The organism is Vibrio sp. A37 (assembly GCF_059777565.1).
In genome coordinates, this window is the sequence record NZ_JBLNLI010000006.1 from 288,358 (window position 1) to 334,757 (window position 46,400).

A 46,400-nucleotide genomic window follows, 5' to 3' on the forward strand; every position below is an offset into this window, starting at 1 on the left:
AAAGTCTCCAATTGACCATTCTTCGTCAACTTCAGACTGTATGATACGCTCATCTACCCCTTCGTAGCGGCCACAAATAAGAAGCAAGTTCTCATTGTTTGCCAGCTCTTCGACTCCTTGTTGGTCGAGTTTACGACCTTGAGGAGAAAGGTAAACAACCTTCGTCTTTCCCGGTGCTTTATCCTTGGCTGCATGGATAGCGTCGCGTAAAGGCTGAACCATCATTAACATGCCAGGGCCACCACCGTAAGGTCTATCATCGACAGTTCGATGTTTGTCGTGAGTGAAATCTCTAGGATTCCAAGTCTCTACCGACAAAAGACCTTTTTTAACCGCTTGACCTGTGACTCCATAGTCCGTAATCGAACGAAACATTTCAGGAAAAAGGCTAATTACGCCGATCCACATCGTTTTCTCGCTCCTACGGGGAGTTAAAATCCAGGATCCCAGTCAACTTCGATCCGTTGAGCTGTGCGATCAACTTTCTTGATCACTTGCTCTTCAAGGAACGGAATCAATCGTTCCTTTTGGCCAAAAGCATCTTTCAAGTTTGCCTTCACCACCAAAACGTCGTTGGAGCCAGTCTCTAATAGGTCAGTGACCTCACCAAGGTTATATCCCTTAGTGGTAACGACTTGCATACCAAATAACTCACGCCAGTAGAATTCATCTTCTGACAATTCCGGTAATGATGCTGGGTCTACTGCAATTTCAAAGTTAGTCAGTAAGTGCGCTTCTTCGCGTACTTCCAGACCTTCCAGTTTTACCACCATACCTTTGTTATGGCGCTTCCAACTTTCTACTTTGTACTCAACCCAATTGCCTTTTTGGTTAATAAACCAAGGGCTGTAATCAAAAATGCTCTCAGCATTGTCTGTAAAGGAAAAAACTTTGAGCCAGCCACGAATGCCATAGGTAGAACCAAATTTACCCATCACAATCTTGTCGTTTTGCTTACTCATCGCGTCTTTACCTTCCATCGACATTGCTAAATTACTATCTAGAATTAAGCCGCTTTTTGAGCGTCTTTAACTAGCTTAGCAACGCGGTCAGAAAGAGATGCGCCTAAACCAACCCAGTGGTTTACACGATCTAGGTCTAGACGTAGACCTTCTTCTTGACCAGTAGCAGTAGGGTTAAAGAAACCTACTTTCTCGATGAAACGGCCAGTTGCCGCGTTACGGCTGTCCGCTACTACGATTTGATAAAATGGACGCTTTTTAGCGCCATGACGTGCCAAACGAATGGTTACCATGTCGTCCTCTTTGCTTTCTCAAAAATAAAATTAACCCCAGAAGCCATCCAAAAAAACAGCTTGGGGTCTCGTGCCAAAATAAAGCCCCGGAATTTTACTCTTATTCCGGGGCATTGCAAGGTTTTTAGCTACTTTTTAGCCATTGTATTTCCACTCGATTTGCCAAAACGACGCTAACAGAATGAAAAATAACAAATGACTAGAATCTAGTGAAAATCAGCGATTAACGGCCAAATGGATTAAATCCACCGCCACCGCCCATTCCACCCATGCCGCCAGGGCCACCACCGCCCATCATGCCTTGCATATTTCTCATCATGTTGCGCATGCCACCTTTCTGCATCTTCTTCATCATTTTCTGCATCTGGGTGAACTGCTTAAGTAAGCGGTTTACATCTTGAACTTGCGTACCTGAACCCGCCGCAATCCTCTTCTTACGTGAACCTTTAATGAGCTCTGGGCGCTTACGCTCTTTCATTGTCATAGAGTTGATGATCGCTTCCATCTGTTTGAAAGCTTTGTCGTCAACATTATCTTTGACATTGCCAGGTAAGTTGCTCATTCCCGGGAGTTTATCCAACATCCCCATCATGCCGCCCATGTTCTGCATTTGGCCAAGCTGTTCGCGGAAATCTTCAAGGTCGAAACCTTTCTTTTCCTTAAACTTCTTCGCCATTTTTTCGGCTTTCTCTGTATCTACATTCTTTTGTAGATCTTCAATCAGAGAAAGCACATCACCCATGCCGAGAATACGTGAAGCAACACGATCTGGGTGGAACGCTTCTAACGCATCGGTTTTTTCACCAACACCTAAGAATTTGATTGGTTTACCCGTAATATGACGTACAGATAACGCAGCACCGCCGCGAGCATCACCATCAACTTTCGTTAAGACCACACCAGTAAGTGGGAGAGCGTCGCCGAAAGCTTTTGCAGTATTCGCCGCATCTTGACCCGTCATCGCATCGACAACAAACAGTGTTTCTACTGGATCGATAGCCGAGTGTAAGTCTTTAATTTCAGACATCATCTCTTCATCAATCGCAAGGCGACCTGCGGTATCGACAATCAGTACATCGAAAAACTGTTTCTTGGCATGATCGATAGCAGCATTGGCGATATCAATTGGCTTTTGATCAGCTGAAGATGGGAAAAAGTCCACTTCCAAATCTGCTGCCAATGTTTCTAGCTGCTTGATCGCAGCTGGGCGATACACGTCGGCAGAAACGACCAAGACTTTCTTTTTGTCTCTTTCTTTAAGTAGCTTAGAAAGCTTACCGACACTGGTAGTTTTACCTGCACCTTGTAAACCGGCCATTAAGATGACAGCAGGTGGCTGAGCAGCTAAGTCTAATTCTTCGTTCGACTCCCCCATCACCGCTTCAAGCTCAGCTTGAACGATCTTAATAAACTCTTGTCCCGGCGTTAAAGATTTAGAAACCTCAACACCAACGGCTCTTTCTTTTACTCGCTTGATAAAGTCACGTACGACAGGTAAAGCGACGTCTGCTTCTAGCAAAGCCATACGCACTTCACGTAGCGTATCTTTAATATTCTCTTCGGTCAGACGACCTTTACCGCTGATGTTCTTCAGCGTTTTGGATAATCGATCCGTTAAATTCTCAAACATAAGCTCTCTTCGCGAATTAGGCGATAATTTGTAGGAGTATACCTCAGCAATAGATATAGTCATACTTTAACAATAAAGTTGAACTAACATATCTTAGATTTGGATCAACATATGGCGTAGCTCAACAGCGTGTTACAAGGTATAATTCTTAACCAAGTTTATTAAAAATAACGAGAAAAATGGACGACTATATCGCTGTCATTGCAGCTTTGTTATATGTATTGGCTATCGCAACCATTGTTCCTGGCTTAGTGCATCAAACCGGTATCCGCACTCGCACTGTTTTCTTCAGCGCTGCTTTAGCGCTTGTATTCCATGCTTGGCTACTTAGTGATTTGATCTTTGATAATACCGGCCAAAATCTAAGCATGCTCAATGTCGCTTCTCTCATTAGCTTTATTACTGCACTGGTCATGAGTATTGCTATGCTAAGAACCAAGCTGTGGTTTATTTTGCCTGTCGTCTACAGTTTCTCGGCAATAAACTTAACCGCAGCAGCATTTGTTCCAAGCGTTTTCATGACGCACTTGCAACATGACCCACGCTTGCTCATTCATATAACATTCGCATTATTTTCATATTCAACTCTTACTATCGGAGCCTTGTACGCTTTGCAGTTAGCTTGGCTCGACTATAAGTTGAAAGCGAAAAAAACGATTGCTATTAACCCAAACCTACCTCCATTAATGATGGTAGAAAGGCAGCTTTTCAACATCATACTCATTGGTAATGTGTTACTGACTGGCACACTGATTACTGGTTTTTTCTTTGTCGAGGATATGTTCGCTCAAGGCAAAGCACATAAAGGCATATTGTCATTTGTCGCTTGGATTATTTATTCCATTCTGTTATGGGGACACTATCAGCGAGGGTGGAGAGGAAGAAAAGTGACTTGGTTTGCAGTTGCTGGCGCAACCTTATTAACACTAGCGTATTTCGGCAGTCGTTTTGTAAAGGAAATCATTCTGACCTAATCTTTTGAGATTATGTGCATTCAGCAGCACTTTCTTTTACAATGAAAATTCGCTATGTCTCAATCAGGCGTAGCGTAACAAACAGCTAAGTATTCAAGCAGGATATTACAAGGAAACCTCTAGCTTTGGAAGACATCTCAACGGGTATCTTATTTGCGCTTCTCGCGTGTTTCATCGTTATTTCAGCTTATTTTTCAGGTTCTGAGACAGGTATGATGTCGTTAAATCGATATCGACTTCGGCACCTCGCTAATAGCGGCCACAAAGGCGCAAAGCGCGTAGAAAAACTACTCAGCCGGCCAGATCGCCTTATTGGCCTCATTCTAATCGGCAACAACCTTGTTAATATCTTAGCGTCCGCTCTTGCAACCATTCTCGGGATGCGACTTTATGGCGATATTGGTGTAGCGATAGCGACAGGTGTACTCACCTTAGTCGTACTGGTTTTTGCTGAAGTGACACCAAAAACGCTCGCGGCACTCTACCCTGAACGTGTTTCATATATCAGTAGTGTGCTTCTTATTGTCTTGATGAAGCTGCTTTCACCCGTTGTTATCTTAATCAACTTTATTACCAATGGGTTTATTCGTCTCATTGGCCTTAAAGTCAAACATGGCGGTGACGATCACTTAAGCTCAGAAGAACTGAGAACAGTCGTAAACGAAGCCGGTAGCCTCATTCCTAGACGTCACCAAGACATGCTGATTTCTATTTTGGATTTAGAACATGTCACTGTGAACGATATTATGGTGCCGCGAAACGAAATCACAGGTATCGATATTAATGATGACTGGAAGTCTATTGTTAGGCAACTCACCCACTCCCCTCACGGACGAGCTGTTCTATATCGCGACCAAATCGATGAAGTGGTCGGCATGCTTCGGCTGCGTGAAGCCTATCGCTTGATGCTCGAGAAGAATGAGTTTAATAAAGAAACACTCCTACGCGCCGCTGACGAAGTGTACTTTATTCCAGAAAGCACACCACTCAATGTTCAATTGTTAAAATTCCAACGAAACAAAGAACGTATTGGCCTAATTGTTGACGAGTATGGCGATATCAACGGCCTTATTACGTTAGAAGATATTCTTGAAGAAATTGTTGGTGAGTTTACAACTTCAATAGCGCCAAGCCTCTCTGATGAAATTACCCCACAGGGCGATGGCAGCTTCCTCATCGAAGGCAGTGCAAACATCCGTGACATCAACAAAGGCTTGAAGTGGAAATTACCTACAGATGGTCCTAGAACGCTCAATGGCTTAATTTTGGAACACCTAGAAGACATTCCCGAAAGTCATGTCAGTGTGCAAATAGCGGAGCACCGCATGGAAATTGTCGACTTGGAAGAAAACCGTATAAAAATGGTTAAAGTTTTTCCTAAAAAGTCTTAGCTATCCCAGAATGGCTAGAGCTCATTGCTTTAAATAAGTTTATTCAAATTGGCCTAATATATATTAGGCCAATTTTACTTTATATACTTATACATTCATTAAATAAGATCCGCTTATTTATTTAATACCATCTACATAACTCGGTATAATTAACCAAGTCAAAACTATTAACTGAACATTATATTTCCAATGAAAGTTTTATGTGAAACTGGAATAAATCAAAAGACTTTAGTTATAAATAATAAAAATCAACAGGTTAGGACAATCCTAGTTTGATAATATTAACCATATGGTTAATATTCTAAATAATAATTAACACAAACTAGGTCACTATATATGCCTTCATCTGATTATCCAAACACGCTGAGGTGTGCCGCAATAACTTGGAATACTGACAGCCAAAGCATGTTTTTTATGCCAACAGAAACTATAAAGCAACTTGCAACTAAAATCGTTTTAGAAGGGAATTCTCCTCACATTGTAATGATAAGCTTACAAGAAGCAAAACACCAAAGAATTAATGGGGGCTTCCTATCGAAAAGGGTTGTCAAATCAATATCATATATTCCTGACAACAACCATACTATTAAAGAAGTAGAAATAGACCCTAGTAGAATTAGCAGTAGCAAAAAAGGTATAGGTTATAAAACTAAATCAAGTGAGTATGTTAGGGGATTGTCTGGAACAAACCTTAAACGCTTAACCATACGTCACAATTTCATAACCCTAGAAATATTTATCCGCCGGGATTTATTCTCTCACGTAAAAGTCGTTGGATCAGGAACTTACAGACACGGCAAGTCTAGTAAAGGAGGCTGCTACGCTGTTATTGAGATACAAAATAAAATAAAGCTTGGCGTTATTGGGTGCCACCTCGAGTCATTCGATAAGGAAGGTGCAGATCCAAGAAATAAAGAAATTAATGCGCTATGTACCAGGGTAAAACGTATAGGAGGGCAAGATGTTCCCATTGTATTCATGGGGGATTTAAACTTTCGCCTTAACAATGGAAGTAACCATAATTCAGCAGAGCTAATAAAGGATGAGGTAATAGGCGGGCGCAAAAGTTCTGAATCATTGATTGAACAGTATGACCCTGTGAGTAAAGGAATTGTCTCTGCGTTTAACACACATCATATTATTTTTGATGCCTTAAATCATTTTACATACCACCAAAAAGATAAACACGGCAAAACGAAACTAAAGAAGAGCAGGTTTAGCCCAGATGTCGGAGCACTAGACAATATTGGTTTTTATGATGACCTTGCATTTAATTCGAATAACGAAATATACAGATTTGAACCTAAGCCTGCTTCACCAATGGTAGACGTTAAAGGTAGCGACCACTTTCCTGTGTTTAGAAGTTTTAATTTAAACCTTAGAGAAGATCGAGGCTTTGAAAGGCCATCATATCCTAGAATTAGATATGTAAACAAAGGAACGAACGAAAGCACGAGATGGGTATCTCCTGCCCGTGATTAACCAGAAATCTGAGCAAAAGGCTACAAGGACGTCCTGCTAGTCAAGCTAAAGTTATGCTCCTGTTTAGAATATAAAGTAAATGGAAGAGTTGATATACCCTGTACTCTTCCAACAAGAAACAGATTTAAGAAGCCAACCCGTCTAGGTCCACCTCATCAAATACACCTCTATCGGCATCCTGTATTTCCAACAACGATAGTTTATTTGACTCAGCAATCCTTTATCTAAAACAAACCTAGTTGGCAAATGCGTCTAATTATCCACCTCGGTGAATTTTTTAATTTTTGTTATTAAGGAGATTATAAATACCAGAATAGCTATAGCTTTGGGGAATAAATAAAAGAAATCTAGGTATAAATATTAAAAATCAATAAGTTAAAATATTCCAAATTTGAGTAATATAATCCAATGATAAATAATAGGCATGCCGCTCAAATAAAAACATATAATAAGGAAATAACTTTATGCCTAGTAAAAGAACCACTTTGCGCTGCGCTGCATTAACTTGGAATACCGACAGTACGAAGATTTCGGACAAATCGATAAAGTTTCTAGCAAAAGAGATAGCAGAAATGGGTGCTAACCCTCATATCCTGATGATCAGCCTACAAGAGTCTGTAAAAAATAACTCCGGGAATTATGTATCTCAAGATATCGCAAAATCAATACTCTATCGTGTCGTAGGCCCTAATACACTTCAGGCACGAATAAACCCTTCAAGAACTCGCAAGATTCGCAGAGATGAATTAGGTTATCAACAGATCGTTGGTCATAACTTACGAGGTCTTTCTGGTAACCATAACAACTCAATTACACTTCATATCTTCGTACGTGATGATATCTATCGTAAAAATATGATAGAAAATTTCCATTCAGGAACATGTCGAGACACCTTTGGCGCTCCATGGAAAGGAGGATGCTACGCCGTTTTAAAAATATTAGGAAAGTACCGATTAGATGTCATTGGCTCACACCTTGATTCTTATGATAGTGGTAGCGGAGGAACAAACTCTAGGGATACAGAAATTACCGCGTTACTAGACTCAGTTGGTTTCGAGAAATCTGCTCCACTCATTTTCATGGGAGACTTAAACGCTCGACTCAGCTTAAGAAACGAGATACGCAGGCCTCAATTAGAAAGATTCCGTGACAACCTTACCAATGGTACAGATGGGAATATCGCTCGAGAGGAAGCTTGGTTTATCAGTGAACATGATCCCCTATCAAATGGCTGGGTCGAGGCCTTTGAAGAAAATGGTATAACATTTAAGCCACTTCAAAATTATACCTATAGACAAATGAAGCATGGAAAGATCCATTTAAAAACCAGCCGTAATAGCCCTGACGTCGGCGCATTAGACAATATAGGCTTCTTTGATGACACTCAAACAAAAATTAGATTTACTCAACGCGGTGCATTGGCAGTTTTCAACTCACATCAAGTCGAAGAAAGCGATCACAGGCCAGTTTTACGCTGTTTTGATTATAATGCTGGTGAGTCGATCATCATCAATTCTCAGCAACAGGATAGATTTCGCCGAAATGGTATGAAGATTGTTGCTCAAAGAGTAGTCGAACAGCAAATAGACTAAGCGGGCTTACCGAAAGGCACCTTGAGATATTCAAGGTGTATTCCATTAAAAATCCCCTCAAGTGAGGGGATTTTTTTAAAGATAAAACACTTCAGGGCATTCCTGTTCAGGAGGCTCACTCATAGTTCCAAACGGCGTTAATAACGGATAACTATCTAAATCCGACAAATCCACTTTCTTGTTAACGTAGAAATTAACGTACTCAAGAAATGAGCGGTTTCCTACATTGACACATTGAAATTGTATTTTATTTAACGTGTTAAACTCTCGGTTAAAAAACTTCCTCATCTGAGTGAGTGTAACCGTCGTTTTCCGGTTCCCTTGAATAAACGAAGATACATCAGGGTTGTTGATATATTTCGTTAAGGCCACCGCTTTGGAGAAGTAACCATTAGCATCATAAGTGCTGCTATTACACGTCCCCCACTTCAACCAAGCATGTCTTTGCTGATATACCTTAGTTTGAGGCATCACATCATTGAGAGACTGTTTAGTCGCAGTCGTCAGAGATGGAACGGGTTTCAATTTTTGCCACTGACCTTGACGGTCTAACGTCATCTCTTTAGCACTAATATCTTTACTGCAGTATTGGTATTTATACCTTTTCTCCTGATCTCGTGACGGAACGAATTCACTTAACGCCAGCAAAGGGGAGTTTTTGAGTACTGAAGTTCGACATGCAGGGCTTGACTTGTTTTTTAAGCAGTAGACTGGCTGAAGCACCAAAGACAATTTGTAATAGTCAAATTGTCCAGGTTCAGGCGTTACCCAATCTCTGTACTGAGGTGAAGTCGTATGATGAGCAAACGCACTGGTCGATAAAAACAACATTGCAGTCGCTGCTAGAACAGTTAACCGTTTCATTGAGGTCACCTTTAGCATTGGTTGAAAACTCTGCCCAACGCTTACAAATATCGAGTTAAAAACATAAACAGCGAGCCAACTGACAAAATATTAATGCCAGCAAGCACAAAAAATAGAATCCAAGTAAGCTTCTTCTGCTTCGCTAACTGCTTAGAAAGTTTATATTCTGACTGTTTAATTTGACTAATCATCTGCGACTGATTCTCCTTGCGCTCCCCACCAGAGCGGCCACCTGAGCCAATAGCTTGGTTCTGAACAATTCTATTTAACTCTTTAGACATTGAATCGCGCAGTACATCAATTTTTGCATCTGAGCGACGATATAACTCTTCAATTTTCGCATCTGCTCTTCTCGCGAGTTCTCCCGTCATTCGAAGAGACTCTTTGTAGCGTCTGTCAGCATGTTCATAAACATCGTCGACTGAGTGTATTAACTCTTTCTTTTCCATCATTACACCTTTACTTCGTATTCGGGAGACAGCAGTAATGTGCTAGATTCCGTCAAGCTCGATGACGTCAAACTATCTGGCACCAAATATTTCACTACTATCGGGGTAATTTGTTTAAACGACTTAACTGCATGGTCGTTTTCAATTTCTTCAACAACAGTATTAATCACTGTCTGATTGTAATTTTGTAGATAAATGACAATCTCTAATACCTTGCATGTATGGATTTTTTCTCCATGCAGGTAACATCCACCTAAGGTTGAGTTTTCATCTAACTGATATTCTATTGAGCTAGTCGAATGCTGAGACTCTACGATATTGGTTGAGATATCTAAATGTGAGTATTTGTTTTGCAGTAGCCACTGCAATATTGCAACAGTAGGGCCTTTGGTCGCCATCAGATCATGAATGTAGTTAAAACAACTTACATTATTTAACTGATAATAAATGCCATAAAAATAATGGTGAAGCAGTACCGAAATTCCAGAACGCAAAATCTCACTTAACTCTTCGCCATCGTTATATTGCAGATAAAAGTAGTAATCATTTAAATGGTAAAAAGTCGCAACTTTCGAGATGTTCACATACAAGGTCAACTGCGCATAGTTGTGCGTACAGTGAGAAATGATGATGTTCTCGGGCGTCAGAGAAAAAACCGGACGAAACTTAACCAACTTAGGTTCAATTTGATAAGATTGCACAATCGCTAGAGCTGCTTTCACACTCAGTTGTTTCTTGTGTTTCTTAATAAAGTCTGAACATTCCGCAATCATAAGCGAGCTTATCTATAATAAATCAAATACTTGTAGTTTTGATTAGCTTCATTTGCTTCAAACATCATGTTCTTCTCTTTCAAAATCGCATCAAGCTCAAACCCAGGTAAGATTTTGTATACTTTGGCATCTCTAATCGTAGAAAGCTGATGCACACCAGTATCAGGCAGTGCCTCTAGAGCTGCGCCAGACAGAGACATTTGATTGATATGTTGATTTCGAGAAATACTGGAAAGCTTGATTTGGCTGAGAGACAAATGAGGCTGCTCTGAATCTGTTTTTTGAATAACCAACAGGTGCTCTTTCGCCTGAATGATCTCAACTGGCAAATCGGTAGCAATAAAGCTATCACCAGTCTGCATAATCTCCACAAAGTTTTTCTTAACTGGAATGCTAAGAATCTGATAAAAGCTATTGAGTAGCTGCTCGAAGCTAACAATTGGAGCTTGATGCAAATATAAACTCACCTCGCTTCTTTCTTGCTCAGAAGACTTAGCCAGCTCAAGAAGTAGGTATAACTGTCTCATCACCTCGAATAAGTTATACGGGTGCACATGTTGTGGGCATGCGTCAATTTCAGCAAGAATGTGTTGCAAATTTCTGTGCGCTAACATCAAGTTAACCATCAAGCTTTCGCCAACAATTTCACTATCGAGCAAATGCTTTACCGAGGAATACACTTTCTTGGTGCTATTCACGACTTGATCCAAAATGTGAGATGCACAAGAGAGTAAAGGAGGAGACTCAGAACCGATTTGCCACACACCATCGATGTTATTCAGGTGCATGATTTTCACCGAGCTCAACGCTTCAGGTTGATACTCGTCAGATAAAAAGTACTCTGATCGGCACGCTTCAATCTTGCCTTCTAAAAATGCAGACTCTGTTCGATTCAAATAGACAGGTATTGAAGCTTTCCCTATCGATTCAAGATCTAGAGAAACATTATGTGTATAAGAGTCAAAGAAGCCAAAGTACTTATCTTTAAAATAAACTTGGCACTGATTAACTTTTAATTCACCTAGACTAAGTAAGTTCAGATCTAGATACAGTTGGCTAATTCCATAGCTAACATTAAATGGCAAATAGGTTGCTTCAGAAACGGCTTGTTGAGCCATTTTGTCTTGTTGCACAAAATGATTTGCGGTAAGTAAAGAGCCGGGTTGCCAGTTAACACGATTAGCCATAATTTAGACAAAACTTAATGTTTAGTAGGTGAACAAAGTGGGCCATGATGATTTACCATGGCCTATTGACTTAACGCTCTCTAAAAAGCGTATTGAAACACAAATTCGTCAATGTTGATTAACGCATACTGGCCTCTTTCCATGCTCGATGCATGGACAACATCAAAGGCCGGTATTTTCAAGCTAGAACGATCAATTCTAAAGTTATATCCCGAAATAGGAGCTAACTCATAATTGTCCGTCGATCCGCCCATAAAGTTGGCTTCACCAATAATAAGCTCAAACAAAGTATCACTGGCTGGAATCAATTCAAGGCCAAACGGTGGCTGCATTGCTGGAGCCCATACTCCATCACTTTTTAGCTCCTGTTTAGAGTTCCAGTTGCCAAATTTAATGGTTCTATCGACCTGCTCTCCTGAACGAACTGAATCAATGGCTTTTTCTAGCTCTTTACGTAACTCCATATTCATTGGACAGCGAATCGTAAAGCTTAAGTTTGCTGTCCTATCTGGGTCACAAAGGTGAAACTCTGTTAAAGTACAAGCTGCGGTTGGTGAAGTCACTGTCGTCGCATCCTCTCCGCCGTCAATAGCAAACAATACCTTAGGAATTTTTACTCCTAATATGGTACAAGAATCGCAAAAAATTCTTGGCTGCTCATGTTGACCAAAAGAAGATGTATCGCCTGTAGAAAAAGCTAGTGGCTCTCTGTCGAGCACTACAGAGCGATATATTAAAGGTCTAATTGCTGTCATTATATTACCTTTAAAGACCGAGTATTATTCACCGTCGCCGTCTTCACTCTCTGCTGCTGCAAATAGACTTGGATCTAAGCGAGTATCAACTTTTAGTGTTGTATCCATACCTTCAAATTGAATATGTGGCAACACACTGATGCTACACTTATACCAACCTGCTTTTCCTGGAATTTGTGTTACTTCAATCTCAGCTGTTCTGAACGGATATCTTGCCATTTCTAGAGAAGTTGGCTGAGAAATCGTCGTAACGTAACGGTTAATCCAGTTGTTCAGCAAATCACGAATACTTTCAGTCGTTGCAAATCCACCAATCTTGTCGCGAATAACACTTTTCACGTAGTGTGAAATACGAGATACGCACAAGGTGTAAGACAGGTTCGCAACCAGCTGAGAGTTCATTGAATCGAAGTTGTCGACAAACTCTTCTACTTTCTTAACTGAGTTCACGCTAAAGAAGCAGCAGTTTGACGTTCCTTTTTCTTCGATCGCAGGAATAAGGCCAATTTTAGATAGCGATAGTTCCATGAAATCTGGGAAAGAGATGTTCAATGCTGAGCGATATTCATCAAAGCCACGAACGTTATAAACTGGGCGAATTAGATTCTCTACATAACCACCGTTTTCAGGTCCACGAAGGTATTGGAACCAACCCGTTTTACCAAATGAACGCATAATGTTCTTAGTGAACAATAACGATGCAGGGCCCCATTGGTAAGAATCGTTCGACTCGTAGCTTGTTACTTCTTCAACGAAGCCACTCATATTACGTTCTTGAACTGGGTTATTCGCTGGGTGATATGGCTGTCTTAAAATGAAGTCGCCAATAGTCAAACCAATATAAGCTGCGTGGTCTGTCTTACGGAATGCGTTCCAGTCACGATACCTTGGGTGTTCTAGTAGAGTCTCGAAACTCTTGATTTGCTTAACTTCATCAATTGAGTTAACACCAAAGAATCTAGGGTTAATTGAAGCAATAAACGGAGCGTGAGTAGATTCTGCAATCATACCCATACCTGTCAACCAAGTAATATCGTCCATGGTATTTTCAAAGTCGTACAGGCCAGTAATCATACCGTACGGTTCACCACCATACTGATCATACTCAGCTACATAGACTTTCTTAAACATTTCACTACTAGAAATGTCGTACATGTTACGTTCGAAATCATACTGAAGCTCTTCTTTCTTAACATCTAAAAGTGTCACTTCAATGTTGTCATACTCGTCTTTAACCAGCTCTTCTAGCTTCAACCACTGATTTTCAAGGTAGCGGAACTCAGGGTGCTTAAGAATGCTGTTGACTTGCTCTTCCACAACTTGATTGATACGCTCAATTGCATGCTGAACGTAAGACTTGTTGTAGTTAATGATCTCATCATTGTTTGCCAGTACCATCGCCAATGCAGCGATGTTACGAGAATAATAATCTTCGTAGATTTCATCCACTGAAGTAAAGTCATCAGTGATATCAATGTCAATTTTTGCAAGACTGTTTTTTTGCTCTTGCTGAGTGCCGCCAAATAGCTGAACTATGCTATGTAGACAACTGTTCTCTTCAACTGTAATGGTTTCTGTCATCTTAATATCCTGAAAATCAAGCGTCGGTAGAGTCAGAGTTTTTCTGCTCAGCATCTTCGTCGCTATTAATTACTTCTGCTGTTGAGTCAATTACACCCTCAGTTTTTTTAATTAGGGAGTAGTTGTCTAATTGCGGAATACTTTCTTTCAATGCCTGCAATTGAGCTTTATCAGAAAATATTTTATCTATAGTTTTCTTCAAAGTACGATTATTATCGATATCTTTTTCAAAACCTGACAACATTTCTTTTAATTGAAGCAAAGCATTTATTTCTGGAATTTTCTTCGCTAAATTTTCAGGTTTAAAATCTTTCATTGAATTTAAGTCAAAATTTAAATTCAGCATTGGTGACTTAGATGGATTAATACTATTTGGCACAGATATATCTAAAGATATGCCCATATCTCTCAAAGAAGAATTAATACCATGTTTTAAAGTTCGGACTTCTCGCTCTTCAAATGGCACCTTCGCATCTTTTGACTTCCCTGCTGAGAAATCACCTAGAACCATCGCTCTATAAGGAAGCTCTTTCTTCTTTTTTTCACCTTCCACTCTAGTGTCATACTGAATCATTAACCTAGACTTGGGAAGTTTCTGATTGATAGCCATCAATTACCTCTTTAGTATGCTTATTTTATTTAAGCAACAAACATCCACAAAAAACATGACGAAATTATATTCAATGGACAATTAAATAAAACCGAATAACTGGAATATATCACATCAATTTGCGAATAAATGATCTACAAACAGAGGTGAATAGAACCACATTCTATAGAGTGTATGGTTAAGCCTCGGTTATCAATCTAGATATAATTTTTATTCCACTTTTTTTAAATACCAGTACTTGTTTCTGTGTATATTGAATGATATTTTATTTTTAAGGCAGCTGCAGCATTAGTTTTTGGGTTTTGTTATCAGAATGATAAGAAACCATCAGGCTATGCTTTTTTATATAGAAAACTATTTGAATAGTAAATTTATATCATATTTAGAAAACCACTCTTATGGCTAACGCAGATAATATTAACACACAAATAGAAAGTAAATTTGGCTCTATAAATAAAAGTACAAAACTTTCTGTTTCGTCTTTTGTTGAGTTTACTAATTCTTTATACAAGATTATTACCACTCAGCCAATTAGCGACATTAATATTAGCAATATTAAAATCATAGTATTATTAAGTCAAAAGATAGATGATTTAATTGATAATTCTAGTAATGGTCCTGAGTTACTTCAGTGCCAATCTTGGAAGCAATGTTTAGATATTCTTACTAATACAGTTTTATATGCATATAATACCGTTAGCTTTACTACGTATTACAATCAACTCGTCACTTTAAATATTCTAGCAGAGCTCTCTAATGCTACAGACAAAAAAGTGATTCAAACGTTAATTGGCTCATTAGAAAAAGAGTGCACACAATCTACGCTACTTTCATTAGAAGGCAAAAACTCACTTACGTTTAAGAGGTTGCTGACCAAATCTCTAAACATGTTGCGCGCTACAGGTCGAACAAATGCTGAATATTTAAAGTTGTCTAAGCTCGTTGAGGAAAAGATAAAGACAACAATAGGATATGACCCAGTTTTAATCGATCAAGAATTTTGGCTAGAGTTAAACACGTTAAGCGACTCCTTTGAAAGACAAACGATTGATATCGATACCGCTCCTGATCAGAACAAGATTGAACAATCTCGCTTTCAAGGCTTAATGCTAAACAGTTATCATATCAAAGAATTAAAGCTAAATTTGGAATGTCACCGCTTTAGTGGTAGCGCTGAATTTGAATTGGGATTTGATAGAGAGCCGAATCCCGATGCGTATAAGTGGTTATACTGCGGAGAGCCTGTTGCAGTTAGAGTGCTCATCAAAAGAACGTATTGTTTTGAAGACCCAGATTCTACAGACGCTGATGGCGCTGAAGATAACTTTGAAACAGAGATTGAGCTACTCGGTGTCGCTCATCTTACAGAGACATCTTCAATACACTATGATAATCCGATCACCAACACTGATGAAGAAAATGACCGCGAGATCATCAACTCGGTTGTGCCTACCTTCTCGATAGAATTTTCAGATCCTCTCACACTCTGGAAAAACCATAAGCCAAACTATCTTGCTAGTAATCAAACGTACGCTCAAATTATTGATGATAATTTATTCTTTCAATCTTTAGCGTCCATAGATTACCAACAATCTCAGATTTTAGCTAAAGCTCATATTCAACTAGCAATCTTCTCTGAAGGCCGCAGCTTCTACGATGTTATATTCGAGATATTCGACCAATACAACTTGTATCTCATCTATGACTACAAAACCAGTATTGAGCAAGGAACGTCATGCTACGTATTACTGGATAAGCTAAGCAGTGATTACAGCGGGCAATCGAAAGAAGAATTAAGCCTCAATGGCGATGATTTATCTCAGTTACAATCCATTGAAGCCCGTCAACCTAAAACTTGGTCACAGCAATCGAGTTACTTGAACTTAAGCTTGGAACAAAATAGCGTAACTGCAATTAGCACCACCGCAACTCAATTCCAAAATATGAAGCATCATAAGTTGGATTTTGAAAGTGACAGTAAGATAAAAGCTAACCAATACCAAAATTTAGATGATCGTTTTACGAGACTAGCGAGTCTATCAAGCTCCTATCATTTAACGTTAAAAGCTCTCATGCCGAATGTAGAGGTTTATCCAAATTATTTTTATTACTCACTGGATAGCCAGCAATGGGAAAGTACGATTGCGAATTTAAGCAGCAATATACAGTTTAGACAAATTACCATGCACTTCGTACAAACGGTCGCGGTCCAGAAACGTGTGAGGCAGCAGATCGACTTAACGTCTTGGGAAGCAGAAGATAAGAGTGAAGAAATTCACTATGAAAAAATTCAATCAATCGAATTAGAAAGAGGCATAAGTCATGCAATGAAGGCGACATACCTTTGGCATGATCAGGGCTCTACGGTAAATGCTCTATCCAGTTATGTTCCTTCTATGCCTATCGAAGTTCCTGCGCAAGTGGTAACGGCCGAAACAGTCGATGAGAAGGTCCGTTATGGTTATAAATTCTTCAAAGGCCAGTCAGATGCTGAAAGCAGCTACGCTGACAATAGCCAATCTCAAAGTGACGAATTTTCAATCAGCGGCTTGTCTGAAAACGCCCTCACCTATGCAGTAAAACTCCCTGCACCTTTGTTTCCAAATGGGAGTCCTCCGCTGTTTTATTTGCCTGCTTCGGCACGGATTCAATCAAAAGCGAGTTTTAACCCTTTAAGAAATGGTGACAAAGTTATCGTCACTTTCTACAACCCTGAAAGAATGATGATTAGCGATTCTGAGGGCACTTCCGTATTGAATACGAAAACAGCATCTGAGCAGATGGTGCAAACCTCTCGATACGGAGCCCAGCAAGAGTGTGAAATTACCTGCACTCAAGACTCAGAAGGACAAAACTTCCTCCTTCAACAAACCAACCCTGATGATGCTGGTAGTAACAGCATCTCGTTTAGTAGTGATAACGGCAATGGCCTAATCCTCACTTTTAGTGACGGAAAGGAATAAACCAATGATGAAATTGTTAACCGGAAAATACGGCGCTGCTGCATTTGGCATGATTGGTCTTGCCGCTGCATTCGTGATTTTCCTACTTATATTTAAACTTTATAAGCGACACAAAAGTAAGCTTGCAGCTGCAAATAAAGCACTCGGGAAAGTTCGTCCGAGCAAGAGTGATGTGACTAACAATGTCAAACAAATAAAAGCGCGCCTAGAAGAACAGCCTGCGCCGGCTTTTATTTATTTGCATGATGGCTCAACTGATGCCGCTCTTGAGCATATCTTCCAATACTTAGATAAAAATAGCTGTGACGTTTATTTTGATGATCCACTTCAACCTATGGTTGTCGGGGAGCAGCAAGTCTTATTGTTGGCCCAGTTTAGTAACCTAGCAAAACTTGATATTAGCCGTTTGAATTTGTTGTTAAACAAACTATTTAAAAAGGGTGTCATTCAATTACCTAAGGTCACTGTGCACTTAAAACAGAAACCTATCGATCCTGGTCTTTCTGCTTCCATGCTTAGATTCCTACCACGAATTAATCTGTTGGCTAAACAAAATTATCAAGTCCATTTCTTAAGTGACAATGCACCGATCCAAGGCTCGTTGTCGCATCTATTAAACCTTGATACATCAGCACCTTATATCGATTTCAGTCGTTGCCATAACTCTGAAGAACTAGCGCACTCAGCCAAAGAGCATTTTCAGAGCTTACACAACCAGTTCTCATCCTTCATGACAACGGAGTCTATCGACGGAAGCACACTGTCTAAAGCAATGGGTGCCTCCCAATATTTGGAAAAGTACTACAAACAGATAGAAAATGTCATTGCAGGACTTGTGGATCCTGAGCAGCTTCAAAATAGGCCCCAAAGGCTAACGCTTAGCTACGGCATTGACCCAAGTAACCTTCGAGATCAATTTTTCTATTCCGGCACTAATAAAGCCGGAAAAAGTATTTCTGCCAAACATGTTTTTGTTAGTGGTATCTGTTTGCTTTCTTTCGCTGTCAGTGCAGGTTTGATCTATAACGGTTTACAAAAAACAAAACTGGATGACGCTATCGTCCAAGCAGCGCCTTTTGTGCCGCCATCCATTCCTTTGGCAACTGCAGAACAAAACTATCAACGTTGGGCGAATTTGTATCATAGTCAACTATTGTTTGGTAACTATTACCCGCACACGTTGGAGAAAACATTGAGCCAGCAATATGCCAGCTATCTGCTTTCTCACTTAAATACTCAATATCAAAACACTGTAGATCCGCTCAATCGAGCACTGTATCTAATGATCTTTGCCGCTGGACATGATGCAAAAATTCAAACCGAGTTAAGCAAGTATCAAAGTCTGATCACACAAATTACTGGTTTTTCCAGTCAACAGCTTCAGCTGGTGTATCAATATGCTAAGCAGCCAGTTAATCAAATCAGCACCCTAGGTTTGAACGGAAGCCAAATAGATAACCAACTGGAAGTTTCCAATACATTAATGACGAACGTTATGCCGTCTGACCAAGTGTTGGGACAATTGTTTAGTAATATCCAACTGAACATTACCAATGATCAACTGTTGCAAATCTTGACTCAAAGCGTTGTCATGCAACAAAAACTAAGTGTATTGCACGACTCAATCCCTCAGGCATTAGCATCTGTTTACCAAAGCAGAGATGATATTTCTAGCTACTTAGGGCAAATCGCAGATCACTTCCCAAGTTCGAAGCGCATGAGCTTTAGCGACTTAAATAGTGCTTTGACTAATTTGCAAAATATCATTCCTCAACACGTCCCTGAGATCACTGGATTTGACACCTTGGTTGGCGCTGTTTCTAGCTACAATGAGAAAATCAATACTTATTTGAAAGAGCAAACGCAGCTAGATCCACAAGAAGGCCGACGTATCCACCAAGTGTTACTGGAAGCTGAACTTAATACTGTTCTTGCTAAGATCATGAACTCGAGCGACAACGATCTTACTCTATTAAGCCGCCAGAACTACTACAACTACACCTACAAAACAGTCTTTTCGAGAAACGTAACTCAAGTGTCTCTGGTGTATTCTAAGTCAGTACTACTTAAAACCGTACTGCCTCTTATTGAGCAATACAAAGCGTTAACACAAACGTTCACTCAGTTAAATATTCATCACGATGCTTTTAACTACATTGAGTCTCAAGCATTGCGTCGCTACAGTGACAATTACGTGCTAATGCTAAACAAACTGTTGAAAAATGCACTACCCCACCAAGTGTCTTTGGATAACTTGCACCTGTTCTTGATGGATCTCACTTATGACGACACCCCACTGTCGAATATGCTGCAATACATCACAAAGAATACGACGTTTGATAAAAACCAGATTACTCAGCTAGAGCTACAGCAGATCCCTCAACAATTTGCTCAGCTAAATGAGTTTATTCAGTCTAAAGATTACAAAGACTATCAAAATATCATTTCTTCTATTAGCAATAGCTTGTACAACAAGAGCCCTGCAACTTATCAAGCACTTTATATGCAGCTAAAACCGGGCACTCCTGATTCTCTGATGGACAAGCTGAACCAGATTTCTTCTAGTCAAAGCAACCCTGACGTTTATCAATTGTTGAACTTCCCTGTGACCATTGTGCGTCAAACCGTTGCCGACTATTTAATAGAGCAACTTACCTCTCAATGGCAACAGCAGATCACGACGAAAGTGATGTATATTGAAAATGGCTTCCCACTCAATATGCATGCAAGTTACAAACTCAATGGCCAACAACTCACTGATCAAATAGGCGTAAATGGTCAACTGTATTTGCAAATGAAGCAAATGCTCGCGGAGTTTATTCACCCGAATGGCCCTAAAACGAGTTGGCTACTGAATGATGATCTCACTGACGTGCAAAAGTCTGAGCTTGCTCCTTTTGCTAAGCAGTTCAATAAGATTTATCGCGTTCAGCAAGCGCTATGGAAACCGGATGGCACACCTAAAGCAATTCAGGTAAGTGTAAAAGCGCTACCATTCGAGCACGTCACTCTAGATGGTGAAAACAAAATGGCGTTATCGTTCGTCCAACTAGGACAGAAGAGTCGCGTCATTGGCTTAAACACAAATGACCAACCGATGCGAACCCTCACTTACAACTGGCAGAGTCAACCTACGGTATCTGTTGGCTGGTTAAGTAACCAAAATCAGTCCTATCAGGACTCAGTAAATGGTGAGTGGGCATTGTTTACACTCCTAAACAAAGGCAAGTGTCAGAAAGACAATGTTTGCCAATGGGGAGTAAAAAGCGACAACACTAAAGTCGCACCGTATACAGTGAGGTTTAAAGTGACCACACCATTTTTTTCAGTACTAAAAGGGTAATTGCTAAACAATAGCAATAAGTATGGGGAAGGTGCTTCCCCAAAGACGAACAATGGATAACGTAAAATGTTGAGAAAATTTAAATTTCTAACCCTGTTATTAATTTTGCCACTAAGTGCATGCTCTTGGTTTTCATCAGATGGTAAGGTTGTTGCGCCAACCAACACCTTGAATATCGATATTCAAATGGAGAAAACCTCCAACCAAGGCCATGCCATTACTGTGCTTATTGAACAGCCGGCTGACATGAAATCCTTCGTTGGTCAATCTTATGCATCACTTAGCCAAGAAGCATTGAATAAAAATATTTCTCGATATGTCTATTTAGCAAAATCAGAGAGTCATCACTTGGTTCTGCCAGTTTCTGATACTCCTTTAGCAATTTATTTCATTTTGGATCATCAACCTGTATCTGGTTGGAATTACTTAATTAACTCGCCGCAAGGTGCTGTTCAAGCTTTTACGGTTAACACTTCCAATGTAACCAGAACTAAGAATATTGAATTGAAGAGCTTGTCAAAAGACAAGAGCGATAAAAGCAGCGATAAGAAGTAACACATTATGCCAAAGCACAATATCGCTATGAATAGCGATGGTATCAACATTGAAGCCACGGGGAGTGGTGACGATCAAAACTGCCAAGTCAGTTATACCAGCCAAGGTCAAGCTACGCATAAATTCAGTGATAGTTCGGTGACTGAAGCAACCAATGCGATTGACCTGAAAACTGGTGACTACCAGCTCAGTGTGCAGAAAGACGGCCTTCTGATAAAGAGTAGTAAAGGGACTATTGCTCTTGGCGACGACAATATTTCTTTAAGTGTCGGCAGCAGCAAAATCGAGATCTCTAGCGATGGGATCACGATCAGTGCAAATAGCGTCACAATCAAAGGCACAGAAAGCATTGCTATGTCTTCGCCGCAAACCTTGAAGTTGGATGGTGGAAACACTGCGATCAGTGCTACGACAGGAATGAGTTTGAAAAGCGATACAAACTTATCAGCACAAGCGACAGCGATGGCATCATTTAAAGGTATGACAACCAGTATCGGCTGATAAGAAAGATTAGAGAACAATGAACACTACACTACAACATCCCCTGCCAGACAGTAAAAAAGGTGAGCTTGAAGTCGAGCCCATTGTTTTAACTGACGTATTTAAGCAATTGGGTGAGCAAATTAATTCTGAGATTCAGGACAGTTTACTGCGCGAGAAAACATTGCATATTTCGCGTTACCACCAGCACCTGCTTACTCACCTACCAAATCATCTGCTAGTAAAAATGCAGGCGAGATTGAGTAGTTGTAGTTTACCAATTGTACCCAATAGTCTGTTTTCGATTAAGGATGCCTATAAACCTCAAGAAGCACCTGCTCGGTACTCAACACAAAACTTAGTTCAGCTCACGACCTTTGAAGTCGATGAAGTGACACACAATATGTCGGCAATGCAGGTTCATTTGGTACCTAACGCTCCCCTGTTTATTGATCAATTCAGTTTTGATATATGGATTAATCCTTCTCTTTGGAGGCAACTTGATTACCAGCTTTCTCGACTAAAGTATTCACTACTTCATCAAGCTTCTCTAAAAGTCACCGCTTTGTATGAAGATGGAAGTAAACAAGCGGTTTCTGCGACGATCACGGATATCAACGATTGGTTGATCGCCAAAAATGACGCATTAGCATTGCGTGCCAGCTCCCCTGAGTTTGACTTGGGTATGAGATTAAACTTCAGCAAAGTACCTTACCAAGAGAACAGAAGCAAAGTTGCCAAGCTGACCTTACAATTTAGTTTTGATGGCGACGTATCTCTATCTCCTGCACTAAAAACGGCGCAGCAACCTCTTCTTGCCACGAATATCGTCCCGCTATTTAACTTGTATGAAGACCTTTCTGTCTCAATGCCTTTGGATTTGAGACAGGAGAAAATCAACTTACAACATTCAAACGATATTACTGCGCGCCCATTCTATATTCGCCAGATATTTCTCAACCAAGTTATTTACAAGCCCTACCATAAGTTGGGTGAAAGTGAATTTGTTTTCCACAAAGAATCGGCAGCATTACTGTACACACCGCACGACATTAAAGATGCAGTGGAAAAAAAACAAAAAATCAGCGCTCGAATCTACTGGAATCAAGATAAACCACTGCCTGAGTTAGCCGAAATCTCTACCTCAGCAGTGAGTACTCAACGAACTGATTTTGAAATTATCAAAGCCGGAGAAGCAAAACAGCGCTTTGATACTAATACGTTAGAAGCGGTAGGAATGGCATTAAAAAACTTTTCTCAATATCGACTAGATAGCCGTGAACACTTTCTTTTCTTAGCAAAGCATTTGCTGGGAGACTCAGAATCTTCTGTCTATACGAACTTCAAAGCAGCGATAAAAAGTGTCGACTTTGTACCACAAAGTAGTGAACTCAAAGTCACTTGTGGACAACTGCAACATATGGATTTAGTTCGTACTCTATCAGAATTACTTATTGAATTTATTATGATCAACACAGCTTTTGTCATCAAACTCGCTTTGATCATCGCTTAATTGGAGCCCCTTAACATGTATAGTGAACATTACATACTCTGTGAAATATCCTCATTGCTTAACGAAGCAATGGGATTCACACAATCGTTAAGCGCCAATACAGCTGACCAGAACTCAGCGGCGCTTTTGACATTTCGTAACAAAGTGAGAAATGAACTCACATTGATACAAAATCAATTGATACCTATGTATGGCGAAAAAGTCGCGTCATTCATTGTGTTCCCAATTGTGGCCTTGATAGATGAAAGATGTAAAATCGTTATCGCTCAAAGCCAGCAAAGTTTGGCTTGGTCCAACCTTCAAGTTGAATTTTTTCAAATCAATAATGGTGGCGAATACGTTTTCGAAATCATCGATGAAGTCGCTAAAAATAGAATCTATCCTCGTATGGCTTATGAGTCTCTGTTACTCGTGTTAAACCACGGTTTCTTAGGCAAGTATTACGACAACCCAAATCATGCAGAGCTATTTAACTGTACCCATCAGTTAAAACAACGCTTGGCGGAAGTAGTCCAAGAACAACCGGTTATTGAAAGACCTGCGTTTAACGCTGACTCTGCCTACCGTAATGGCGGATGGATTCAGTACGGCGCATATATCGTCGTAGCCGCAATCGCTCTTCCAGTTGCTCTATTTTTTGCATTTTAAGGTGTTCCATGTCGGTAATATTCTATCAAAGTTTTGACGATATCATTCAAGTTGATAAAGCCAATCCAATGCTGATGAGCAGCATTATTCGTAGCTACGAAAACGGGGAGTATGAGAAAACTTTATCACTACTTGAAGACTATCTTTACGACACTCAAACACTCGATATCTACTGCCTATTTTTAAGTTTTAGCTGCGATATTTATTTGAATGTCAAAAATATCTCAGAGCTAAGCGGACGTCTTGAAGAATATAGCGAGATCCTATCGAAACGAGCGGATGTCCTCTCTCCTAAGCTTAATTTTGACTCCTCGCTCAACAGTGCTCTCGATGTGCTGTGTAGCATGTTAAGCGTGAAATTCAATGAAGCAAAAAAACAGAAACCAATCTTTGATTTCGACTCATTGAAAACGCATTTCAGCTCGTTGTTTACTCAAGTCGCTTGTTTAAATGGTGAAGAGAGAAATCTCACCTTACATACGGCCTTCCGAGATGCTCAAAAAACTATGATGCTTTTTGACCAACCAAAGATGGAGCCAGAAACGCTAGAAACAGAGCCCGAGTTCGAATCTGAACCGGAAACTGAAAGACCGAGAAAGAAAAGAGCGGCAGGCAATACGAACTTTGTCGATAAGTATGCATCTTCAAAGTGGTACACGCTGATTCGCAAGGCTTCCATTTTACAAAAATTGTTAATAGAAGAACGACATTTTGAAGCTTCTATCATCTACAAAGATATCCAATCAGAGATCAAAAACTTTGATCCTCTGGTTTATTTCCCTGGGCTATTTTTCCCAATGATGAAGTCAGTCGCTCCTAAAGCTCAAACACTCCAAGCTCATATCGATAAGCATCAAAATACGCTCGAGTGGGACATGGCCAACCGACTCTATCATAGTGATCCGATGCGCTTTGCTACCGAGCTACCACTCATGGCGATGAATGAATATAAGGATGAGCAATTTTATCGCTCAGAAGAAGTTCAGCAGGAACAGCAAGGCTTTAACCAAGAGCCAGATATGGATGACGAATATGGCGATGAGGCTGGATTTGATTCTATGCCATTTAATGATGACTACCGATTTGACGATGACGATCACGAAATGATCCACTCCGATCATAGCTCTGATGGCGAAATTAGCGATTTGGTTAGTGATATTGATGCCATGACCGATGACTTTGACTACTAATAAGTAAACAGACACACGTATGACTCAATCCAGTTCAAGCCCAATGAATGACTATTTGTCTCAATTGGGCACGATAGATCAACACTCTGCACAACAGAGTACACTTCAGCATACATCTCTACAGCAGCAAGTATCTGTACTATCAAGCATGACTGACCCTAATTATAAGGTCACCGGCGACGAATTTGAGTACATGAATCAGTGTCAATCGAATATGCAGCAATATTTGTCAGCTCCTGCTAGCGCTGATAATGCTGCACTTGGTCAAAGTATCAATTCTCAGCTTTCTAACGCTTGCCAACAATTGATATCGGATCCAACTCAAGCAACTAGCTCCTTATCTTCAATCTCTTCCCAGCTGAGTCAGTACCAGAACAATCAACAAACTAGTTCATTGGGAGTATTACGCCAGCAATACAACCCATCCACTTTAGCGCCATCGGATGAATACTTATCTCAACTTACAAGTAATCAACAAGGAATTACTGACATATCCCAAACAGAGCAATCTAGCGATACTGATGAGACTAGTGATAATAATGGTGAATCAAATAGTGCGGCTACTGAGCAAAACACCAGCTGGCAATCACTCACCGACATGTCTCAAAGCCTTAACTCAGATAGCACCGCCGCAGAGTGGCAACAAGCGGCAAATGCTCAAACAGAATACCAGTATGGTTTAAGAAACGACTTCATCACTTTAAATCAAAATGGCTCTGGCAATCCAACACTGGCACAACTTTCTGACACAAACTATTTAGGTGATTATCTGTCGGGAGAAAGCCCAAGCGAAAGCCTTTATCAGAGTAATATCCAATCAACCGATTATCAATTAGCAAACAATTATCTCGGCTCTTCACAAACAGGTGAAGTTCCATTGACAGAGCAGCAAACCAGCCAGTTGCAATCCATTGTTCAAAACGCCAACCCTCAAGAGCCAACCGTGAAGGTTTCCGAAGCTTTTGCGACTTCTGATTCAGACCAAACGTTAGATACCAGTAATATGAGCGATGCTCAACTGTCGGGCTATCAAGCTTATACATCGAGTTTGTCAGGTTGGCAACAAGTACTAGATGAAGCACAAACGACTCCGGTAGGTGGTGCTGTTACCAGCCGATATCAACAGTGGCAATCGCAGTGTTCACAATGGCAGTCCTACTACTCTGCAACCTCTAGCGACCAAAACAACGCCTTTAATGAACAAAGTCAATCATCTCTAAACGCTGGCCAAGATTCAGATAGCCAGCCAGAATCAGAACAACAATCAGGCAGTGGACTACTGGCAAAGCTTAATAGCTACAACGGCTTATCTCAGGCCCCACTCCAACAAGAATTGGCGACCCAAGCGAAAAATGTTGCTTACAACGGCTACTTGCAATCACTACCTAGCAGCCAATTTTATCAAGCGCAGGCACAATACTTAGTGATTGCTTCAACGCTTGCCCCTTGGTTAGCTATGGCGAATTCCAATGCAGATAGCAGCAGCGATTATTCTTCGATGCTGACTAGTACGCAGAGCACCGAAAGCAGTTTAAATCAGCTTTATCAATATACTGGCGTCTCACCAGATTCGCTGAGCGATCAGGCTTATGCTGACTTCGAAGCTCAGTTTCAGGTTTACCAACAAGAATTGACTGAGTTGCAAAGTTATCAATCTCAAGCTCTTGAAAGTCAATCTCAACTGATTGGTCAATGCCAAACGGTGTATGACTATTTATCTGGCTCAGAGCCCATTGATTATCAGCAAATGATGCAACAAAGCAGTCAGATATCAGAATTTACTTCAGCAATGCCGGACTATACGTCCATACAGGATCAATACCAAAGTCAAGCATACGATTATTGGGGAAACATAAGCTCTCAGGTAACACAATCAAGTGGTTACCAGCAATATCAGAACTACCAAAACTCCGGTAGCGCGACAGAGTATTTACAACAATCATTAGGGCAAAGTTCAGGAGACGGAAGCTCATTAACATCTATGGTTCCAGGCCCATATAGCCAAATGCTAAGTCAGATCCCGACCGTAGAAGACGTCAACGCATTTGCTTCAAGCCAATTCAGTAACGCTATGTCGGAGCTGACCGCTTTATCCAGTCAGCTTCCTATTGATCAATATGCCAATACCTGTCTCTCTCCTCAGCTTTGCGAACAAGCCCTTGATTCACTGAATCAAGCAAATGAGTCACTCAACTCAGTTATGTCAAATAGTGCAGCTAGTGACCAATCTGATGAGCTGCAATCTAGCATTCAATCTCTCAGCTCAGATGCATTAAACCAAATGCCTGTGGATCAGGTAACAGACATGACCAGCAGTTTAACTCAACAGCTACAGGATCAGAATGCATCTTTAGCTAGTCAGGTTTCTTCTTACGCACCGACCCAAATGAGTTATGAAAATCTGCCACCACTAAACGACACATTGACACAGACATTCACTTCTTTGCAAGGTAGCCTTGATTCGGTGGTTAATCCTCAAGGCCAAAGTGTTACCGACGATTTTTCAACAGCTCAAGGAAGCATTACTCAATGGCTAACAGAACAAGCTTCGGGGCAAACTCAAGATAATTCAGAGCAGTTTTTCTCGTCAATGTCATCGCTATTTGACTCAGCAAACAGCAAACTCTCCGAGGGAGATGCTTTAGCTGGAGACAACATGGCCTCAGCTCAGTCTGGAATGGAAAGTTTTTTTGGCCCAGCTATCACTAACGCACAAACTTTGCTAGGCCAAGCTCAGAGCTATTCCCAATATGACCCTAACTTAGAAAACGCACCGGATCCTAGCCAAGCCACAGATCTCATGTCTGAACTGCAAAACAATTTAGCAAGCCATACCGATGCATACAGTTCACTGTCTGACTTGAAAGGCAATGTTGATAGCATGCTGGCGTCTCAAGAACAATTTTATCCAATGGATCAGCTGAATTCTGCGCAACAAAGCGCTATGGATACCATCATAAGTAGCTATCAGCAGGCTCAGCCAAGTATAGAGCAGCTTACGAGTCAGCTCTCATCTTGCCAGAATATTTCTGACATTACTGATTCTATCGATACTCTCCAGCAAAATGTTAGCGCATGTGCAGAACAAACCAGTAGTACATACAGCTCAGCGCAAGACACATATAGTTCAGCTCAAGACTCTTATGATTCGGCAAATACTAGTGCTAACGAGTTTTCTGTATCTGATAGCGTAAACTCCAAACTCACAGACTTAATGGCTGAAAGTCCATACGATATGGCGAGTGCACCGACAATAGAAGACGCTGTATCTAACGTAGAACAATACAAACAGAATGCCGCGGAGCAAGCGTCCAACACCTTCGCTCAAACCTCACCAATTGATATCGAGGCGTTGAATCAACAAGTCGAAATGCTGAAATGCGAAGTGAGCAATTTTCAAGTATTGAGTGGCAGCGCAAATCAAGCAGCGGCTGCAAGTGCAAGTTCGGCAGCTTGTGGCAGCGCAAGTGTCACTTGCATGAGCTCAATGATGATGTGCTCTTTTGCAGTAGGCCCTTCGACTTATAGCTCAGTTCGTGCAACAGCGCTCGTTAGCAATAATCCAGCAACGACGATCAACGACTGTATACCCATTGTGAATGTCACTCCTTTCCCTGGCTGCACCGCACCGACTAATCCTGCTTACCCGGCTAACCCGTCGGTTAACCCGTGTGTACCAGCACTAAACAGCTTTATACCCACCAATGTATTGGTACAGCTACAAGGTCAACCAATAAATACCTTAAACAATATTGCTATGTGCAATTATGCGACAGGTGGCGTCGTACAGTTCATTAATCCGGTACAAATGACAACATTTACTCAATAGCCGCCTCTTGCATATAAAACCCATAGTATTTAGACAAACCTAAATACTATGGGCTTGAGTTTAATGGTCATTTTTTGAACACACTGGTTTCAACAAATTTCTTATAAAGTGGAATGAGCTTTTATCGTACCTATATGATGGACTAAATGACCAATATAGGTTATCGTTTCCTAATATATTAAAGCTTCCACTTCTTGTTTACCGAATAGCGAGATTTATTCTTAAACAATATCCACATATTCCACCACTTATCATTAATTTCGAGTTACATTACTCCCTAACAAATGAATAAGTATTACAGTTACTGAGTGCGACTTGACTATATAAGTATATTGATAATTAAACGTAGAATGTTTGTGTCATGTTTATACAACTTATTAAATAGTAATTCACCTCAATGTTTCTAGAACGCCCATATGCATAAATGCCCAGCACTGCTGTAGGCATAGGGTTCTGCACTGCTGCCCTGCTCAAGCATTGACGCTTTCTACATATTCAAATTGAACGAATGAACGTCACAATAAGTGGCAATTAGATTGAATTCAATATTGTTTATCTCTTTTTCAAAAGGGAAAGAGAAATAAGGGTCTGTCTTTTCGATATGACAGCTCATACATATTTTCGACTCGGTTAATTAAACTATTTAATTAATAAGTCGTCAGGACTCATTAGAAATATTAAAGAGAGATTATTTATGACAACGATCTTATCCGAACAAGAACTAAAAAGTGGCAATCATTTAACTATTAGCCTAGACCCACATAACGCGCGCACTCAGAACGATAACCCTGTGCCTAGAATTTGGGGTGCCATCGAAATATTTGGAACAAAAGTTGACGCAGTATTTACAGTATTTGAAGGTGGTTCAACGGAAGAAACTTCAGCTAGTTTCATCTTAGAACATATCAATATTCCTGGTCTGGGTTTACCTGCAGGTACTGAATTGATTATTCAAACGACTTTGACAATTGATGAATACAATGCAATTCGTGCGGTCAACCCACTAACTGACCCAGACAAATGTAAGATTGTAATCCAATCAATCAACGAAAAGCAGGAATGGAAAGATGATGGTCAATGGGGATCAATATGTGAAATTCCTCAAAACTTCACTCTTCAACCAATCAGTCAAGAAGCGTACATGTTCGGTGGTGATAGAGGCCCAGTTGTCGACGGTGACAATGGTGAAGGCAGCGCCAAGCGATATGTTTACCAACTAATGTTCCATGGCCTAAATGTTGTTGGTTCTACTCTACCTGACGGCGCTATGAACGTTTGTTATGAGCGTTCTTCAGACAAAGGCTGTTTCAAGATCCTTCAAGTTAAAAGCGGTTCTTAATCGTTTATTTCTTCTGAAAGAAGATTGTATGACCTCAACTGGCTTTTTATGGTTAGTTGGGGTTTTTTAATATATAAGGCCCTGTAAATATTTCAATGCGGCTGCCATTGGCTACAAGTATTTAGCTAATCGGAGTTCTAAGATAACCATAAAGCAGTTCAGTGATTGCTACCAGATTCTAATTAGCATTCCTCATATCTTTTGTATCGATTAATCTCCTTAGAGCAATTTATGCGTCTTAATCACTTTGCTGAGCTAGAATTTAACCGAATAACACTTATGAGTTCTGAGAGCTTTGCATATAAGGGGACGTTAGGCTTAGGGTATACACCTTAATCTCATTGGCGTCTTCACCATCATGTTGACCATAACATGATCCAGTGCCTAAAACAGAGACTTCTTGGTCTACGGGACGTTGTCGATCAAATAAGATTGGAGATCAACAACGCCGATTAGAATTACCTAGGCCTAAATTCGTATCCATTGTGTCTCGCGTCTGGACACTGAGTTGGATATACAAAAGGGTGGTACGTTACACCATAGTTTTGAGCCATATCCAAAACAAAATGGAACCTGTGAACGCGAGTCTCCTTCAGAGAATATTCTAGATTCCAGAAGGCAAATAAAGCCCAAGCTACAGCAGAAATCTCCTCAATAGTAGCCCCAAAATGCTCACACATTTGAAACATTCTACCAGAAGTATATGATGGCCCCATATGTGCAGGCATATCTGCCAACCTAGCTGACTCAATAAAAGGCGAAGTTTCTTTTAAAGTTAGATATTTTCTCAAACCACGGTTGTTGTTGACACCCCACCTAAAATCATCTGTCCCCTGCATGGTAACCTTCCTTTTAGTATAAATATTGTGATTGTTTTTTTCCAAAATTGTACATTTATTCTTACTATATGGTACGCAGCTACTTTCTGGATTCATTTTCCTAAATACTTTCTCTATATCATGAATAGCAGCTACTTTATGAAATATAGATCTGGTTGAATTTGGATTAGTTATTACGGATTTAATCCCCTTACTTCTGTAATAATGGTAATATGTACCTTTGTAAGTTTTAGTTTTGGAGTAAATAGTATCTACTATATTTTCTAGTTGCGGCAATTGACTCAAGTCAGCTTGATGTAAATAGCTTAACACATCACCTAGCTTAACTAGCAAACTATCTAATTGATTCCTAATATATGTAGAATCTTTTACTTGCTTTGCTAATATTTTTTCTCGAGACATATTAAAATCTGCCCGAACCTCACCAACTAGTGCTTTGGCCAGATCAATATTATTATCATAAACTCTTGATTCTGCATTTTGTCCGCGTATATATCTTTTAATCCTATTAGTCGAAGAGTTCATCCAACGTGATAATACTGACATTATCTTTGCTCTATTTGCTCTGATATAATCTCGCAATTCTGTGTGACTAAAGCTTGCGTCTAATTCCCTCATAATACGAGTTAGTACACTTGCTGGACTACCCTCTATTGGGTGCAAGTCCCAATCATTGCTTGTGGGATTACGGGTCCTAAAAAAGAGTTGAGGGAGTAAAACAGACCAGTTAATATTATCTTTAGAAAACCTCACATCACCTTCAACTTGAACCACATTATTTAATACTAGTTCATGGAAATTATCAGACTCTTCTTCAAGTTCTCCATTTACAACTAATTGAAGTTCTTTTTCTGGAATATCCAAAAGGTCACCTCTCAACTGCTGTATCACATGAGCAACTTCATGGAGTATCAACTTGCTACCTGAAAGCCTATCAGACTCATATTCATCAGGTAAAATGTAGATATCCGTACCATGTGTAAACGCCTTGGCATTTAACTCATATGGTAGTTCGCTTACCCTAATGCGAATAAAAGAAAGGTCTGTTTTGAACATTTTTTCTAATCTATTTAAGGTATCAGAATCAAGAGGTTCGCCAGTATTAACATTACCATATTCTAGTTTGCTGGCAATGTTTTCAATCTTTATATTATTAATCATTTCACTATTCATACTTATACTATTAATCATTTCACTCTTAATATTTATATTTGTATTATTCTGAAATTAATTATTTAGTAATAACACCAACAATACACCAATATATTATCAATGGCAGTTATAGGCATTTTCTAATGATAAGAATTATCACGAAAAATACTTTAATATCGACAAGTCTTGTTGAGAATTTTGGTTTCTACCGATTGAGCTAAGGTCTCAAGTTACTTCGAACCAATTGTTCTTCTTTCTTATTTATATTAGCCCCAACTAACGTTATGTAATATATATACAACCTGTTAGTCGAGGCCTAAAAAGTCATACTCAATTAACCGGAGAAAACCCTGAAAGCTAATCTAGAATTGCTTCCAAAAGAAACTTTCCACCCGTTGTAACCAAAATTGAATTGTTTGTTACTAAGAACTCTTAACCTGCAGAATCTTAAAACAACCTTTATCTGAAGAACGCTCATAACAAACATTCATTGCACCGTCTTGCAAAGTCGAGCCGACAACTTTAAGGCCGCTGAACATCAGTTGGTAGATGTAGCGCTTAGAACTGCCTTCACCATTGTCACCATCAACAACAGGACCTCTTTCTCCACCAAACATATAAGCTTCTTGACTGATTGGCTCAAGCTTGAAGCCACCAGGAATTTCTGCGATTGGTCCCCATTGACCATCATCTTTCCATTCCTGCTTTTCATTCATTGACGTGATTTCAATCTGACATTTGTCTGGGTCTGTTAGTGGGTTAACAGCCTTAATAGCGTTGTACTCGTCGATGGTTAAAGTTGTTTCAATAACTAACTCTGTACCCGATGGCAAACCCAACCCTGGAATATCCAAGTGTTCTAAGATAAAACCTGCAGTAGTTTCTTCCGTTGAACCACCTTCATATACAGTAAGCACTGAATCCACTTCCTGACCAAATATACTGATACCGCCCCACATTCTAGGTACTGGGTTATCGTTCTGAGTGCGCGCGCTATGTGTGTCTAGGCTAATACTTAAGTGATTACCACTTTTTAATTCTTGCTCGGATAAAATAGTTGTCATAAATAATATCTCTTTAATATTTTAAATTAGCTCTAACGATCAAATAATTATTGAATTAGTAGAATCGAAAGTATTTATAGGTTGCTATCTAGAGAAGACAGCTGTTTATTACTCTTCTTCTTCTGAAGAAGAAGTCGCAAATAATCCTGGATCTAGCCGAGTGTCCACTTTTAAAGTGGTATCCATCCCTTCAAATTGAATATGTGGTAACACGCTGATGCTGCAACGATACCAACCTGCTTTTCCTGGTATTTGGGTGACCTCTATTTCTGCTGCTCGAAATGGATATCTCGCCATTTCTAAAGCTCCAGGTTGAGCAATTGTCGTCACATATCTATTTACCCAGCTGTTGAGTAAATCTCTGATACTCTCAGTGGTAGAAAAGCCACCAATTTTGTCTCGAATAACACTTTTCACGTAATGAGAGATACGAGATACACATAAGGTATAAGAAAGGTTAGCGACCAACTGAGAGTTCATGGAGTCATAGTTGTCGACAAATTCCTCAACCTTCTTGACTGAATTAACACTAAAGAAGCAGCAGTTAGACGTACCTTTCTTTTCGATGGCTGGAATCAAACCAATTTTTGATAGTGACAATTCCATGAAATCGGGGAATGACACATTAAGTGGTGAGCGATACTCATCAAAACCACGCACGTTGAAAACAGGGCGGATAAGATCCTCAACATAGCCACCATTTTCTGGACCACGCATGTATTGGAACCAACCTGTTTTACCAAACGAACGCATAATATTTTTAGTAAACAGCAGCGAGGCCGGACCCCATTGATAGGATTCATTCGACTCATAGCTTTGTACTTCTTCAACAAAGCCACTCATATTTTTGTCTTGCACTGGGTTATTCGCTGGATGGTAAGGCGGCCTTAAAATGAAGTCCCCAATTGTTAACCCCACGTATGCGGCATGGTCGGTCTTACGAAATGCATTCCAATCACGGTATCTCGGGTGATCGAGTAGAGTCTCAAAGCTCTTGATTTGCCTCACTTCCTCAATACTGTTTACACCAAAGAAACTTGGATTAATCGCACCGATAAATGGAGCATGAGTTGACTCAGAAATCATCCCCATGCCGGTTAACCAGGTAATATCATCCATGGTGTTTTCAAAGTCGTACAAACCCGTGATAAGGCCATACGGCTCGCCGCCATATTGGTCATACTCTGAGACATAAACCTTTTTAAACATTTCACTACTGGAAATGTCGTACATGTTTCGCTCAAAGTCGTATTGCAGCTCCTCTTTTTTTACATCAAGCAGAGTCACTTCGATATTGTCATATTCGTCTTTTACCAGCTCCTCAAGCTTGAGCCACTGGTTTTCCAGATACCGAAATTCTGGGTGTTTTAGAATGCTGTTAACTTGCTCTTCAACCACTTCATTAATACGTTCTATTGCACTTTGTACATAGGATTTGTTGTAATTAATAATGTCGTCGTTATTCGCAAGTACCATAGCCAATGCCGCAATATTTCGAGAATAATAGTCTTCGTAAATATCGCCAACAGACGTTAAATTGTCACTAATGTCGATATTTACCTTGGCAAGGCTATTTTTTTGTTCTTGCTGCGTTCCACCGAACAAATTAATAATGCTGTGAAGAGAACTTGTCTCATCTACTGTAATAGTCTCTGTCATGATAAAGCCTAATATTAAGCGTCGTCGGTATTTGTAGTATCTTCAGTCGATGCCGCACTGCTATCTTGTTCAATAACGGAATCAACCACTGCTTCCTCATTTTTATTTAACGAGTAGCTACTAAGTTGTGGAATGCTTTTTTTAAGTTTTTTAAGCTGTTCTTGGTCTGAGAAAATAGAATCAATCGTTTTCTTTAACGTCCGATTATTATCAATATCTTTCTCAAAACCAGAAAGCATCTCCTTTAGTTGCAGAAGTGCGTTAATTTCTGGAATTTTTTTTGCTAGGTTTTCAGGTTTAAAGTCCTTCATTGAATTTAATTCAAAATTTAAATTCAACATTGGAGATTTGGATGGGTTTATACTGTTTGGAACAGAAATGTCGAGAGAAATCCCCATATCCTTAAGCGATGAATTAATACCATGCTTTAAAGTACGTACCTCCCTTTCTTCAAAGGGTATCTGTGCATCTTTTGATTTCCCAGCAGAAAAATCACCAAGTACCATCATCCGATAAGGAAGTTCTTTTTTCTTCTTTTCCCCTTCTACTCGCGTGTCATATTGAATCATCAATCTTGACTGAGGAAGCTTCTTATTAATCGCCATAATTACCATTCACAGTGAATAATTAACACCATGCCACTACAATATTAATTTGGGGTAACTATAACGTTCGAAGGATTAAGAGTGGGTTAACAATAGTGAGTTTAAGAATATAAAATAGACATTAATGATAATTATATTTTTTTATGAAAACAATGAATTGTTATCAGAAAGGGCAGAGTTTTATAAAAATTGTTAATTTATAAAACTCTTGGCTTATATAGTCTAATTTTCAAATTTTCCAATAAAGAGGTCTGATGCTAAAAGAACCAACTGTGTTCTTCTTCTTCCAACCTTTTTCTACATCGCCTCAGCTGCCAGTCATAGGTTTTTGCATTTCTTTCAACTTTCCTAGCCACTCGCATTAGCCAAGGTTGATGTAGGTAAGTTTTGTGTTCGTAGCCGGAGCGACCTTCATGGTAAGCCAAATATTGACGGTATGGATCCCACAAAGAAATCCCAAGTATTCGGCGAGTCTCATGGGTGTACCAACCGACAAACATGATTGAGTCTCTAAAGTCAGTGCGTGAACCAGAATCTCCAGTTGCTCGAACGTATTCATCCCATACAGGATCTTGTGCTTGTGAGTAACCGTAAGCCGTACTTGCTCGGCCTGTGGGTATAAAGCCTAAGAAATATTGCTCTGGTGGTTGGGCATCATAATGGAAATGGCTTTCTTCTTCGATGATAGCCATTGCAACGTTGATGGGCGTTCCCCACTCTTTTTGCATTTGCACAGCATCTTCATACCAGCCAGGTTCTTGTTCGAATATGGAGCAGATATTGCCTTGATCTGTTGGAGTAGGTGTAGCACAGCCTGCAACCAAGGCCGCGCAGCCCAACAAAGCAGCGCGGCGAAACCACTTGGTCATCATCTACATTGTGGTCCTTTATTTTAAATAAGAGAAATAGTCCTCTAAAAACTCATCAAATGTCATTTGATCGCTTTGTTCGACCTGATGCTGAGCCTCTATTGACCTCGTTGCTTCCTCTTCCATAAGCTTCTCTGAATACGCCTGATATTGATGGGACATACGCTGAGAATAATATTCTTCTCCTAATTGACAGCCAACCTTTCCTAAACCACCTAACTCTTTTGTCAAGTCGAGAAGTTGACCTGATATCGTCTGCTCTGGATTATCAATGCATTGGCGAAGGGAAAAACATGTGTTTGCATACTCTTCTCCACCTTGCTGACTATCCATAACGGCGGCAATTTGCTCGAGTTCGTCAAATACTTGGTGAGCCCACTTTTGCAAACTCAACCTTTCACCTTCACAGCCAATTTGTAGCTCTAACCCTACAGTTCGACCTTCTAGCACCACTTTATTCCAGTTATCGCGCCAGCATTCTAACTCACAGTTATCCATATAATCGGACTTAGTGAGTAAACACCAAGTTAAAAATAGGTCCAAAAAGCGAATTTGTTGCTCAGAAATGCCTATAGGGCTGAATGGGTTAACATCCAAAGAGCGTACTTCGATGTATTCAACACCACCACGCTCAAGGGCTTCGGAGGGCTTTTCTCCTCGTTCAGTCACCCGTTTGGGCCTAATAGGTGCGTAAAGTTCGTTTTCTATCTGCAACACATTGCTATTGAGCTGGCGGTATTCTCCATCGACCTTAACGCCAATTTTGGCAAACTCTTCCGAAGGCGTTCTGATCGCCTTGTTCAATCCTTCCAAGTACTGCTCAATACTATTGAAGCCAATTTTGAGCTCACTTTGCGCGTCGTTGGTATAACCAAGATCACTAAGGCGCAAAGAAGTCGCTTTAGGCAAATACAGCGTTTCACCAAGTTTTTTAAATGGCAGAGAAGATTCTCTATCCGCAACAAAAGAAGAACAAAGTGCAGGAGAAGCACCAAAGAAATAGGGAATCATCCAACCAAAGCGATAATAGTTCCGAATCAAGCCAAAATAGGCTTCAGATTTACTCTGCTGCCTTTCTTGATCTGACTGCTTGCCAAATAAGTTGTCCCATAGCGATTCCGGGAAAGAAAAGTTAAAATGCACACCAGAAATAATTTGCATCAAGCTGCCATAACGATACTTTAAACCTTGTCGATACAAAGTTTTCATTTTACCGCTATTTGAGCTGCCGTACTGAGCCAGTTGAATCGAATCATCACTATCAACAAAACAAGGCATCGATAACGGCCACAACTTATCTTGCCCAATTTTAGTTTGAGAGAAGTGGTGAATATCGTTGAGCTGAGAAACGATCGTCGAGATATTATTCGATACAGGAGTAATAAATTCGAGTAGAGATTCTGAATAGTCGGTCGTGATCCACTTGTTGGTTAACGGTGAACCTAAGCCTTTGGAGTGCGGACTAGACGAAAGCTTACCTTGCTCATGGTATCTTAGTGTTTCACGCTCTATACCACGCCCAAGCTGTTTAAATACTTCACCATGGTTGGCAACCATCTGAAGTCGAGAAGAAAAATCAGTCAAAACGAATTCACTTATATTCTATGCCCATGTAGCCAATGCCATCAGGGCTTGCTCGCAATTAGACAAGCAGATACGCCAAGGCTAATGATTTACATATACTTATCAACATCTACAATTCTTTAAATTAACGATATTGTAGAATTTTACCTATGGCTTAATACTCCACACACATTGGCAAATATGATATGCCAATGAAAGGTATCACATATCTGCGTTGCACCTTTTGATACTTAATGTGTACTCTAATGGATGATTTCAAGCTGTTCCATCGGAATCGACAATTTTTCTAGCTGTGGGCGCAATGATTTCGCATCACCGACGATAATGATTTGGTAATCATCTGGGTTAAACCACTTTTTCGCAACTTTGTTCAATGTCGATTTTGATACCGCATCTACAATTTCATTCCGTTGCTGCAAATAATCGTCGTCCAAACTAAATGTCAAAATGTTACTCAACAAATTGGTTTTCTTAGATGGAGTTTCGTAGGTCAGAGCATCTTGTTGCCCCACAGCCTGACGCATAAAGCTCACTTCCTCATTAGTCAGCCCCGACTGACTAAACCGCTTCATTTCTTTGTCCATTTCCAAAATTGAAGGGATCGTAGCATCGGCTCGAACTTGAGCAGTGAAAACAATCGCGCCAGTCTCACGGTTGGAAGCTAAATAGCCATTTGCGCCATAGGTGTAACCTTTATCCTCTCTTAAATTCTGATTAATACGGCTATTAAAATTACCTGCCAAATTAAAATTGGCAAGCTGAGTCAAGAAGACTTCCCCTGTAGCGTCAAATGGAAGACCTTGGCGAACAAAGCGTACGATAGTTTGTGGCGCATTTGGCTTATTGACTAAATAGATTTTTTGACCGTGTAAAGGCTTAACGACTTGTGGTTGAATCAGAGGGGGAACGTCACCTTTCCACTCTTCAAAAAAAGCCAGCTCTTTTTTAATTTTGCTTTCGCTGATATCTCCCACAACGATAACCTGAGCACCATGTGGCGTGTAATGCTGCTTATAAAACTCTTTCACATCAGCGAGAGTAAGAGAGCTGATTGATTGCCTTGTGCCATCACTTGAACGAGCAAAAACAGAGTCTCCAAACAGAACCTGTCGCGTTGCTTGAGAAGCCAACCAGCTTGGCTTTTGATGTTGGTACACGATGCCTTCTAAAAACTGCTTTTTCACTCGGTCAAAGTCTTCTTGCTTAAACGCTGGATGGAACAACATCTCTTCGACAATCTGCAATGTCTCAGGCAAGCTCTTAGTCAAACTCGAGATGGATATTGAAGTGGAATAGGTATGAGCATCAAAGTTAACGTAACTGCCTAATTTGTCGAGTTTCGCCTGGAGCTGCTCCAGCGTATTTTGCGTCGTCCCTTCCTGTATTAGTGCTGCAGTCAAACCTGCGACACCTTCTTTACCAGGCTCTACCTGGCGCTCACCTGCAGGCAGCTTTATTTCAATTTGAACGGTCGGTGTTTCTGTTGCTTTGGTTCCAAGTAGCTCCGCGCCATTTTTAAAATGCATCTGATATAAATCAGGCATATGGGCTTGCACGCTACCCGCAACAGTCGGCATTTTAGAACGGTCAATGTTATCTTTTACCGTGCGATAATTTAGCTCACTATTTTTTATTTTGCTGTACTTTGGCAAAGTTCGCTTAGGGGTCACAAATGTCGCTGCTTGAACCGCTTTTTGAGGCTCATTTTTGGGCACAACACTGAGCACGACTTTATACTTGTCTTTGATAAAGTCATCATAAGCTTGCATAACCGATTTTGGCGTAACAGCCTTAATCTCATCTAAACGCGTTTGCGTTCTATCAGGCTGATTGTAAAAGGTTTGATTGGAAGCGAGCTGAGAGACTTTGCCACGAACACTTTGCAGGTGAAAAACCGCACTCGCCTCAGCTCGGCCATTAATTTGCTCTAATCTATTTTTCTGAACACCTTTATTTTGAAATTCTTTTAGGATCGCTTGAATGTCTTTATATAAAGGGGCTAGGTTACCTTTCTCGCCTGAAGGAGCCATTGCATAAATATAAAATGTACAAGCAAGCTCTCCACAATCTTGATAGGCACCAGCATCCACGGCTTTTTCAGTCTTCACTAGCTTTTGGTACAAGATACTGTTAGGCCCACTGCCAAGGACCTTTGCAAGCGCATCTACCGAAGCTTGAGACTCTGCGCCGCGATATTGAGTCGGCCAACCCACGACCAACATTGGCTGCTTGATAGAATCTTGTAGAGTGATAAATCTGTTTTCTGGTAATTTAGCAGGCTGCTTCTCTGCAATTTTCACTTCCGGCCCTTTTGGAATCGAGCCAAAATACTTATTCACCCATTCAAGCGTCTGATGAACATTGATATCCCCACCAATGGTCAGAACTGCATTATTCGGCCCATACCAACGAAGGAAAAATGCTTTTAAGTCGTTAACATCTACACGGTCTAGATCTTCGACATAACCAATAGTTTGCCAAGAATATGGATGTCCTTCTGGATACAAGGCTTCACCCATTCTCTCCCACATAAGTCCATACGGACGATTATCATAGTTTTGCGCGCGCTCGTTTTTTACCGTATCGCGCTGAATTTCAAACTTGCGTTGAGACACAGCACCAAGTAAAAAGCCCATTCGATCAGATTCTAACCACAGTACTTTTTCTAGCTGATTAGCCGGTACTGTTTCAAAATAATTGGTGCGATCTCGGTTGGTAGTACCGTTTAGATTGCCACCAGCCTCAGTGATAATTTTGATGTGTTGTTGATCGCCAACATGCTCTGAACCTTGGAACATCATGTGTTCAAAGAAATGGGCAAAGCCAGACTTACCAGCTTGCTCGCGAGCTGAACCTACGTGATAAGTGACATCAACATGTACAAGAGGATCGGAGTGGTCGGGAGAGAGAATAACGGTTAAACCGTTATCGAGAACATACTTTGAGTAAGGGATCATTACCTTACCGGGTTGAGCCTTAACTTCCTCAACAAGTTTTACACCTTTTGGCAGCGAGGAAAAAAATGGAAGGGAAGAACTACTATTGCTTGTACACCCTGTAAGTACAAGCAACATCAAAACGCCTAACCAAATTTTTTTCATTTTTCATCCCTTAAAAATTCCATAGAAAATAGCAGCCAGCAGGCTATATCTTAGCGCCTTACCAACGAAGATCATGATGGTGCTTGGAACAAATTTCATCCTTAACCAACCAGCGGCCAAACAGAGCGGATCGCCAATAACAGGCAACCAACTGAACAGCAGTGTCCAGTAGCCATACTTATTTAACCACATCAGAGCTTTATGACCATGCTTTTCTTTGTCAGTTCGATTGGGAATCCACAAACCTAACCAATAATTGGTTAAACCTCCCAAGGTATTACCTACAGAAGCGACAAGAACAACAATAGAGGGGTGATATTGATGAAGGCTCAGTGTTGCAAGCAATGTTGCTTCTGAGCCTCCGGGTAAGAGTGTTGCACTTAGAAATCCTATAATAAATAGAACCCATAATGCTGAATTGGAAAACCATAGTGCGAAAGTATGGAAGGCAGCGTTAAACGCTTCTAACATTTCATATCAAGTAATACCTTGCCTCTAGTGTGCCCTGTTTCTATTTGACTGTGAGCATCCGCCACATCAGTTATAGGATACACTTTCTGGATTTCAGTTTTAAGTAAACCGACACTGACCATGTATAACATGGTATCCAGCTGTTCAGGATCTGGCTCAACCATCATTCCAGAGGCTTCGAAGCCAAGCATTTTGGCTTTCTCACAAATCATTTCAGCGGTAATTGTCGGCACGGTAACAATTCTAGCGTTATCTTTTAAGCACTTCATTGCATCTAATGCCGCATCTCCGCCGACAAGGTCGATCAATACATCCACTTCTTCCAAACGTTCAGAAACTGGCGCAAATTTGTAGTTGATCGCATGAGCGCCCAACGTTGCCATATAATCGAGGTTGCTTTCACTACAGGTCGTGTAAACTTCGGCTTTTGCGGCTACTGCAACCTGAACCGCCAAATGACCTACACCGCCTGCTCCTGCAAGTATCAGTACACGATCGCCTTCGACTACTTGGGCTTTGTCTAATGCTTGAACCGCAGTCTGTCCAGCCAGTGGTAAAACTGCAGCAGCTTCTAACGTTACTGCTTCAGGAATTAGGCTTAATTCTGTTTCTGGCACTGATATGTATTGGCTATATCCTCCTCCGACTAGCGGGAAGCCAATAAAGCCAACGACATTATCTCCAACCTTAAACTTGCGCGTTCCTTCAGCAACTTCCACCACTTCACCAGAAATATCGTATCCTGGTACCCAAGGCAATTTGTCCTTGTTTCTCTCTGCCGCCCACCCCAGTCCTGCGCGGGTTTTAACATCAATAGGGTTAACGCCTGCAAAAGCCACTTTGACTAACACTTCTCCTGACTGAGGTTTTGGTACAGGTGAAGATTGAATCGACAGTACTTCCGGTCCGCCAAATTGAGTAATTGCAATTTGTTTGTTTTCCATTGCATCTGTTCCCTATTAACTTAAAAAGAAGGGATGCTAAAGCATCCCTTTGAATATATAACATTTCTTGCAAATAAGTTAACTAATTGCCTATAAATTACTCAAGAAACGTTTTGTTGGTGTGAGGTTAGCCAACCAAAGCAAGCAAAATTCCCGCCGCGACAGCAGAACCCAACACCCCTGCAACGTTTGGTCCCATCGCATGCATGAGCAAAAAGTTCTGTGGATTGGCATCAAGCCCAACTTTGTTAACTACCCTAGCCGCCATCGGCACTGCAGATACACCTGCTGCGCCTATCAGTGGGTTAATATCTTCTTTCGATAGCCAATTTAATAACTTGGCCATCAAAACCCCCGCAGCAGTACCAATACTAAACGCAACCGCCCCCAATGCTAGAATGCCTAGAGTTTCTAAATTTAGAAATTTATCTGCTTGCAACTTTGAGCCAACACCTAAACCTAGAAAAATCGTGACAATATTGATCAGCTCGTTTTGCGCCGTTTTTGATAAACGCTCAACAACACCCGCTTCACGCATCAAGTTCCCTAAACAAAACATACCTACTAGAGGTGTCGCAGAAGGCAAAAATAAAATCGTCATAAGTAACACAACTATCGGGAAAATGACCTTTTCTAGTTTGCTTACATGCCTAAGCTGCGCCATTCGGATCTTTCTTTCCGACGAAGTTGTTAATGCTTTCATAATTGGTGGCTGGATAATAGGAACCAATGCCATGTAGCTGTATGCCGCTACCGCAATTGCGCCAAGAAGTTCTGGTGAGAGTTTGCTTGCTAGAAATATTGCGGTTGGTCCATCTGCTCCACCAATAATGGCGATAGAAGAAGCATCGGCCATGGAAAACTCCATTCCCGGAATATAATTTAAAAGTATCGCACCAAATAAGGTCGCAAATATACCGAATTGAGCGGCAGCACCTAGCCACAATGTTTTCGGGTTAGCAATCAGAGCTCCAAAATCTGTCATCGCTCCTACGCCCATGAAAATAAGAAGCGGGAACACGCCAGAAGCAATACCAACCTCATAAACGTAGTACAGTAATCCACCCGGTTCGGTAAATCCTGCATTGGGAATGTTAGCTAAAATACAGCCAAAGCCGATTGGAAGCAGCAACAGAGGCTCAAATCCTTTGCGTATTGCCAAAAAAATCAGCCCAGCACCAACCAACATCATGCAAATCTGGCTAAATTCAAAGTTGGCGATTCCTGTTTCCAACCAAAGGGTCGTCAACGCATCCATGTCTTACTCCCTATGTTAAGCGATCGTCAGAAGAGGAACGCCAACTGTGACCGAGTCTCCCTCTTTCACCGATATACTAAGAACCGTGCCGCTGCTTGCTGCGCGAACCTCCGTTTCCATCTTCATCGCTTCAAGCACGATAAGCACATCGCCCTCGTTCACTTGATCGCCCACTGCAACATTGACTTTGAAGATATTACCAGCCAAAGGAGCAACAACTGGATCTGTTACTGAGTTACCGACTGGCTCTTGTGGAGCACTTGATTGAGAAGTAACTGACGACAGCTGACCTTTTGGTCCAACCTCAACATCATAGACTTGACCATCCACTTTTACGCTATAACTTTCAACAACCCCAGTCGGAACTGGAGCTGATACTTGAGAGTTGCTACTAGAAGAGTTTTCAACTGATGGTGCAGGTTCAAAAGCGTCAGGGTTATTTCTATTCTTTAGGAAGTTAAGGCCTATCTGAGGAAAAAGTGCGTAGGTTAGAACATCATCGACTTCATCGTCAGCAAGACGAATGTTGTCTTTTTTCGCTAGAGATTGAAGCTCATTCGTTAAAGAGTCCAACTCATCCTCAATAAGATCGGCAGGACGACATGTAATTGGTTCTTCTCCATCCAGCACTTTTACTCGTAGCTCTGAGTTTAATTCAGCAGGAGCTGAACCATATTCACCTTTTAGTACCCCAGCAGTCTCTTTAGTGATGGTTTTATAGCGCTCTCCTGTAAGCACATTGATCACTGCCTGAGATCCCACAATTTGCGAGGTGGGAGTAACAAGAGGCAAATAGCCAAGATCCTCACGAACTTTAGGGATCTCAGCAAGAACTTCATCAAGGCGATCTTCCGCACCTTGCTCTTTAAGCTGGGACTCCATATTGGTTAGCATGCCACCTGGAACCTGTGCAACCAAAATACGTGAATCTACCCCTTTTAACTGTCCTTCCCATTTTGCGTATTTCTTCCTTACTTCTCTAAAATAGGCGGCGATGGGTTCAAGCTTATCTAGCTTTAGGTTGGTATCTCTTGGCGTGCCTTCAAGCATAGCAACAACCGTTTCTGTCGGAGTGTGACCGTACGTACAGCTCATTGAGGAAATAGCCGTATCGAGCATATCCACTCCAGCTTCAGCAGCTTTTACCGCAGTCGCCAGAGAAAGCCCTGTTGTTGCATGACAATGCAGTGCTAAAGGGATATCACATGAAGCTTTAATTGCCGTAATAAGCTCCTCCGCTTCGTAAGGCTTGAGTAACCCCGACATATCCTTGATGCAAAGCGAATGACAACCAAGATCTTCTAGCTGCTTAGCGAGGTCGACCCAAGTTTGTGCACTGTGCACAGGGCTTGTTGTGTAAGATAAAGTGCCTTGTGCATGTGCTCCAACGTCAATCGTTGCCTTTATCGCGGTTTGGAAATTTCGAATATCGTTCATCGCATCAAAAATACGAAACACATCCATACCATTATGATGCGCTCTCTCGACAAACTTGGTCACGACATCATCGGCATAATGACGATAGCCAAGTAAATTTTGCCCTCTTAACAACATTTGCATGGGCGTTTTAGGCATGGCTTTTTTTAATTCTCGTAAACGTTGCCAAGGGTCTTCACCTAAGTATCGAATACAGGCATCAAATGTTGCCCCGCCCCATGTTTCAAGTGACCAATACCCAACCTCATCAAGCTGGGCTGCGATAGGTAACATATCTTCGATACGCATTCGAGTAGCAAACAGTGATTGGTGGGCATCACGCAACACTACATCCGTGATAGAAAGCGGCTTTGTCATAATTTGACGATCCTTTAATCCATTAAAATCTATTTGGTATTACGTTTACGATATTGGTGAACTGCACTACTGATAGCAGCAATCACTTTTGGGCTTATCGTCTGAGAAAGCGTGGCGCTGTGAGAACTAGCACTCGGGTTCGATACTGGTTCTGGCTCTTCCCTAGGCACTATCCTTGCCATCAGGGAAACAAGAAACACCAGAATCGTAAGAAATAAGAATACAGCAGCCATCCCTGTAATCATCAATGTCGCAGCACTTTCTAACAGACTTCCAATATCTGCCATTGTCGTTCCTTATATCACATCAAATTTAGGCCACCCTTTGCAGGCGGTTAAACATTGCTCTATAGAAGTTATCCTGAATGATGATTTTTTGTCAATTTAGTGGCTGAGATTATGGGAATTACCCCTTAGTAGAAGGATTGAATACTATTTTGATCACAAAAATAGACGATTAAATACAGTGTCTAATTCTCGAACAAGGCCGCTTGGTTAAGAAAGGCAAAGAAGAAGCGAATATCACTTTACATAGCCCCAAAACGACAAAAACCTCGCCGAAGCGAGGTTTAAAATAATGGCGCGCTCGGAAGGATTCGAACCTTCGACCGCCTGGTTCGTAGCCAGGTACTCTATCCAGCTGAGCTACGAGCGCGCA

General features: G+C 40.7%; 36 protein-coding genes and 1 tRNA gene (1 of these 37 running past the window's edge). 13 read left to right on the top strand and 24 right to left on the bottom strand.

Translation table 11 applies throughout. The annotated features are described in order from the left end of the window. The 4 genes from trmD to ffh all read right to left on the bottom strand — a co-directional run. On the bottom strand, nt 1-408 hold the 5' portion of the coding sequence (gene trmD / locus ACM2FC_RS13110; RefSeq protein ID WP_498481375.1) for a tRNA (guanosine(37)-N1)-methyltransferase TrmD. 336 nt of this gene lie to the left of the window's left edge; only the first 408 of its 744 coding nucleotides appear in the window; it begins with the start codon at nt 406-408; its stop codon lies off the left edge, out of view. A gap of 23 nt (nt 409-431) precedes the next feature. After that, complete coding sequence (gene rimM / locus ACM2FC_RS13115) at nt 432-986, bottom strand: ribosome maturation factor RimM (RefSeq protein WP_498481377.1); 555 nt, start codon at nt 984-986, stop codon at nt 432-434. 20 nt (nt 987-1,006) lie between these two features. Continuing rightward, a complete protein-coding gene (gene rpsP / locus ACM2FC_RS13120) occupies nt 1,007-1,255 on the bottom strand; it encodes a 30S ribosomal protein S16 (protein ID WP_498481378.1) in 249 nt (82 codons plus the stop codon). A 223-nt stretch (nt 1,256-1,478) separates the two neighbouring features. Beyond that, entirely contained in the window at nt 1,479-2,885 is a 1,407-nt protein-coding gene (ffh, locus tag ACM2FC_RS13125; RefSeq protein WP_498481379.1) for a signal recognition particle protein, read from the bottom strand. A gap of 179 nt (nt 2,886-3,064) precedes the next feature. On the opposite strand from ffh, the gene ACM2FC_RS13130 reads away from it, so the two are divergent. From ACM2FC_RS13130 to ACM2FC_RS13145, 4 genes are all read left to right on the top strand, one after another. Further along, nucleotides 3,065-3,859 carry a cytochrome C assembly family protein gene (locus ACM2FC_RS13130; RefSeq protein WP_498481380.1) on the top strand — a complete coding sequence of 265 codons (795 nt, stop codon included), beginning with the start codon at nt 3,065-3,067 and terminating at the stop codon, nt 3,857-3,859. Between the two features lie 125 nt (nt 3,860-3,984). After that, nucleotides 3,985-5,250, top strand: a complete 1,266-nt coding sequence (locus ACM2FC_RS13135; protein WP_498481381.1) for an HlyC/CorC family transporter — start codon at nt 3,985-3,987, stop codon at nt 5,248-5,250. 336 nt (nt 5,251-5,586) lie between these two features. Continuing rightward, nucleotides 5,587-6,732: a hypothetical protein gene (locus tag ACM2FC_RS13140; protein WP_498481382.1), complete on the top strand. Its 1,146-nt coding sequence runs from the start codon at nt 5,587-5,589 to the stop codon at nt 6,730-6,732. A 464-nt stretch (nt 6,733-7,196) separates the two neighbouring features. Next, nucleotides 7,197-8,324, top strand: coding sequence for an exonuclease/endonuclease/phosphatase family protein (locus ACM2FC_RS13145; protein WP_498481383.1), 1,128 nt, complete (start codon nt 7,197-7,199; stop codon nt 8,322-8,324). Between the two features lie 75 nt (nt 8,325-8,399). Here ACM2FC_RS13145 and ACM2FC_RS13150 read toward each other — a convergent pair whose 3' ends face one another. From ACM2FC_RS13150 to tssB (ACM2FC_RS13180), 7 genes are all read right to left on the bottom strand, one after another. Then, nucleotides 8,400-9,188: a ribonuclease T2 family protein gene (locus tag ACM2FC_RS13150; protein ID WP_498481384.1), complete on the bottom strand. Its 789-nt coding sequence runs from the start codon at nt 9,186-9,188 to the stop codon at nt 8,400-8,402. A 41-nt stretch (nt 9,189-9,229) separates the two neighbouring features. Then, nucleotides 9,230-9,637, bottom strand: a complete 408-nt coding sequence (locus tag ACM2FC_RS13155; protein ID WP_498481385.1) for a hypothetical protein — start codon at nt 9,635-9,637, stop codon at nt 9,230-9,232. Between the two features lie 2 nt (nt 9,638-9,639). Continuing rightward, complete coding sequence (gene iglJ, locus ACM2FC_RS13160; protein WP_498481386.1) at nt 9,640-10,410, bottom strand: type VI secretion system baseplate protein IglJ; 771 nt, start codon at nt 10,408-10,410, stop codon at nt 9,640-9,642. Nucleotides 10,411-10,418: 8 nt separating this feature from the next. Then, the gene (gene tssK, locus ACM2FC_RS13165; protein WP_498481387.1) at nt 10,419-11,597 is read right to left on the bottom strand and encodes a type VI secretion system baseplate subunit TssK; all 1,179 of its coding nucleotides are present in this window, start codon (nt 11,595-11,597) and stop codon (nt 10,419-10,421) included. Between the two features lie 80 nt (nt 11,598-11,677). Then, nucleotides 11,678-12,352 carry a type VI secretion system tube protein IglC gene (gene iglC / locus ACM2FC_RS13170; protein WP_498481388.1) on the bottom strand — a complete coding sequence of 225 codons (675 nt, stop codon included), beginning with the start codon at nt 12,350-12,352 and terminating at the stop codon, nt 11,678-11,680. 24 nt (nt 12,353-12,376) lie between these two features. Beyond that, nucleotides 12,377-13,933, bottom strand: a complete 1,557-nt coding sequence (gene tssC / locus ACM2FC_RS13175; RefSeq protein ID WP_498481389.1) for a type VI secretion system contractile sheath large subunit — start codon at nt 13,931-13,933, stop codon at nt 12,377-12,379. A gap of 16 nt (nt 13,934-13,949) precedes the next feature. Continuing rightward, nucleotides 13,950-14,543 (bottom strand): type VI secretion system contractile sheath small subunit, encoded by a 594-nt coding sequence (gene tssB, locus ACM2FC_RS13180; RefSeq protein ID WP_498481390.1) that lies wholly within the window; start codon nt 14,541-14,543, stop codon nt 13,950-13,952. 398 nt (nt 14,544-14,941) lie between these two features. Here tssB (ACM2FC_RS13180) and ACM2FC_RS13185 point away from each other — a divergent pair, with 398 nt between their 5' ends. The 9 genes from ACM2FC_RS13185 to iglC (ACM2FC_RS13225) all read left to right on the top strand — a co-directional run bounded on the left by ACM2FC_RS13185 (nt 14,942) and on the right by iglC (ACM2FC_RS13225) (nt 30,403). Continuing rightward, nucleotides 14,942-17,506: a hypothetical protein gene (locus tag ACM2FC_RS13185; RefSeq protein WP_498481391.1), complete on the top strand. Its 2,565-nt coding sequence runs from the start codon at nt 14,942-14,944 to the stop codon at nt 17,504-17,506. A gap of 4 nt (nt 17,507-17,510) precedes the next feature. Then, on the top strand, nt 17,511-20,849 hold the full coding sequence (locus ACM2FC_RS13190; protein WP_498481392.1) for a hypothetical protein: 3,339 nt from the start codon (nt 17,511-17,513) through the stop codon (nt 20,847-20,849). Nucleotides 20,850-20,915: 66 nt separating this feature from the next. Beyond that, nucleotides 20,916-21,404 (top strand): type VI secretion system lipoprotein IglE, encoded by a 489-nt coding sequence (gene iglE, locus ACM2FC_RS13195; RefSeq protein WP_498481393.1) that lies wholly within the window; start codon nt 20,916-20,918, stop codon nt 21,402-21,404. 6 nt (nt 21,405-21,410) lie between these two features. Further along, complete coding sequence (gene tssI / locus ACM2FC_RS13200; protein ID WP_498481394.1) at nt 21,411-21,905, top strand: type VI secretion system tip protein TssI/VgrG; 495 nt, start codon at nt 21,411-21,413, stop codon at nt 21,903-21,905. Between the two features lie 19 nt (nt 21,906-21,924). Further along, nucleotides 21,925-23,397 carry a type VI secretion system baseplate subunit TssF/IglH gene (iglH, locus tag ACM2FC_RS13205; protein WP_498481395.1) on the top strand — a complete coding sequence of 491 codons (1,473 nt, stop codon included), beginning with the start codon at nt 21,925-21,927 and terminating at the stop codon, nt 23,395-23,397. A gap of 15 nt (nt 23,398-23,412) precedes the next feature. Then, nucleotides 23,413-24,045, top strand: a complete 633-nt coding sequence (locus ACM2FC_RS13210; RefSeq protein WP_498481396.1) for a DotU family type IV/VI secretion system protein — start codon at nt 23,413-23,415, stop codon at nt 24,043-24,045. 8 nt (nt 24,046-24,053) lie between these two features. Then, entirely contained in the window at nt 24,054-25,235 is a 1,182-nt protein-coding gene (locus ACM2FC_RS13215; protein WP_498481397.1) for a type VI secretion system protein IglI family protein, read from the top strand. A 19-nt stretch (nt 25,236-25,254) separates the two neighbouring features. Then, the gene (locus ACM2FC_RS13220) at nt 25,255-29,064 is read left to right on the top strand and encodes a PAAR-like protein (protein ID WP_498481398.1); all 3,810 of its coding nucleotides are present in this window, start codon (nt 25,255-25,257) and stop codon (nt 29,062-29,064) included. A 694-nt stretch (nt 29,065-29,758) separates the two neighbouring features. Continuing rightward, nucleotides 29,759-30,403 carry a type VI secretion system tube protein IglC gene (gene iglC, locus ACM2FC_RS13225; RefSeq protein ID WP_498481399.1) on the top strand — a complete coding sequence of 215 codons (645 nt, stop codon included), beginning with the start codon at nt 29,759-29,761 and terminating at the stop codon, nt 30,401-30,403. A gap of 458 nt (nt 30,404-30,861) precedes the next feature. On the opposite strand, the gene ACM2FC_RS13230 is transcribed toward iglC (ACM2FC_RS13225), so the two are convergent. The 13 genes from ACM2FC_RS13230 to ACM2FC_RS13290 form a co-directional block, all read right to left on the bottom strand. Further along, entirely contained in the window at nt 30,862-32,415 is a 1,554-nt protein-coding gene (locus ACM2FC_RS13230) for an eCIS core domain-containing protein (RefSeq protein ID WP_498481400.1), read from the bottom strand. Between the two features lie 401 nt (nt 32,416-32,816). Continuing rightward, the gene (locus tag ACM2FC_RS13235; RefSeq protein ID WP_498481401.1) at nt 32,817-33,458 is read right to left on the bottom strand and encodes a hypothetical protein; all 642 of its coding nucleotides are present in this window, start codon (nt 33,456-33,458) and stop codon (nt 32,817-32,819) included. Nucleotides 33,459-33,566: 108 nt separating this feature from the next. Continuing rightward, on the bottom strand, nt 33,567-35,117 hold the full coding sequence (gene tssC, locus ACM2FC_RS13240; RefSeq protein WP_498481402.1) for a type VI secretion system contractile sheath large subunit: 1,551 nt from the start codon (nt 35,115-35,117) through the stop codon (nt 33,567-33,569). Nucleotides 35,118-35,131: 14 nt separating this feature from the next. Beyond that, nucleotides 35,132-35,722: a type VI secretion system contractile sheath small subunit gene (tssB, locus tag ACM2FC_RS13245; RefSeq protein WP_498481403.1), complete on the bottom strand. Its 591-nt coding sequence runs from the start codon at nt 35,720-35,722 to the stop codon at nt 35,132-35,134. A 257-nt stretch (nt 35,723-35,979) separates the two neighbouring features. Then, nucleotides 35,980-36,594 carry a transglycosylase SLT domain-containing protein gene (locus tag ACM2FC_RS13250; RefSeq protein WP_498481404.1) on the bottom strand — a complete coding sequence of 205 codons (615 nt, stop codon included), beginning with the start codon at nt 36,592-36,594 and terminating at the stop codon, nt 35,980-35,982. A 15-nt stretch (nt 36,595-36,609) separates the two neighbouring features. Then, nucleotides 36,610-38,175, bottom strand: a complete 1,566-nt coding sequence (gshA, locus tag ACM2FC_RS13255) for a glutamate--cysteine ligase (RefSeq protein WP_498481405.1) — start codon at nt 38,173-38,175, stop codon at nt 36,610-36,612. Between the two features lie 242 nt (nt 38,176-38,417). Continuing rightward, on the bottom strand, nt 38,418-41,276 hold the full coding sequence (locus ACM2FC_RS13260; protein ID WP_498481406.1) for a M16 family metallopeptidase: 2,859 nt from the start codon (nt 41,274-41,276) through the stop codon (nt 38,418-38,420). A gap of 3 nt (nt 41,277-41,279) precedes the next feature. Continuing rightward, nucleotides 41,280-41,747, bottom strand: a complete 468-nt coding sequence (locus ACM2FC_RS13265; protein ID WP_498481408.1) for a YqaA family protein — start codon at nt 41,745-41,747, stop codon at nt 41,280-41,282. Then, nucleotides 41,741-42,691, bottom strand: coding sequence for an NADP-dependent oxidoreductase (locus ACM2FC_RS13270; protein WP_498481409.1), 951 nt, complete (start codon nt 42,689-42,691; stop codon nt 41,741-41,743). The genes ACM2FC_RS13265 and ACM2FC_RS13270 overlap by 7 nt, the downstream gene beginning before the upstream one ends. A gap of 127 nt (nt 42,692-42,818) precedes the next feature. Continuing rightward, entirely contained in the window at nt 42,819-43,949 is a 1,131-nt protein-coding gene (locus tag ACM2FC_RS13275; RefSeq protein ID WP_498481410.1) for a sodium ion-translocating decarboxylase subunit beta, read from the bottom strand. Nucleotides 43,950-43,964: 15 nt separating this feature from the next. Then, the gene (gene oadA, locus ACM2FC_RS13280; protein ID WP_498481411.1) at nt 43,965-45,743 is read right to left on the bottom strand and encodes a sodium-extruding oxaloacetate decarboxylase subunit alpha; all 1,779 of its coding nucleotides are present in this window, start codon (nt 45,741-45,743) and stop codon (nt 43,965-43,967) included. 29 nt (nt 45,744-45,772) lie between these two features. Then, nucleotides 45,773-46,030 (bottom strand): oxaloacetate decarboxylase subunit gamma, encoded by a 258-nt coding sequence (locus ACM2FC_RS13285; RefSeq protein ID WP_498481412.1) that lies wholly within the window; start codon nt 46,028-46,030, stop codon nt 45,773-45,775. A gap of 290 nt (nt 46,031-46,320) precedes the next feature. Next, nucleotides 46,321-46,397, bottom strand: a tRNA-Arg gene (locus ACM2FC_RS13290). Nucleotides 46,398-46,400 lie beyond the last annotated feature (3 nt).

What these genes read in the sequence shown, in the direction of transcription:
- rimM (WP_498481377.1), bottom strand. Translation starts at nt 986, where the DNA reads ATGTCGATGGAAGGTAAAGACGCGATGAGTAAGCAAAACGACAAGATT.
- rpsP (WP_498481378.1), bottom strand. Translation starts at nt 1,255, where the DNA reads ATGGTAACCATTCGTTTGGCACGTCATGGCGCTAAAAAGCGTCCATTT.
- ffh (WP_498481379.1), bottom strand. Translation starts at nt 2,885, where the DNA reads ATGTTTGAGAATTTAACGGATCGATTATCCAAAACGCTGAAGAACATC.
- ACM2FC_RS13130 (WP_498481380.1), top strand. Translation starts at nt 3,065, where the DNA reads ATGGACGACTATATCGCTGTCATTGCAGCTTTGTTATATGTATTGGCT.
- ACM2FC_RS13140 (WP_498481382.1), top strand. Translation starts at nt 5,587, where the DNA reads ATGCCTTCATCTGATTATCCAAACACGCTGAGGTGTGCCGCAATAACT.
- ACM2FC_RS13145 (WP_498481383.1), top strand. Translation starts at nt 7,197, where the DNA reads ATGCCTAGTAAAAGAACCACTTTGCGCTGCGCTGCATTAACTTGGAAT.
- ACM2FC_RS13150 (WP_498481384.1), bottom strand. Translation starts at nt 9,188, where the DNA reads ATGAAACGGTTAACTGTTCTAGCAGCGACTGCAATGTTGTTTTTATCG.
- ACM2FC_RS13155 (WP_498481385.1), bottom strand. Translation starts at nt 9,637, where the DNA reads ATGGAAAAGAAAGAGTTAATACACTCAGTCGACGATGTTTATGAACAT.
- iglJ (WP_498481386.1), bottom strand. Translation starts at nt 10,410, where the DNA reads ATGATTGCGGAATGTTCAGACTTTATTAAGAAACACAAGAAACAACTG.
- tssK (WP_498481387.1), bottom strand. Translation starts at nt 11,597, where the DNA reads ATGGCTAATCGTGTTAACTGGCAACCCGGCTCTTTACTTACCGCAAAT.
- iglC (WP_498481388.1), bottom strand. Translation starts at nt 12,352, where the DNA reads ATGACAGCAATTAGACCTTTAATATATCGCTCTGTAGTGCTCGACAGA.
- tssC (WP_498481389.1), bottom strand. Translation starts at nt 13,933, where the DNA reads ATGACAGAAACCATTACAGTTGAAGAGAACAGTTGTCTACATAGCATA.
- tssB (WP_498481390.1), bottom strand. Translation starts at nt 14,543, where the DNA reads ATGGCTATCAATCAGAAACTTCCCAAGTCTAGGTTAATGATTCAGTAT.
- ACM2FC_RS13185 (WP_498481391.1), top strand. Translation starts at nt 14,942, where the DNA reads ATGGCTAACGCAGATAATATTAACACACAAATAGAAAGTAAATTTGGC.
- ACM2FC_RS13190 (WP_498481392.1), top strand. Translation starts at nt 17,511, where the DNA reads ATGATGAAATTGTTAACCGGAAAATACGGCGCTGCTGCATTTGGCATG.
- iglE (WP_498481393.1), top strand. Translation starts at nt 20,916, where the DNA reads ATGTTGAGAAAATTTAAATTTCTAACCCTGTTATTAATTTTGCCACTA.
- tssI (WP_498481394.1), top strand. Translation starts at nt 21,411, where the DNA reads ATGCCAAAGCACAATATCGCTATGAATAGCGATGGTATCAACATTGAA.
- iglH (WP_498481395.1), top strand. Translation starts at nt 21,925, where the DNA reads ATGAACACTACACTACAACATCCCCTGCCAGACAGTAAAAAAGGTGAG.
- ACM2FC_RS13210 (WP_498481396.1), top strand. Translation starts at nt 23,413, where the DNA reads ATGTATAGTGAACATTACATACTCTGTGAAATATCCTCATTGCTTAAC.
- ACM2FC_RS13215 (WP_498481397.1), top strand. Translation starts at nt 24,054, where the DNA reads ATGTCGGTAATATTCTATCAAAGTTTTGACGATATCATTCAAGTTGAT.
- ACM2FC_RS13220 (WP_498481398.1), top strand. Translation starts at nt 25,255, where the DNA reads ATGACTCAATCCAGTTCAAGCCCAATGAATGACTATTTGTCTCAATTG.
- iglC (WP_498481399.1), top strand. Translation starts at nt 29,759, where the DNA reads ATGACAACGATCTTATCCGAACAAGAACTAAAAAGTGGCAATCATTTA.
- ACM2FC_RS13230 (WP_498481400.1), bottom strand. Translation starts at nt 32,415, where the DNA reads ATGAATAGTGAAATGATTAATAATATAAAGATTGAAAACATTGCCAGC.
- ACM2FC_RS13235 (WP_498481401.1), bottom strand. Translation starts at nt 33,458, where the DNA reads ATGACAACTATTTTATCCGAGCAAGAATTAAAAAGTGGTAATCACTTA.
- tssC (WP_498481402.1), bottom strand. Translation starts at nt 35,117, where the DNA reads ATGACAGAGACTATTACAGTAGATGAGACAAGTTCTCTTCACAGCATT.
- tssB (WP_498481403.1), bottom strand. Translation starts at nt 35,722, where the DNA reads ATGGCGATTAATAAGAAGCTTCCTCAGTCAAGATTGATGATTCAATAT.
- ACM2FC_RS13250 (WP_498481404.1), bottom strand. Translation starts at nt 36,594, where the DNA reads ATGATGACCAAGTGGTTTCGCCGCGCTGCTTTGTTGGGCTGCGCGGCC.
- ACM2FC_RS13260 (WP_498481406.1), bottom strand. Translation starts at nt 41,276, where the DNA reads ATGAAAAAAATTTGGTTAGGCGTTTTGATGTTGCTTGTACTTACAGGG.
- ACM2FC_RS13265 (WP_498481408.1), bottom strand. Translation starts at nt 41,747, where the DNA reads ATGTTAGAAGCGTTTAACGCTGCCTTCCATACTTTCGCACTATGGTTT.
- ACM2FC_RS13270 (WP_498481409.1), bottom strand. Translation starts at nt 42,691, where the DNA reads ATGGAAAACAAACAAATTGCAATTACTCAATTTGGCGGACCGGAAGTA.
- ACM2FC_RS13275 (WP_498481410.1), bottom strand. Translation starts at nt 43,949, where the DNA reads ATGGATGCGTTGACGACCCTTTGGTTGGAAACAGGAATCGCCAACTTT.
- oadA (WP_498481411.1), bottom strand. Translation starts at nt 45,743, where the DNA reads ATGACAAAGCCGCTTTCTATCACGGATGTAGTGTTGCGTGATGCCCAC.
- ACM2FC_RS13285 (WP_498481412.1), bottom strand. Translation starts at nt 46,030, where the DNA reads ATGGCAGATATTGGAAGTCTGTTAGAAAGTGCTGCGACATTGATGATT.